Here is a 57,671-nt window from a genome sequence, read left to right on the forward strand (position 1 = left end):
CACCCCCCCCCCGCGCCCCCCCCCCGCCGCCTTCCCCCCCGCCGGTTCCGGCATGCCCGCGCCCGCCCCCCCCCCCCCCCGCACCGGGTCGCGGTGCTGGTCACCGACCTCGACCACTTCAAACACGTCAACGACACCCTCGGCCACGCGGCCGGCGACCAGCTGCTGCTGGCGGTCGCCCAGCGCCTGCGCAGCGGCCTGCGCGACAGCGACCTGGTCGCCCGGGCCGGCGGCGACGAGTTCGTGATCGTGCTGAACGAGCTCGACGCCGCCGAGCTGCCCGAAGACACCGCCGAGCGGGTGCTCGGCAGCGTGGCCCGGCCCTTCGAGCTGGCGGGCCACCAATTCACCGTCACCCTGAGCATCGGCATCGCCGTCTATCCCCATGACGGCACCGACGGCGACACCCTCATCAAGAACGCCGACGCCGCCATGTACCTGGCCAAGGAGCGCGGCCGCAACCAGATCTGCTTCTTCGACCACGGCATCTCGTCGCGCTACAGCGAACGCCTCGAACTCGAGAGCCGCCTGCGCCGGGCCTTCGAGGCCGGCCAGCTGGCCCTCCACTACCAGCCCCAGGTGGACACCCTCTCCGGCGAGCTGATCGGCATGGAGGCCCTGATCCGCTGGCCCCAGCCCGACGGCAGCCTGGTGCCGCCCGACAGGTTCATCCCCATCGCCGAGGAGTGCGGCCTGATCGTGCCGATCGGCGCGTGGGTGCTGCGCGAGGCCTGCCGCCAGCAGCGGGCGTGGCTGCAGGAGGGCATCAGCCGGGTGCCGGTGGGCGTCAACCTGTCGGCCCGCCAGTTCGACGACGCCAACCTGCTGACCACCATCCAGGGCGCCCTCGCCGAGACCGGCCTGCCCCCCGCCTACCTCGACCTGGAGCTCACCGAGAGCCTGGTGATGGGCAACCCCGAGCACACCCGCCAGGTGCTGGCCGAATGCCGGCAGCTCGGCCTGCAGCTGTCGGTGGACGACTTCGGTACCGGCTACTCCAGCCTGTCCTACCTCAAGCGCTTCCCGATCGACCGGCTCAAGATCGACCGCTCCTTCATCGCCGACATCGTCACCGAACCCGACGACGACGCCATCGCCCAGACCATCATCGCGATGGCCCACACCCTGCGTCTCGAGGTGCTCGCCGAAGGCGTCGAGACCGAAGCCCAGCTCGCCCTGCTGCGCCGCTGGAACTGCGACGCCTACCAGGGCTACCTGTGCAGCCGGCCCCTCCCGGCGGACGAGATGACCCAGCTGCTGCGCCAGCTCCGCGCCACCCGCCAGGTCTCCCTGGCCAGCCTCTGACGCGACCGCCGCCAAGCATCGACATCGGTGCCCCAGGGGTGCAGCGGTGCTGCAAAAAGCATCGACGTCGATGCCTCAGGGGTGCAGCAGCGCTGCAAAAAGCATCGATGCCGGTGCTCCGGGGGTGCCGCGGCGCTGCACAAAGCATCAACGTCGGTGCTCCAGGGGTGCAGTAGCGCTGCAAAAAGCATCAATCTCGGCGCCCCCGGGGTGTAGCCGTGCTGCAAAAAGCATCGACGCTGGAGCCTTTACCGGCGTACGCGCCCCCCGGAGCGGCGAGGGCGGAACCTCGGGCCAGCCTCAAGCCCCTACAGCAGGGCCTTCAGCAGATACAGCGCCGCCATGCCCACCGCGATGGTGGCCAGCACGTTGCCGGTACGCCAGGCGACCAGCGCCGCCACCAGGGCCGCCCACGGCTTGGGGGCATGCAGCGCGAAGACCACCTCGCCGCCGTGGATGAACAGCTCGCTCGCCGCCAGCGCCGCAAAGCTCGCCGGCGCGATGTGGCGGCACAGGGCATGCACCCAGCGCGGCAGGCCGCGCCCCGCGACGAGGCCGATCATCGCGTAGCGGAACAGGAAGGTGAGCGCCCCCACCGCCACCAGCAGCAGCCCCAGCGTGGCGACGCTCATTCACGGGCCTCCCGCGCCACCGCCGCCCCGGCCAGCAGGCCCAGCACGATCGCCAGCACCAGCCCGAGCCGGAAGGGCAGCGCGGCCAGCGCCAGCACCGCCAGGGCCGCCACCAGCGCCGCGGCCTGGCCGGCGCGTTCCTTGACGAGCAGCGTGAGCAGCGCGATGAAGGTGAGCGGCACCGCGAAGTCGATGTCCCACTCCGGCGGAATCCGCGCCCCGAAGGCGATCCCCAGCGCCGTGGATAGCTGCCAGCAGCCCCATAGCGTGAGGCCGCAGCCGAGGAAGTACCAGTGGCGCAGGTCCGGCTCCGCCTGCTCCTGATCCGCTGCCTCCGGGCGCGTGTAGCGCAGGATCGCCACCGCGTAGGCCTCGTCGGTGAGCAGGTAGGCCAGCACCACCCGCCAGCGCCGCGGCAGGTGCCGCACATGCCCGGCCACCGAGGCGCTGTAGAGCAGGTGGCGCAGGTTGAGGAGCGCCGCCGTCAGCCCGATCGGCAGCGCTCCCGCGGCGGCGGACAGCATCTGCACGATCACCAGCTGGGCCGCCCCGGCGAACACCACCATCGAGGTGAGCTGGGCCAGCCACACCGGCATGCCCGCCGCCACCGCGCCAATGCCGTACAGCATGCCGAAGGGGATCACCCCCAGCTGCAGCGGCGCCTCGTCCCGGCAGCCGGCGAGGAACTCCTTCAGGCGCAGGCCCACGGCTCAGAACTTCTCCACCGGGCCCTTGCCACCACCGGCGCCGGCCCCCTCCGCCAGCCCCTTGGGCAGCTCCACCTCGCCGGTCTGGTCGAAATCGATGCCACCGAAGTTGCCGGTGACAAGGCGCCCGCTGAGGCGGTAATCCACCTTGTCGCGGCCCTTGCCGAGGGCCTTCCACTGCCGCAGCAGGCCGCCCAGCCCGGTGGTGGCGGTCACCTCCACCATCGCCTCGCCGAGGCGCGGAATGACCACCGGCTGGTTGCCGACGCCCTTCGCAAAGGGCTGGCCGTTGAGGTCCACCTTGAAGGTCAGCCCCTCGATGGCGATCTCGCTGGTGTTGGGGTTCATCACCCGCAGCGTCAGCAGGAAGCGCTGCTCCAGCAGGTTGCCGTCGAGCAGACGGATGTTGGCCACCGTGACCTCGGGCTTCTGCATCCCGAGGCGCAGCCCGGCGCAGCCGCCCAGGGCCGTCAGCCCCAGCATGGCCGCGGCAAGCCCCGCCAAACGGCGGCGGGAGGGGTTCAGCATGGTTTGTCCTCCGTGGGTTCGAGCAGGCGCAGCAGACTGGCGGTGTCGTCGCGGGCACCGCCGGTGGCCATCAGCGCGTTGAGCTGCTGCCAGGTCTGGGCCGCCACCGGCAAGGGTGCGCCCAGTTGGCGGGCCTCGTCCATCAGGATCGCGAAATCCTTGTGGTGCAGGCGGGCCTGGATGCCGGGCACGAAGTCGCGCCGGGCCATCCGCCCGCCCATCACGTCGAGCACCCGCGAGGCCGCCGAACCGCCCATCAGCGCCTCACGCACCTTGGCAAGGTCGAGGCCGTGGGCGCCGGCGAGGCGCATCGCCTCGGCCGAGGCCTGGATCGCGTTCACCATGATCATCTGGTTGCAGGCCTTGGCCACCTGGCCGGCGCCGGCGGCGCCGATGTGCACCACCGTCTTGCCCAGGCAGGCGAACAACGGGCGCACCTGCTCCAGCACCGCCGTCTCGCCGCCGGCCATGATCGCCAGCGTCGCGTCCCGGGCGCCCTGCTCGCCGCCCGACACCGGCGCGTCGAGCCAACCCACGCCCCGCTCGGCGTAGCGGGCCGCCAGCCGGCGCGCGGTGGCCGGCGCGATGGTGCTCATGTCCACATGCACCGCCCCCGGCGCGAAGCCCTCGATCAGCCCCGCGGGGCCGAGGGCCAGCTGCTCGACATCGGCGCTGGCGGTGATGATAGAGATCACCACCTCGCACCGGGCCGCCAGCTCGGCCGGCGTCGCGCACCACGCCGCGCCTTCGGCCCGCAGCGCCGCCGCCGACTCCGGCCGCCGCGCCCACACCGCCAGGGCGTGGCCGGCCGCCATCAGGTGGCGGGCCATGGGCAGGCCCATCACGCCCAGCCCGACGAATCCGATCTTCACCTCATTCTCCCGACAGGGCTTCGAGCAGCTTCAGCGCGGCGACGGAGTCCTCCTCGCCGAGGCCACTGCCGACCATCGCGTTGAAGAGCTGGGCGCTGGCCGCGCTGGTGGGCAGCATCAGGCCCAGGCGGTGGGCCTCCTGCAGCACGATGTTCATGTCCTTCTGGTGCATCCAGGCCTTGAAGCCGGGCTTGAAGTTGCGGTCGAGCATGCGCTGGCCGTGGTTTTCGAGGATGCGGCTGTAGGCAAAGCCGCCCAGCAGCGCCTCGCGCACGCGGCCGGCGTCGACGCCGCTCTTGCGGGCGAAGTTGAGCGCCTCGGCCACCGCCATCACGCCCACCCCGGTGAGGATCTGGTTGCAGGCCTTGGTCACCTGGCCGGCCCCCGAGCCGCCGATCAGCGTCACCGACTTGCCCATGCAGGCCAGCACCGGCTTGACCTTGTCGAAGGCCGCCGCGTCGCCGCCGACCATGATGGTCAGCCCGCCGCTGATCGCCCCCACCTCGCCGCCCGACACCGGCGCGTCGAGCATCGTGAGGCCCCGCTCGGCCAGCCGCGCGGCGATCGCCTGGGCCGCCGCCGGGGCGATGGTGCTCATGTCCACGAAGATCAGCCCGGGCCTGGCGCCCTCGGCCACCCCGCCGGCGCCCAGCGCCACCTGCTCCACGTCGGCCGCGTCGGAGACCATCGAGAACACCACGTCGCAGCCGGCCGCCACCTCCGCCGCGCTGGCGGCACCCTTCGCGCCGGCATCCAGCAGCGGCGCCATCGACTCGGCCCGCCGCGCCCACACGGTGAGGTCGAAACCGCCCTTGAGAATGTTGAGCGCCATCGGGCGCCCCATGATGCCCAGACCGACGAAACCGATTTTCATGGAATGTCCTTCATTGTGGGAAAGCCCGGCAGGGTAGCGGGCGCAGCGACGAGTGGGAAGTGGGGCGCGAGGTCAGAACACGGCCTCGACGGTCGACACCACGCGGCCGTCGGCGTCGAGCGTCTGGACGACGCCGGCCTCTTCAACGACGGCCGGATAGTCGCCGGCCAGTTCGTCGGGCAACTGGTGGAGGTGGCCGACGATCGCGGCCAGGTCGGCGCGGGACTTGAGAGGCTCGGCGCCGAAGGCATGCCAGGCCGGCGCCGGGTGCAGCGGCACGCCGCCATCCGCCGCCAGCGCCTTGACCAGCGCCGCGCCGGGGCCCGCGACGGTGCCGGAACGCTCGTCCCACTCGAACACCAGGGGCTCGACGCCGGGGTTTGCCGACAGGGGCTTGCAGTTGAAGGCGATCATGGTTTCCGGTGGAACGGCAGCCCGACGACGAATTCGAACGGAGCCCGGGCGTTAGTGTAGAACGCCTTTGACGCGCCTGCCGCGCCGCCGCCGAGACGTCCCACAGGCTACACTCGCGCACTTTCAGCCAGCAGCGGAGAGCACCCATGTCCTACGCCCCCTTCATCAAGGAGATCGGCCGCGGGCCGAAAGGCTCCAAGCCCCTCACCGCCGAGCAGGCGGAATCCCTCTTCGGCGACATGATGGACGGCCGCGTGCCCGACCTCGAGCTCGGCGCGATCATCCTGTCGATGCGCATCAAGGCCGAGAGCACCGACGAGCTGCTCGGCTTCCAGCGCGCCCTCGACGCCCGCTGCGCACGCCTCGCGGTGCCCGCCGGCCCACGCCTGGTGGTGCTGCCCACCTACAACGGCGCCCGCCGCCAGCCCAACCTGATGCCACTGGTGGCGCAGCTGCTGGCGCGCCAGGGCGTGCCGGTGCTGATCCAGGGCCGCCACGACTTCGACACCCGGGTCAGCCCCTTCGAGCTCCTCGCCGCGCTGGACATCACGCCCGCCGCCAGCCTCGCCGAGGCCGAGGCGCGCCTGGCATCCGACCATCTGGCCTGCCTGCCCCTCGGCCTGCTGGCCCCCGGCCTCGAACCCCTGCTCGCCCTGCGCCCGCGCCTCGGCGTGCGCAACAGCGCCCACACCCTCGCCAAGCTCCTCGACCCGGCCCCCGGCCACAGCGTGCGGGTGGTGTCGGTGACCCACCCCGAATACCTGGAACGGATGCACGCCCACCTGGTGGCCCAGGGCGGCGTCGCGCTGCTGCTGCGCGGCACCGAGGGCGAAGCCTTCGCCAACCCGCGCCGCCGGCCGCGCCTCGAGGCCTTCGCCCACGGCCGGGCCTGGGAGGCTTTCCCGGCCGAGGAAGGGGGCGCGCCGCCCCTGGGCAGCCTGCCCGACCAGCCCGAGGTGGCGGCCAACGCCGGGCTGATCCGCGCCATGCTGGACGGCAGCGTGCCCACGCCCCAGCCCATCCTCGACCAGGTCGCCGCCCTCGCCGAGCTGGCCCGCACCCCGCGCTGACCGCCCTCCGCCGACCGCCCGGCGGGCTCCCGTTGACCTTTGTGGCCTGTCTGCTTAACTGAATCAGGAAAGCATGCAATGCCACGATGACAACGGGAGACAGACCATGAGCAAGAAGGCACTGTGCATAGGCATCAACGACTACCCGGGCACCCAGAACGACCTCTCCGGCTGCGTCAATGACGCCAACGACTGGGCCGCCGCGCTGGCGGCGCGCAACTTCAGCGTCACCAAGCTGCTCGACGCCCAGGCCACCAAGGCGGCCATGGTGGGCGCCATCAGCGCGCTGGTGGGGGGCGCCGCCAAGGGCGACACGGTGGTCATCACCTACTCGGGCCACGGCACCTGGGTGCCCGACCAGAACGGCGACGAGCCCGACGGCCGCGACGAAGCCCTGTGCCCGTGGGACATCGGTGCGGGCAAGGTGCTCCTCGACGACGAGATCGGCGCACTGTTCGCCCACCGGGCCGCCGGCGTGCGCGTGCTGCTGATCTCCGACAGCTGCCACTCCGGCAGCGTCACCCGCGGCGACGACAGCGACCTCGACCCGGCCATGCCCCGCGCCCGCTTCCTGCCGCCCAGCGTGTGGATGACGGACGACGCACTGCCCTCCTCCCGCGTCGCCAGCCTGCCCACCGTCGGCGGGCTGTCGCGCAGCGGCGGCGACCTGCTGATGGCCGGCTGCCTCGACAGCCAGTTCAGCTGGGACACCCGCTTCAGGGGCCGCCCCAACGGTGCCTTCACCTACTACGCGCTGAAGACCCTCGCGACCCTGCCCGCCGGCGCCACCTACGCCGACTGGTTCAAGGCCATCACGCCCACCTACCTGCCCACCAACCAGCTGCCCCAGAACCCGCAACTCTTCGGCAGCCGCACGGCGCGCGCCTGGAAGGTGTTCGCCTGAAGGCCGCGCCGCGGGCGTCCGGCTGACCGGGACGCCCGCCCCCTGCTCCATCGGGCCGGCCGCCCGCGCGGTCGACCGCTCGCCGCACGCCCTCCGGGAGATCACCGTGTCTGCCACCCCGACCAGGCTCCGCCTGCCCGCCGCCGCGCCCTCCGGCGCGAGCCCCGCCACCCTCCCCGGCGTGCTGACGATGCCCGGCAGCCGCGCCGCCGGTGTCGCCCCCACCCCGCTGCTGGCCGACATCCTCACCCCGCTGCAGACCTGGCCCCTCGCCGGTACCCGCCGCAGTGAAGAGGCCCCCAGCCCGACCGCCGTCGATGCCGACAGCCGCCTGCTGGCCCTGGAGGCCACCGACGGCACCACGCTGTTCATCCGCGCCGACGAGCTGGCCGCCCGGCTGGGCCGCCTCGCCCTCACCCAGCCCGGCCTGATCGGCCCGGACGGCTCCGTCGACCTCGCGGCCTTCCGCCCCCGGGACGCGGCCAGCCGGGGGCTCGGCCAGTGGCTGTGGCGGCAGGTCACCGCCCTCGCCGTCAAGCCGGACGCACTCACCGACCTCGCCCGGGCCCGGGCCACCGAATGGCTGGGCGGCAAGGTCGAGGATCTCGCCGTGGCCGGCGCCTCCAGCCTGGGCGCCCGGGCCATCGTCTCGGTGATCGAGGAGCAGCTCGCCGGGCCGCCGGGGCTCTATCCCTGGTCCGGCGGCGCCATCGCCGAAAGCGAGCGGCTGGGCAGCGACGACCCGCGCCTCGTCGGGCTGGCAGGCCGGCCGGCGCTGGTCTTCATCCACGGCACCGGCTCCCACACCCTCGGCGGCTTCGGCGCCCTGCCCGGCAGCAAGGCCTGGGCCGACCTGCAAAAACAGTTCGGCGAGCACATCTACGGCTTCGAGCACCGCACCTTCTCCGAGAGCCCGGTGGACAACGCCCTGCAGCTCGTCGCGGTGCTGCCGGCGGGCGCGCGGCTGCACCTCGTCACCCACTCCCGCGGCGGGCTGGTGGGCGACCTGCTGTGCCTCGATACCAGCCCGGGCAACGGCCCGGCGCTCGACGGCCTGATCGCCGACTTCCGCCGCCGGCCGCGACCCGACGAAGCCGCCCGCGAACAGGCCGATCCGGCCCTCGCCCGCCAGCGCGAGGCGTGGGCGGCGGACGAACGCGCCAAGCTCGGCAAGCTCGCCGGCCTGCTGCGCAGCAAGGACATCCGGGTGGCGCGTTACGTGCGCGTCGGCTGCCCGGCCCGCGGCACCTCGCTGCTCACCGATAACCTCGACGTCTTCCTGTCCGGCCTGTTCGCGCTGGTCCGCAAGTTCGGCAGCCTGGGTGCCCAGGCGGCGGGCAGCGCCCTCGGCGGTCCCGGCGCCGGCGCCGCCGTGGCGGCGGCCACCGAGCGCGGGCTGCGCTTCCTCGGCCGGGTGATGATCGAGATCGCCGACAAGCGCGTCCAGGCCCACGCGCTGCCGGGCATCGAGGCGATGCTGCCGGACTCGCCCCTGGGCAGCCTGCTGGGCCGCGCGGCGGTCCAGCCCGGCCTCAAGATGGCCATCATCGCCGGTGACATCGAAGGCGGCGGCCTCCTCAAGCGCCTCGGCGTGATGTTCACCGACACGGTCTTCTTCGACCGGGGCGACAACGACCTGGTGGTGGACACCCGCTCGATGTACGGCGGCATCGCCTGGCAGGCCCAGGCCCGGGCGGTCTTCGTGCAGGGCGAGAACGTCAACCACTTCCGCTACTTCCGAGACGACACCGCCGCGCCCTCCGGCCTGCCCCTGCCCCGCGCGCTGCAGGGCTGGCTCGCCGCCGACGACCCCACCCGCCTCGCCGACTGGGAAACCCCCGCCATCGCCGAACCCGAGCCCGTCTCCGCCGGCCCCGGCCGGGGTGTCGGGCCGGCCCCGGTGGTGTTCCTGCTGCCCGGCATCATGGGCAGCCGCCTTGAGGCCGACGGCGAGCGCATCTGGCTCGACCCGCTGCGCCTCGCCGGCGGCGGGCTCAAGCGCATCGCCATCGACAGCAAGGCCAAGGTGCCGGCCCGGGACGGGCTGGTGGACCTGGCCTACGGCAACCTGAGCCGCTACCTCCAGCGCTCCCACCAGGTGCTGGAGCACCCCTACGATTGGCGCAAGCCTCTCGGCGAGCTTGGTGCGGCCTTTGCCCGGCGCCTCGACCGGGCCCTCGACGACAACCCGGACCAACCCGTGCGCATCCTCGCCCACAGCATGGGCGGGCTGGTGGTGCGCGCCGCCCTGGCCGCCCGACCGGGCCTGTGGGACAAGTTCATCGCCCGCGACGGCAACCGGCTGGTGATGCTGGGCACCCCCAACCGCGGCTCGCACCTCTTCGTCGAGACCCTGCTGGGCCAGTCCGACACCATCCGCACCCTGGCCCGGCTCGATCTCGCCCAAGGGCTGCAGGAAGTCCTCGACATCGTCGCCGGCTTCCCCGGCGCCCTGCAGCTGCTGCCGGCGCCCGGCTTCATCGACACCGACGGCCGCCCGCCGCGGGCCTTCTACGAGCGCGCCACCTGGGACGCCCTGGCCGCCATCAACGACGACTTCTGGTTCGGCAAGGCCCTCTGCGGGCGGCCCAGCCAGGCCCGGCTGGAGGAAGCCCGCGCCGGCTGGGACGCCATCGCCGACACCCGCTGGGTCGGCCAGGCCCCCGAACGCATCGCCTACGTGTTCGGCCAGGCCGACAACACCCCCTGCGGCGTGCTGGAACAAACCCGCGGCGGCAAGCCCACCGGCCTGGTGATGCGCGGCACGCCCCAGGGCGACGGCTCGGTGACCTGGGCCGGCGGCGACCTGCCCGGCCTGCCCGCCGAACGCAAGTGGCTGATGCCCGTCGACCACATGGGCCTCGCCAGCACCCGCCGCTACTTTGAAGAGATCGAGGCGCTCCTCGCCAGCGGCAGCCCGCGCACCCTGGGCCGCCTGCCGGCCACCCGCGGCGACGCCGCTGCCGAGGTGCGCAGCTACCGCGCCGGCCCGCCGGAGGGCTACCCGTCGGCGCCCGAAGCCACCGCGCGCATCCTCGGCGGCCGCCTGCGCCCGGTGGTCCGCCGCCCGCGCGGCAACGAGATCCAGGTCGCGGTGCAGGCGATGGATCTGCGCTTCCTGCAGCAACCGGTGCTGTGCGGCCACTACCGGGGCGATCCGATCGCCGCCGCCGAGGGCGTCATCGACCGTCACCTCGTGAACGGCGCCCTCAGCCACCGCCAGCGCCTGGGCATCCACTCGGGCGAGCTGGGCAACGCCACCATCGTGCTGATGCCGCGCACCCCCGAGGAGCGCCGCCGCCACAGTGGGCGCGGCGCGGTGATCGTCGGACTGGGCGAGATGGGCCACCTCGACGCCGACGGCGTCACCCAGGCGGTGCGCGCCGGGGTGCTGCGCTACCTGCTGCACGCCTCAGACCGCCACGTCGAGGAATGCCTGGAGCAGCCCGACGCGCCGGCCGGCGGCCCCGCCGCGGTCGCCGACGGCCTGCTGCGCCTCAGCCTCGCCAGCCTGCTGATCGGCAGCAACTCCGCCGCCGGGCTCGACGTGGCCGACGCCACCCGGGCGATCACCCTCGGCGTGCTGCAGGCCAACCGGGAGTTCGACCAGGGCGCCGAGCGCCGCAACGCCCGGCGGGCGATCGTCGCCGAGCTGACCTTCGTCGAGGTCTATCTCGACACCGCCATCGCCGCGGCCCGCGCCGTGCAGGGCCTGGGCGGCCGCCTCGAGGCCGAGCTCAAGCGCCTCGGCTACACCCTCAAGCCGGCCGCCACCCTGACCCGCGGCGCCGGCTTCCGCCAGCGCCTGCAGGCCGCCCCGTTCACCGACTACTGGCCGCGCCTGGTGGTCTGCGACGCCGACGCCGACGCCTCCACCTGCGGGCCGGACTGCATCGCCCCGCGGGTCCAGCTGCCCATCCCGCGGGACGCCCTGCGCCGCATCCTCAGCCTCTACGGCCATGCCGACGAGGTGCGCGACGGCCGCCTGCCCATCCCCACCGGCCTCGACGTGGCACCCACCACCCACTACGCCGAGCGCATCAAGTTCATCTACATGGGCGAGCGGGCGCGGGCGGAGAGCATTGTCCAGCAACGCCAGCCGGGCCTCGTCGAGACCTTCACCCGCAGCGCCCTGAGCGGGCCCGACAGCACCGCCTACTCCCGCGAGCGGGGCTTCGGCAGCACCCTCTTCCAGCTGCTGGTGCCCTCCGAATTCAAGGCCGCCGCCCGCAAGACGAGCAACCTGATCCTGATGGTGGACGAGGCCACCGCCAACCTGCCCTGGGAGATGCTCGAGACCGACGGCGCGCCGATGGTCGAGAACACCCGGGTCATCCGCCAGTTCATCACCCCGCGCTTCCGCCGCGAGGTGGTGCGCACCGACGGACTGACCGCCTGCATCATCGCCGACCCCGGCACCGAGGGCTTCCACGCCCAGTTCGGCGGCCCCGACTGGCGCCCCCGCAGCGGCCCGGACGGCCAGCCGGAGGCCGACAGCCTGGCCGACCTGCCGGGCTCCGCCCAGGAAGGCGAAGCCATCCGCGGCATCCTCGAGGGCGCCGGCTACCAGATCGCCTACGCCCCGCCGGAGAGCCGCGCCGCCGACGTATTCACCCGGCTCTTCGCCCAGCCCTGCCGGGTGCTCGCCATCACGGCCCACGGCATCTTCGGGCGCAAGGCCGCCGACGGGAGCTACCGCAGCGGCGTGGTGCTCTCCGACGGCCTGCTGCTCTCCGCCGCCGAGATCGGGCTGATGGAGACGGTGCCCGACCTCGTCTTCCTCAACTGCTGCCACCTCGGCAAGGTCGGCCCCGAGATCGGCGCCGGCAGCAACCGGCTCGCCTACAGCCTGTCCCGCGAGCTGATCGAAATGGGCGTGCGCTGCGTGGTGGCCGCCGGCTGGGAAGTCCGCGACGACGCCGGCCAGACCTTCGCCGAAGTGTTCTTCGAGCAGATGGCGGTTGCCGGGGCCAGCTTCGGCAACGCCATCCACACCGCCCGCCGGGTCGCCCGCGAACGCTACCCCGACTGCAACACCTGGGGCGCCTACCAGGCCTATGGCGACCCCGCCTTCACGCTGCGCACCCAGCCCCCCGAGGCCGCCGACGACCAGCCCCTGATGACGCCGGAAGAGCTGATGGACTGGCTCGAGCAGCGGCGCCTGGCCCTCCGGCTGCCCGACGGACTGGCGCGCCGCGAGGCCGGCTTCAAGGCCCTCAACGCCCAGGTCAGCAGGCGGCTGGGCAAGGTCGAGGCCGGGTGGGCCGCCCTCCCGGAGGTCCAGCAGGCGATCGGCTACCTCTACGCCGAGCTCGGCCCGGAAGGCTTCGAGGCCGCCCGGCAGGCCCTGCTGCGTGCCGTGGCCGGCGACGCCGGGCTGGGGCGCGTCGGGATCGGATCGATCGAGAAGCTGGCCAACATCGAGGCCCGCCAGGCCGAGGCGCTGGCCCGCGACCGGCAGCCGGGCGCGCTGGCGATGGCCGAAGACGCGGTGGCCCGCATGGAGGCCCTGGTGCGCCTGGGCAGCCCGTCCCCCAGCGGCCTGCAGCCCGGCGCCACCACCGGCAGCCCGCCGAACCTGGAGCGCCTGGCCGTGCTGGGCAGCACCTACAAGCGCAAGGCCTTCGTCCAGCTCCTCGGCGGACAGGCCTGGCCCGCCATCGAGCCGACGCTGGCCCTGGCGCGGGACGCCTACGCCCAGGTCGCCGGCGACCCCGACGCCCCGGGCTGGGATCCCTACGGCCTCATCAACCGGCTGCAGCTGGATGCCCTGCTCGGCGATGCGCCGGCCGACCCCGGCCTGATCGCCCGCTGCCAGGACGCCGCGCTCCGCCGCTTCCGCCAGAGCGGGGACTTCTTCGACGCGGTCAAACCCGCGGATGCCAGCCTCGCCCTGTGGCTATCGGACACGGAAAGCCTGGGCGCGGACCCCAGCGCGGCGCTTTACAGGCGCTACCTGGAGGCGGTGAGCACACTCTCGCGCTCGGCCCTGCAGTTCGATTCGGTGGTCGCCCAGTTGCAGCTGCTGGCGGTTTTCCTGCGCTGCCGCGATGCCGCCGACCCGCGCGGCGCGGTGCTCGACAAGCTCGCCGGGCAGTTGGGCGCGACGCCCGCCCCGGAGACGGTGACGGAGGATGCGCCCGGCCCCGCCCCGGAAGCGCCGGAGCCCGGCTGAACAGACGGCGGCGGGACTCCGCCAGCCGCAACACCGGGCCAACCCGGACGGAGCACCGGGGCGGAACAGGGTGCGGCACATGGGGAGCCGCCGGCCGCAGTTGCCGGCGCCCCAAAGGACAACGCCGGGCACAGGGCCCGGCGTTGGTGTTCTGGCAGCGGCCGGGAGCGGAACCCGCCGGCGCGGCGATAATCTGATGGAACCCACCGGAACCAGGCGGACGGCCTGCCCCGGTCGGCCCCTGCGGGCGGTTCAGCCCAGCTTGGCGTTCACGAAGTCGACCAGCGAACCGACCGACGCGAAGGTCGAGCCGTCGATCTCGTCGTCTTCGACGGCAAAGCCGAAACGCTCTTCGAGCAAGTTGATCAAACCCACCACAGCCATCGAATCGAGATCCGGCAGCGCCCCCAGCAGTTGGGTGTCTAGATCAAACTGGGCCGATGCTCCCCCAAGATTCAGAACCTCGTCGAGAATCGACAGCACTTCCTTCTTCGTATCCAAAACTCACTCCAGTTGGTAAGACCAAGTAAATGCCCCGCCTCATGTCGGCGGCCGAGCATCGCAAGCACGCAAAGCAAGCGGCCTCATTATAAGCGACACGGTGGCAATCGGAACCCCGATATGCACGAACGGTTACGCCCGGGCAGCCAGCGCCGGACGGGCAGCCAGCGCCGGACGGGCAGCCCATCAGCTTACTCCGGCCAGGCCGTGCACCGGTGACGAAGGTCTCGCCCGGACACAAATTTCTCCGACTCGGCGTCCGGTTTCGCATCCGGCGGGTGCATGACTCGCGGCAGCCTGCGCTAAACTCGCATTCGACATGCCGGAGGTGGCTACAGGCTGCCCGGTGCCCCAACCATTCGACTGCCGACCCATGCTCAACACCACGCTCCTTCACCAGCTCATCACGGCCTCGGCCGAGCGCTCGCCCGACGCCCCCGCCCTCACCGCCGGCAAGACCAGCCTCAGCTACCGCGAGCTGGACGAACAGGTCGCCGGCATCGCCTCCGGGCTGATCGGCCTGGGCCTCGAACGGGGCGAGCGGGTCGGCATCTTCCTCGACAAGCGCGCCGAGACCGTCGTCGCCAGCTTCGCCGCGGCGCGGGCCGGCGGCGTGTTCGTGCCGGTCAACCCCATCCTCAAGCCCGAGCAGGTGGGCCACATCCTGCGCGACTGCAACGCCCGGGTGCTGATCACCTCGCCCGAGCGCCTGCCGCTGCTCGCCGAAACCCTCGGCCACTGCCACGACCTGCGCCACGTGATCCTCACCGGCCCGCTTGCCAAACCGGTCGAGCTGGCCGGCACCGGCCTCGGCCAGTGGGCCGACCTGCTCGCCGCCCCGCCGCGGGCCGGCCACCGGGTGATCGACAACGACATGCTGGCCATCCTGTACACCTCGGGCAGCACCGGGCGCCCCAAGGGCGTGGTGCTGTCCCACCGCAACATGGTGGCCGGCGCCAAGAGCGTCGCCAGCTACCTGGGCAACAACCCCGACGACACCCTGCTCGCCGCCCTGCCCCTCTCCTTCGACGCCGGTTTCTCCCAGCTCACCACCGCCTTCCACAGCGGCGCCCGGGTGGTGCTGATTAACTACCTGCTGCCCCAGGACGTGCTGAAGGCCGTCGTGCGCGAAAAGGTCACCGGCCTCACCGCGGTGCCGCCGCTGTACATCCAGCTGGCCCAGCTCAACTGGCCCGAGACGGTCACCGATCACCTGCGCTATTTCGCCAACACCGGCGGGCGCATGCCCCTCGAGACCCTCAAGGCCCTGCGCGCCCAACTGCCGCGCACCAAGCCTTTCCTGATGTACGGCCTCACCGAAGCCTTCCGGGCCACCTACCTGCCCCCCGAACAGGCCGACATCCGCCCCGACTCCATCGGCAAGGCGATCCCCAACGCCGAGGTGCTGGTGCTCCGCGAGGACGGCACCGAGTGCAGCGCCAACGAGCCGGGCGAACTCGTCCAGCGCGGCGCCCACGTGGCGATGGGCTACTGGAACGACCCCGAAAAAACCGCCGAGCGCTTCAAGCCGCTGCCCGACAGCGCCCCCGGCCGCCAGCCCGGCCTGGTGCTGCCCGAGATCGCCGTGTTCTCGGGCGACACCGTGCGCCGCGACGAAGAAGGCTACCTGTATTTCATCGGGCGCCGCGACGAGATGATGAAGACCTCCGGCTACCGGGTGAGCCCCACCGAGGTCGAGGAGATCCTCTACGCCACCCAGATGGTCGGTGAATGCGTCGCCTTCGGTGTCGCCCACGACACCCTCGGGCAGGCCATCTGCGTGATCGCCACCCCCCGCGAAGGCCACACCCTCGACGCCGCCGCCCTGCTCGCCGAGTGCAAGCAGCGCATGCCGGCCTACATGGTGCCGAGCACCATCGCGCTGCGCGACGGCCCGCTGCCCCGCAACCCCAACGGCAAGATCGACCGCAAGACCCTGTCCACCGAATTCCAGCAAGCCCAGGGGGCCCAATGACCACCACCTCCCGCGAAAAACCGGTCCATGCCCCCATGGACCAGTTCCAGAGCGCCGGCCGCGAGCTGCTGATCGGCGGCGTCCCCCTCGAGCGCCTCGTCGACCGGGTCGGCCAGACGCCTTTCTACGCCTACGACCGGGCGCTCCTGACCCGCCGCGTCGCCGAGCTGCGGGCCGCGCTGCCCGCCGGCATCAAGCTCCACTACGCGATGAAGGCCAACCCGATGCCGGCCCTGGTCGGCCACATGGCCCGCCTTGTCGACGGCATCGACGTGGCCTCCGGCGGCGAGCTGCGGGTCGCCCTCGACAGCGGCGCCGACCCCCACGAGATCAGCTTCGCCGGCCCCGGCAAGCGCCACGGCGAGCTGCGCCAGGCCGTCGCCGCCGGCATCCTGATCAACATCGAATCCTTCCGCGAGGTGGCCGAACTCGGCGCCATCCGCCAGGCCACCGGCTGGCCGGTGCGGGTGGCGGTGCGGGTCAACCCCGACTTCGAGCTGAAGGGCTCCGGCATGAAGATGGGCGGCGGGCCCAAGCAGTTCGGCGTCGACGCCGAAGAGGTGCCCGCGCTGCTTGCCGAGATCGGCAGGGCCGGCCTCGCCTTCGAGGGCTTCCACCTCTTCGCCGGCTCCCAGAACCTGCGCCCCGAGGCCATCGTCGAAGCCCAGCGCAAGAGCTTCGAGCTGGCCCTGCGCCTCGCCGAAAGCGCCCCCTCGCCGGTCAAGTTCCTCAACCTCGGCGGCGGCTTCGGCATCCCCTACTTCCCCGGCGAACAGCGCCTCGACCTCGGCCCCATCGCCGCCAACCTCGCCGCGATCGCCGCCGAGGCCCGCGAGAAGCTGCCCCAGGCCGAGATCGTCATCGAGCTGGGCCGCTACCTGGTGGGCGAAGCCGGCGTCTATGTGTGCAAGATCACCGACCGCAAGGTGTCCCGCGGCCACGCCTACCTGGTCTGCGACGGCGGCCTGCACCATCACCTGTCGGCCTCCGGCAACTTCGGGCAGGTGATCCGCAAGAACTACCCGGTGGCCATCGGCAACCGCATGGACCAGCCCGCCGCCGAAGCCGTGTCGGTGGTCGGCCCGCTGTGCACGCCCCTCGACCTCCTCGCCGACAAGATGGCCCTTCCCGACGCCGGGCCGGGTGATCTGGTGGTGGTCTTCCAGTCCGGCGCCTACGGCGCGACCGCCAGCCCGCGCGGCTTCCTCAGCCAGCCCGACCTCGTCGAGGTGCTGGTCTGAGAACAGGCGCCTGACAATGCAAAAAGCCTTCCGGCGCTGGGTCGGAAGGCTTTTTTGTGGGGCCGGCGCCTGGCCGATCCGGCGCCTTGCACGGATGCCGCTGCACGACGGCATCGGCCGCCCGGGCAGGCACTCTGGGCAGCCCGCGCCGCCGGGAAATCAGAAGAAGTAGTCGTCCGGCAGGACTTCCACCTGCAGGTCGTTGTCCTTCGCGAAATTGCGGAGGAAGTTGTAGGCCAGCGGCTCGATGTCGTGGATCTTGCCATCCACCAGCACCGTCTTGTCGCCGCGCAGGTTGCAGGCCGGGCGGACGTAGGGCGAATAGGTCATGCGGTGGTCGGCCCCGAAGACCGACATGATCCCGCACAGACGATCGGCCCAGTCGCTCGGCCGGAAAGTCCGTCCGTCACTGGTGCGCCCAACGATCACGAAGTTCTCTATTTTTTGAATCATGTGCGATGTCGGAAAGTCGCGGGTCGGCAAACCCGTTTGAAAGCCATCGCGCGGCAGAGCTCCCCCAATGCCGGCGGCCGCCCGGATTCTAGCAGGAAACCAAGGCCCCCAACTCAGCTTTGCGCCCACCGGCCCGCCGGCGAAAAGCCGCGTCACGCCTGACGAAACAGGGTTCCACCACCCGCACGAAATACCGCTTCTGGAAGGCCGCCGACCGCCCTCAGGCCGCGGCGCCCTCGGTCAGGATCTCCTCCAGCCGCCGCACCCCGGGCCCGGCCCCGTCCGGGTCGGCGACCACGCAATACAGCTGCACGAAACGCTCCTCGGCGCCCCCCAGGGGTAGCACCTTCAGTTGCCCGGCCGCCAGCTCGGCGCGGATGCGCGCCTCCGGATACCACGCGAAACCCTGCCCCGCGCAGGCCGCGGCGATCGACATGCCCATGCTGCTGAAGGTCCAGCGCTGCTCCACCTCGACCGTGGTGGTGCGCCGGTCGCGGCTGGCGCTGGTGGCGCGCACCGGCAGGTGGCGGTGGGCACGCAGGTCGCCCTCGCGCAGGGGGCGGCCGAGGCGATGGAGCGGATGCGCCGGGTGGGCCACCGCCAGCAGGCGCACGTTGAAGAGCGGGCGGCCGAGGAAGCCCGGCGGCACGGTGGGCGTCACCGCGATGTCGGCCTGGCCGCCGAGCAGCGCCTCGCCGGTGCCGCCCAGCACTGACTCGATCACCTCGACGCGGGTCCGCGGCGCCTCGGCGCCGAAGCGGGCCAGCGCGCCCAGCAGCCTGTCGGGCGGGTACAGCACCTCGGCCGCCAGCCCGATCTCGGCCTCCCAGCCCGCCGACAGCTTGCGCGCCGCCTGCTCGAGGTCGCCCGCCTCGCCCAGCAGCGCCAGCGCCCGGCGGTAGAGCATGTGCCCGGTGGGCGTCAGGACGGCCTTGCGGCCCTGGATCTCGAAGGCCTGCAGGCCGAGCTGCGCCTCGATCTTCTGCACCGCGTAGCTCACCGCCGACTGGCTCTTGTGCAGGGCCTCGGCAGCCTGGGCGTAACCGCCGGCCTCGACGACCGCGACGAGGGCGCGCCATTGTTCGAGGGAGATGTGGGGGACCGGCCGGACAATCGCATTCATATCTAAAAATCAGATCATTTAAAGCGGATTTTTGCGCTTTTTTATCTCTCGGGCAAATTGTTTAATGACATCACCCCCACCCAACCAGGAGTCTGCAATGAGCACCGTCCTCAAGATCAACGCCAGCCTGTTTGCCGCCAACGGCCAGTCCAGCCAGCTCGCCGAGCGCTTCGTCGCCGCCTGGCAGGCCAGCCACCCGGGCGCCCGCGTCGTCGAGCGCGACCTCACCACCCATCCGGTGCCCCACCTCGACGCCGCCCGCTTCACGGCCTTCCTGGTCCAGCCCGAGGCACGCAGCGCCGAACAGCAGGCGGTGGTGGCGTTCTCCGACGCCCTGATCGCCGAACTCCGCGCCGCCGACGTGATCGTGCTCGGCCTGCCGATGTACAACTTCGGCATCCCGTCCCAGCTGAAGGCCTACTTCGACCACCTCGCCCGCGCCGGCGTCACCTTCCGCTACACCGCCAACGGCCCCGAGGGCCTCGTCACCGGCAAGAAGGCCTACGTACTGGCCGCCCGCGGCGGCGTCTATGCCGGCACGCCCAAGGACAGCCAGACCGCCTACGTGCGCGACTTCCTCGCCTTCATCGGCATCACCGACGTGGAATTCGTCTACGCCGAGGGCCTCAACATGGGCGACGAGAGCAAGCACGCCGCCCTCGCCCGGGCCCACCAGGCCATCGCCGACCTCACCGCCTGAAACCGGAGACCACCATGACCTCACGCAGCCTCTCGCGGATCATCCCGTCCATCCCCGTCTCCGACGGGGCCGGCGTCAAGCTGCGGCGAAGCCTCGGGCAGAGCCAGGGCTTGCGCCTCGACCCCTTCCTGATGCTCGACGAGTTCGCCTCAGACAACCCCGACGACTACATCGCCGGCTTCCCGCCCCACCCGCACCGGGGCTTCGAGACGGTCACCTACATGCTGGCCGGCGAGTTCGAGCACCGCGACCACCTGGGCAACACCGGCCACCTGCGCGGCGGCGGCGCCCAGTGGATGACCGCCGGGCGCGGCATCATCCACTCCGAGATGCCGCTCCAGGAGCAGGGTCGCCTGCACGGCTTCCAGTTCTGGATCAACCTGCCGGCCAGCGAAAAGATGAAGCCCGCCAGCTACCGCGACATCGAGCCCGAGGACATCCCCGAACGCAAAATCGCCGGCGGGCGGGTGCGGGTGATCGCCGGCGCCTTCGATACCGGTGACGGCGCCGCGCTGCCCGGGCCGATCCAGGGCCTGTCCACCGCGCCGCTGTTCCTCGACCTGCGGCTGGAGGCCGGCGCGCGGGTCAGCCAGCAGCTGCCGGCGGGCCACAACGCCTTTTTGTACCCGTACGCGGGCAGCCTGTCGGTGATCTCCGGCGACGGCGCCCAGCCGCTGCCCACCCGGCAGGCCGGCGTGCTGTCGGACGGCGAGCGGGTCGAGCTCGAGGCCGGCCCCGACGGCTGCGGCGTGCTGCTGCTCTCCGCCCGCCCGCTGGGCGAGCCGGTGGTGCAGTACGGGCCCTTCGTGATGAACACCCGCGAGGAGATCGAGCAGGCCCTCGACGACTACCGGGCCGGCACGCTGGCCTGAACCCCGGGTGTCAGATCCTTCCGGGCCGGGCGTGCGGAAATGGTCTAAGCTGACTCATCCACCGCAACGGGGAGCAGACCATGGCCGGTTTTGAAAACTACGCCCAGGACACCCGGGACATCGAGCTGGAGATCGAGCGCCGGGGCGTCGCCCTCGGCATCGACTGGCACAACGAGGAGCAGGTGCGCGCGCTGGCGCGGGAGGCCCTGACCTACCCGGCCAGCGAAATCACGATGCTGGCCGACAAGCCGGACTACACCAAGCTGGCCAAGCTGGAGCTGTTCGGCCTCGCCAGCCTGATGCTGCGCACCATGCAGGAGAGCGCCGAGACCGGCTTCGAGAGCCACGGCGGCGACGCCTGGAAGGCCTTCGCCCGCGCCCTGTGGGCCGAACGCCGGCAGCTGCCGCCGGCATGACGGGCCCGGGCGCGCCGGAGCCACCGCAGGCCGACGCCCCAAAGCGGAAAGGCCGCTCCCCGAGCGGCCTTCCCTTCACAACCCGCGACAACCCGAGGGCTCTTACAGCGCCCAGGAATACCCCACGCTCAGCATCTGCTCGCGCATGTGCAGGTTCGCCTCGCCGCCGCCGAAGGCCGCCGGGATCGAGCCGTTGCCCGACACCGTCACCTTGGGCGCGTACAGGTAGGCCAGGCTCCACTCGCCACCGCCGGCCGTCCTGTAGCTGCCGCCCAGGCTGTAGTGGTTGCGCACCACGCCCGGCGCCAGGATGTTGAAGAAGGTCTGGCTGGCCGGCACCGGCTGCTGCACGCGGCTCGCGCCGGCACGCAGGGTCAGGCGGTCGTCGTAGGCATACACGGCGCCGAGCTTCACCACCGACACGTCATTCCAGCCGAAACCCGCGCCGCCGTCGCTGCCCAGGGCGCCGCCGGCAAACAGGCGCTGCATCGGGTTGCCCACCGACTTCACGCTGCTGTACTCGATGCGCTGCCAGTCCGCCGCCAGGGTCAGCGCCGGGCTCGCCTGCCAGGCCAGGCCGAGGCCGTAGCTCGCCGGGATGTCGAACCCGCCGCCGCCTTCGAAGAGGCCCTTGTAGCGGTCGAACTCGCTCATCTCGATGCGCGACGACCAGCTGGCGCCGAGCCGCAGGCTGGGCAGCACCTGGCCGATCCAGCCCAGCTTGACGCCGAGGCCGGTGGAGCTGTCGTGGCCGCGATCGGTGACCGAGCCGGGATTGGCCGACATCCCCTCGAAGGCCCCCAGGCCCCTGGCCGCAAAACGCTGGTAGGCGAAGGTCAGCGCGGCGCCGAAGGCGTGGTCCCGGACCGGGCGGAAGGCCACCGACGGGGTGACGAAGACCTGCGCCAGGTCGATGCCGGCCTTGCCGGTCGAGCCGAAGGCCCCGAACGGGTTGCGCTTGTAGTCGGTGTTCATGCCCCCGTTGCCATACACGGCCACGCCCCAGGCGAGGTCCGACGACAGCTGCCGGGCATAGCCGAGCTCGGGAATCAGGAAGTTGTGGGTTTCGTTGCCCGAATAGTTGCCGTCGGCGCCAAAGCCATTGCCCCGGATCGTCGCCCCGCGGTCGGGCCGGAACAGGCTGACGCCCAGATCGAGGCGGTTGCCGACGAACAGGTAGCCGGCCGGGTTGCTCGCCGCCGTCAGACCGTCCTGGGGCAAGGCGATCGAGACGCCCGCCACGCCGATGCTGCGGACGCCGTAGCCGTGGGAAAAATAGCCGTTGGTGGCGAAGCTGGAGAGCGGCCAGCCGAGGGCCGCGAGGCCGGTGGCCACGAGGGCCGTGCGAAGACTCATCTGATGATTCCCTGGGGGTGGATTTTTTGTATTGGTCGCGAAGCGCGAAAAAAAAGCCACTCGACGAGTGGCTTTTTTGAAAATCTGTGGTCGGGGAAAGAGGATTCGAACCTCCGGCCCCTGCGTCCCGAACGCAGTGCTCTACCAGGCTGAGCTATTCCCCGACTCGGGCCTGAAGGTCTTTAAAACCCTTCAAGCCATTTTCCGACAACCTCTTGTTTTCTTGGCTGCCGTGGAAAGACCGCTATTATTCACGAACTCAGCGGAAAGTGCAAGATCTTCGGCGCACTTCTTTGCGCGGGCTCCCGCAGGAGCCGGCGACGGGGTCGATCAGGCCCGCTTGAGGTTCGGATGGGTCGCGGCGACTTCGTCGTGCTCCCACTCCTTGACGGTTTCCGACAGCAGGCGCGCCTTCTCGTGGGCGTCCGGCGCGTGGTGATGCTCGCGCTCGAAAGCCTCCAACGCGTCGTGACAAGCCTCGGCCTTCGAGTGTGCATGGGTATGGGGCATGATGAACCTTCCTTTTGAACAACACAGAGATCGGTACTCGGCGCATAGAAATGCTGCACCGCACAAACCATTCTACTGATCATCCGGAACCGCCCGCAAGCCTCTTCCGCACCGCAACAAAACTGATGTTTATTTTTTCTCGGCAAGGCCGCCCCAAAACGGACCCGCTGCAATACCATCAAGCGTATTTCACACACGGCACGAAACCGGTCGCCTGATGCCACCAGGCATGCGGCCGGCAGACTGGTGAAAAAATGCCCCTCACCGCACTTTGCCGGATGAGCATGAGGTTCATCGCGGTCCTCATGGCGATCCTGTCGGTCGGCCCGGCCGTGGCCAACGCCGGGGATACCGGCTCGCCCCGCACTCCGGCCCAGCGCAGCCTGCGCGTGATCAGCGACGACAACTACCCGCCCTACCTCTTCCGCAACGCCGACGGGGAGGTCGAGGGGTATCTGGTCGACCTGTGGCGCCTCTGGGAGCGCAAGACGGGCGTACCGGTGACCCTCACCGCCACCAACTGGGCGGAGGCCCAGCGGACGATCGCCGAGGGGCGCGCCGACGTGATCGACATGATCTACCGCACCCCCCAGCGCGAGCCCTTCTACGAGTTCTCCGCGCCCTACGCCGATCTGCCGGTCGCCATCTACACCCACACCACCATCGGCGGCATCAGCGGCGTGAGCACCCTCAAGGGCTTCCAGATCGGCGTGCAGGCCGGCGACGCCTGCATCGACCAGCTGGCCAACCACGGCATCACCACCGTCGTCGCCTACCCCAACTACACTGCGTTGCTGGCCGCGGCCGGGCGTCACGAGATCAAGCTCTTCTGCCTCGACGAATACCCCGCCAACTACTACCTCTACCAGCGCCACGCCCAGGGCGACTTCCGCAAGGCCTTCGAGTTCTACCGGGGCGAGTCGCGGCGGGCCACCCGCAAGGGCGACCTCGAAACACTGCGGCGCGTCGAAGAGGGCATGCGCCTCATCCGCCCCGAAGAAGACGCCGCGCTGCGCGAGAAGTGGTTCGGCACACCCCTCGACCTCGGCGCCTACGGCCGCTACATCGGCTGGGGCCTGCTGGCGGCAGCGGGCGCGGCGCTGCTGCTGGCGATCCTGAGCGTGGCGCTGCGGCGGCAGGTCGCCCACAAGACGCAGACCCTCAACACCGCGCTGACCGAACTGCGCGCGGCCCACGCCGCCACCACCGAGGCCGAGCAGAGCCTCGCCGCCACCCTGCGGGCGATCCCCGACATGTTGTTCGAGTTCGACACCGGCGGGCACTACATGAACGTGTTCGCCAGCCGGAGCGATCTCCTCGTCGCCGCGCCCGCCGAACTCATCGGCAAGCACCTCTCGGAGGTCATGCCGGGCCAGGCGGCGCAGACCGTCATCGCGGCCATCCAGGCCGCCGCCGCCCGCGGCCACGACTACGGCCGCACCGTGTGCCTGGCCCTGGGCAACGGCACCGAGCACTGGTTCGAGCTCTCGGCCACCCTCAAGCAGACGCGCGGCGGCGAAGCCCGGGTGCTGGTGCTGTCCCGCGACATCACCGAGCGGCGCGAGGCGGAGCGGGCGATCCTCGCCGCCCGGGAAGCCGCCCTCGTCGCCGAGAGCAACCGCCACTTCCGGGCGCTCTTCGAGGCGGCCCCGGTGGCCCTCGCTTACTGCCAGGGCGAGCGGATCGAAGCCATCAACCAGTGCTTCATCGAACTCTTCGGCTATCGGCCGGCGGACATCCCGACATTGGCCGAGTGGTGGCTGCGGGCCTACCCCGACCCCGACTACCGCCGGCTGGTGCGCCAGACCTGGGACGCCGCCATCGCCCGGGCGGCGGCGAGCGACGGCCGGCTCGAGGGACTCGAGTACTGCGTCACCGGCAAGGGCAGCGAGAAGCGCAACATGATCATCGGTGGGCAGCTGCTCGGCGACGGGTTCATCGCCACCTTCATCGACATCACCCTGATCCGCGAGACCGAGGCCACCCTGAAGCGCGCCAAGGAGGCCGCCGACGCCGCCAACCTGGCCAAGAGCTCCTTCCTGGCCAACATGAGCCACGAGATCAGGACCCCGATGAACGCCATCCTCGGCTACACCCGCACCCTCCGGCGCGGCAACCTGCTGCCCGAGCAGGTCGACCGCCTCGACAAGATCGAGGACGCGGGCCATCACCTGCTGGCGGTGATCAACGACATCCTCGACATCTCAAAGATAGAGGCCGGCAAGCTGGTCCTCGAGCGCACCGGCTTTCACATCGGCTCGATCATCGACTACGTGCGCTCCCTGATCGCCGAGGCGGCCGAAGCCAAGGGGCTGGCGCTGACCGTCGATTACGACGACGTGCCCGTCTACCTGCTCGGCGACCCGACCCGCCTGCGCCAGGGCCTGCTCAACTTTGCCAGCAACGCGGTCAAGTTCACCGCCGCCGGCAGCGTCGCGCTGCGGGTCCGCCTGGAAGCCCGGGAAGCCGACCACGTGCGGGTGCGCTTCGAAGTCGAGGACACCGGCATCGGCATCGCGCCCGACGAGGTGCAGGATCTCTTCCAGGCCTTCCGGCAGGTCGATGCCTCGACCACCCGCAAGTACGGCGGCACCGGCCTCGGCCTGGCCATCACCCAACGGCTGGCCCGGCTGATGGGCGGCGATGCCGGCGTCGACAGCACGCCGGGCGCGGGCAGCCGGTTCTGGTTCACGGCGCGCCTGGACGTCGGCACCGCGCCAGCCGAGGACACCCCGGCGGACGTGTCAGGCACCGAAGCGCAGATCCGCAGCCTGCACGCGGGCAAGCACATCCTGCTGGTCGAAGACGACGCGGTGAACCAGGAGGTGGCCCTCGAGCTGCTGAGCGAGACGGGGCTCGAGATCGAACTCGCCGGCAACGGCCGGATCGCCCTCGACAAGGCCAGGGAGCGTGACTACGCGCTGATCCTGATGGACATGCAGATGCCCGAGATGGGCGGGCTCGAAGCCACCCGCCTGATCCGCGAGCTCCCGGCCCACCGCCTGACCCCCATCATCGCCATGACCGCCAACGCCTTCGACGAGGACAAGGAGCGCTGCCTCGCGGCGGGCATGAACGACTTCGTCGCCAAGCCGGTGGAACCCGAGCTCCTGTTTGCAACCCTGGCCCGCTGGCTGGGCCGGCCCCACTAGCAGCCCGTCGGGGCCGGGCCGACTCCGCCGGACCTGCCGGGCCGCTGTCCGGCCCGCCCCGGGCTGTCCGGCGGGCGGGCAATAGAACTTCCCGTCACCCCCGAGCGAGTGGCGAGGCCGCCTCAACCCGGCCCGAGGGCGGCGAGATCCGCAGGGGTGTCCACGTCCTGCAGCACACCGGGGTCATCGCTTGCAAGGGTGTGCAGCAGGGCCGCGTGCTGCCGGAGGATGGCGCGGGCCCCTTCATCCCCCTCGAGGGCCAGCAGGGCGCTCTGCCAGCGGGCCGCGAAGCCCACCGGATGCCCGCGCCGGCCGGCAAACACCGGCGCCGCCAGGGCTGCGCCGCCGGCGATGGCGGCCGCCACCTGCCCCAGCGTGGCCACCTGGATGCGGGGCATGTCGGCCAGCGCCACCAGCCAGCCGTCGGCCCCGGCGCTGGCCGCCACCCCGGCGGCGAGGCTGTGGCCCATGCCGCCGTGGGCCGCGGTGCAGCGCACCACCGCGAGCCCTTCGGCTTCGAGCAGCACGGCGAGGGCGTCCTGCTCGGGGCGCAGCACGGCAAGGCTGTCCGGGCAGGCGGCCCTCAGCGCCCTGGCCGCCGCGACGGCGACCGGCGTGCCGTCGGCAAGCGGCTGGAGCAGCTTGTCGGCGCCGAAGCGCCGCCCCTGCCCCGCCGCCAGCAGCACACCGCTGATGGATGCCACCGTTCAGCCCAGGCCGCAGCCGGCGCGGGCCGGCTCGGTTGCGGCAGGCCGGACGGACGGCACGCCGTTCTTCACCGCGGTCATCTCGGCGAGGATCGACACCGCGATCTCGGGCGGCGTGCGGCTGCCGATGGGCAGCCCGACTGGCCCGTGGAGGCGGGCGACCTCGGCCTCGGAGAGATCAAAGTACTCCAGCAGGCGCGCCCGCCGGGCCGCATCGTTGCGCCGCGAGCCCAGCGCCCCCACGTAGAACGCCGGCGACTTGAGGGCTTCGAGCAGCGCCATGTCGTCGAGCTTGGGGTCGTGGGTCAGGGCGACGATGGCGCTGTGGGGGTCGGGCTGCATCGCCGTCACCACGTCGTCGGGCATGCCCGCCAGCAACGGCGCGCCGGCCACGTCCCACTCGGTGGCGTATTCCTCCCGCGGGTCGCAGACGCTCACCGCGTAGTCGAGCGCCTGGGCCATGGTGGCCAGGTAGCGGCCGATCTGCCCGGCGCCGATGATCAGCAGCCGCCAGCGCGGGCCGTGGAGGGTGGCGAGGCGCTGCCCGTCCCAGCCCATGGCCTCGCCCCGGCAGGCGTCGGTCAGCGCCACGGCGCCGCTGGCGAGGTCCACCTCGCGCCGCACCAGTTGCCCGGCGGCGATGCGGGCGGCCAGCCCGGCGAGGGCGGCCATGTCGGGCGCCGGCTCGACGACCAGCTCCAGCGTGCCGCCACAGGGCAGCCCGAAGCGGGCCGCCTCATCCCGGGTCACGCCGTAGCTGAGCACGAAAGGCCGGCTGCCGCCGATGCGGCCACCCTGCATGCGCGCGACGAGGTCGTCCTCGACGCAGCCGCCCGACACCGACCCCTGCACCCGGCCGTCGTCCCGCAGGGCCATCCAGGCCCCCGCCGGCCGCGGCGCCGAGCCCCAGGTGCGGGCCACGGTGACCAGCGCCGCCCGATGCCCCGCGGCCTGCCAGCGGCCGAGGGCGGCGAGCACCTGCATGTCCTGGCTATCCATCGTGCGCCTCCCGCCCGGCGGCGCGGCTGAGGCGGGCAGACCCGCCATTCAGGGCCGCCATGCTCAGGCCTTCAGTGCGTCGGCCTGGAAGGGCAGACGGGTTAGCCACTTGCCGGTGGCCGCGGCGATCGCATTGGCCACCGCCGGCGCCACCGGCGGCACGCCGGGCTCGCCGATGCCGGTGGGGTTCTCGGCGGACTGCACGATGTGCACCTCGACCTTCGGCATCTCGTCGATGCGGATCGGCGCGTAGTCGCCAAAGTTGCCCTGCTCCACCACGCCGTCCTTGAGGGTGATCTCGCCGTGCAGCGCCGCCGACAGCGCAAAGCCCACCGACCCCTCCACCTGGGCGCGGACGTTGTCCGGGTTGATCGCCAGTCCGCAATCCACCGCCGACACGATGCGGTCCACCTTCACGCTGCCGTCGGCCTTCACCGTCACCTCGGCCACCTGGGCGACGAAGGAGTGGAAGGACTCATGCACCGCCACGCCGCGGCCACGCCGCTCGCCGGGCTTGCCCGCCGCCAGCGGCTGGCCCCAGCCGGCCTTCTCGGCGGCCAGCCGGAGCACCGCCGTGTGGCGCGGGTGCTTGCCGAGCAGCTTGAGGCGCAGCGCCACCGGGTCCTGCTTCGACTCGGCGGCCAGCCGGTCGAGGAAGGTCTCGGTGGAATAGGCGGTGTGGGTCGAGCCCACCGAGCGCCACCACAGCACCGGCACCTTGATGTCGGTGGGGGTGTGCAGCTCGACCTGCAAGTTGGGGATGGCGTAGGGCAGGTTGGCCGCGCCCTCCACCGACACCGCGTCGATGCCGTTCTTCACCATCGCCGGCTCAAAGGCCGAGCCGGCGATGATCGACTGCCCCACCAGCCGGTGGCGCCAGCCGCGGATGCTGCCATCGGCGTCGAGGGCCGCCTCGATGCGGTGGTGGAACAGCGGCCGGTAGTAGCCGGCCTTCATGTCGTCCTCGCGCATCCACACCAGCTTGACCGGCGCGCGGGTGCCGCTGGCCTTGACGATGGCCGCCGCCTCGCGCAGGTAGTCGGACTGGGTGCACGCCCGCCGGCCGAAGCTGCCGCCGGCGTAGAGCATGTTGATCTTCACCTTCTCGGGCGGCAGGCCGAACATCGCCGCCAGGGTGGCCTGGTCGACGGTCTGGAACTGCTCGCCGTTCCACACCTCGAGGCCGTCGTCGGTGCGCTGCACGACGCAGTTCATCGGCTCCATCGCCGCGTGGGCGAGGTAGGGGAAGTCGTAGCTGGCCGACACCACCCTGGCCGCGCCGGCAAAGGCGCCGGCCGTATCGCCGTCGCTGCGGGCCACCAGGCCGGGCCGGGCGGCGAGCTCGCGGTAACGGGCGAGGATCTCGTCGGAGCCCAGCTTGAAGGCCGCGCTGTCATCCCACTCGACGCCGAGCGCGTCGCGGCCCTTCCTGGCGCTCCAGGTGTCGCGGGCCAGCACGGCCACGCCGCCGGGGATCGCCACCACGTCCACCACGCCCTTGACCGCCTTCGCCCGGCTGGCGTCGAAGGCCTTGACCTGGCCGCCGAAGCGCGGCGCATGGGCCACCACCGCCACCAGCATGCCGGGGAGGTGCACGTCCTGGGTGAACTGCGCCGAGCCGTCGGTCTTGGCGGCGCTGTCCTTGCGCGGCGCGCGCCTGCCGATCAGGCGGAAATCCTTCGGGTCCTTGAGGGTGATGGTAGTGGGCACCGCTTCGCGGGAGGCCGCCTCGGCCAGCTCGCCAAACGTCGCCTGGCGGCCGCTGGCGGCGTGGCGCAGCACGCCCTCGGCCACCGTGATCTCGGCCGCCGGCACCTGCCAGCGCTTGGCTGCGGCGGACACCAGCATGGCCCGGGCAGTGGCGCCGGTCTCTCGCATCTGGCCCCAGGAGTTGGCCATCGCGGTGCTGCCGCCAGTGCCCTGGGCACCGAAGGCGAGGTTCTTGTAGCGCCTGGCGTCGGCCGGCGCGCCCTCCACCTTCACCTGGGCCCAGGCCGCGTCGAGCTCCTCGGCGACGATGGTGGCGAGGCCCGTGTAGGTGCCCTGCCCCATCTCCAGGTGCTTGGAGATCACGGTGACGGTGTTGTCGGCGCCGATGCGCAAAAAGGGCGTCGGCTCGAAGCTCGCGGCGGCGGCGCCGGGCCTGGCGGCGAGGCCGACGCCCGGCAGCGCCAGGCCGAGGGTGAGGCCCGCGGCCCCCTGCAGGAAGCCGCGGCGGGAGAGGTTCTGGATGGTCGTCATGCGGATCTCCTTACGCCAGGGCCTTGGCGGCTTCGTGGATGGCGGCGCGGATGCGCACGTAGGTGGCGCAGCGGCACAGGTTGCCGGCCATCGCGGTGTCGATGTCGGCGTCGGTGGGCTGGCGGTTCTTCGCCAGCAGGCCCACGGCGCTCATGATCTGGCCCGACTGGCAGTAGCCGCACTGCACCACGTCGAGCTTGCGCCAGGCCTCCTGCACCGCCTTGCCGACGCGGGAGGCGTCCACGGCCTCGATCGTGGTGATCTTCTTGCCGGCCACCGCCGACACCGGCGTGATGCACGAGCGCACCGGCTGTCCATCGACGTGCACGGTGCACGCGCCGCACAGGCCGGCGCCACAGCCGTACTTGGTGCCGGTGAGCAGCAGGGAATCCCGCAGGGCCCACAGCAGCGGGGTGTCGGGGTCGACGTCGGCCTTCCTGGGCTTGCCGTTCACGGTGAGCTGGGTCATCTCGAATCTCCATGGGGTGAAGCGTTTTTGTCTTGTCGGCGGGCCAGGAGTTCCTGGCCGTGAAGAGGTCGAATTTACCTCAAGGCCGGCCCACGGGCTTGACTTGTCACCAGTAGCCGGGCCGCCGGTTACCCGCCTTGATTTACCCGGATGCGTGTGCTTGACTGAATCAGCTGCAATGCAGGCGGAAGTATCCCCGGCCCTGGCCATGGCTCCTTTCGCATGCATTCTTCAACGACGGGAGGGCCGCGGGCTCTTCCACGGTGCATTGCGCCATCTGGCATCGGCACTGCCAGACCGCCTCACCCGCCACCGCAAAACAACCCTCCGGGCATGCGCCCGGCCCCTGCCGCTTCACCCTCGATGCATGGCGCGCCGCCCCCTGCGGCAGCCGGGAAGGGCAATGAAATGTTCATAGCTGGCGCCAGTGCAAGCCTGCGGCGGCTGATCGAGGATCAGCTGATCGCCACGGGCGGCCTCGACGGCTACGACGTGTCCCTGTTCTCCACGCGCCACTTCACCGGCTCGATCACCAACCGCGTCGCGCTGTTCCTGTACCGCGTCGAGGTGGACGAGGCCCGCCGCAACATCGACCTGCCCCGCCTGGCTCCCACCGCGCCCCGCCGCTACGCCCTCGGGCTGGAGCTGCACTACCTGCTCACCGTGTGGGGCAAGCAGAACGCCGAGGGCGAGCAGGTCATGCTGGCGCGCTGCATGGACATCCTCGACCGCCACGCCGTCGTCTCCGGCGCGTTGCTCGACCCCGGCTACCCCTGGGAGCCCGAGGATGGCCTGCGGGTCTCCCTCGCGCACCTGTCCACCGAAGACATGCTGCGCCTGTGGGACAGCCTGGAGCCGCCCTACCAGCTGTCGGTGCCCTACGTGGTGCGCACCGCCCGGCTGGCCGCCCGCGAGCGCCCCGAGCCGTCGATCACCGACAGCCGCAGCCTGGCCTTCGTCCCCGGAGTGCCGTGATGCTCGCTCCCGCCGACACGCCCCTCGGCTGGGCGGCCCGCCACGCCACAGAGAGGATCGCCGCGGTCGGCGTGCTGGCCCTGCGCATCCGGCGCCACCTCAGCGACGCCGCGCCGCCGGGGCTGGCGGCGATTCCGGGCCTGCGCATCACCGTGCCCGGCCACCCCGAGCGCCCCCTGTGGCATGAATCCACCGGCCTCTACGGCTTCCTGCGGCTGCCGCCGGGCGAGCAGCGGGTCGAGATCGTCGACCCCGCCGGCCGCTTCCAGGCCCAGGCCGTCACGGCCCAGGTGCCCGACCGCGGCAGCGTGAAGCAGGCCCTCGAAGCCGGCACGACCCCGGCGCCGGGCAGCCCGAAGCCGCAGATCCTCGAAGTCGCCCTGCGGCCCGCCCTCGGCCTGGCCCTGCCCCCGGGCAGCAGCGCCGTGTGGGGCGTGGTCAGCGACGGCGGACGCCCGGTGGCCGGCGCGCTGCTGGGCATCGCCAGCGTCTTCCGGGGGGCAGCAGACCACGTGCGCGCCATGAGCGGCCCCGACGGCAGCTACCTGCTGGTGCTGCCCTTCGAGACCATCGACCGCGGCGTGAGCCCGCCCCTGCGCCACTTCGAGCGGGCCGTCACGGTGCATTCACCGCGCCCGCCCCTGGCCGACGCCCTGGCCCGCCTGGGCTTCGCGGGCGGCCAGCCGGCCGATCCCTTCTCCCTCACGCCGGCCGCGCGCGACGCGCTCTACCGGCCCCGTGACTTTCAACTGCGCGACTCCGGCGGCGCCCTGCACCCGCAGGCGGGCGGCCAGAATCCGCCGGCTACGGTCTCCGTCGGCGAGCAAGTCCGGCTGGATATCGAGTTGTTACCCTGACCAAGATGGAGGCTCGAAATGCCTGAATACCTCGCCCCGGGAGTTTACGTCGAAGAAACCAGCTTCCGCGCCAAGTCCATCGAGGGCGTGGCGACCTCCACCGCCGGCTTCGTCGGCCAGGCCCGCTTCGGCCCCACCCGGGGCCTGCCGGTGCTGATCACCGGCTTCGAAGAGTTCCAGCGCTTCTTCGGCGACGGCGACGACCTGCTGTTCGCGGGCGTCCCCACCACCAACCACCTCGCCCACGCGGTGCGCCTGTTCTTCGAGAACGGCGGCAAGCGGGTGTATGTGGCCCGCGCCTTCCGGCCCGCCGCCGCCGGCTCGGTGGATGACAGCCGCTCGGTGAGCCCGGCCGTGCCGGTGCTCGGCAGCGACCGCTTCCTGCGCGCCCGCTTCCCCGGCCGCGCCGGCAACGTGGTGGTGCAGGTGCAGGCGCTCCGCAGCGGCAACCTGCTCACCGGCGGCGCCGGCAGCCGCACCGTGATGGGCGTGCGGCTGGGTGACGTGGTCGAGGCCATCACCGCCGCCAGCGCCAAGAACCGCCTGGTGGCCAAGACCGGCGCCGACGCCATCGAAGGCGCCAACCTCTACAGCGTCAGCTTCGACGCCGCCGGCCGGCCGCTGCTCACCAACGCCGCCGGCACCCTCGACCAGAACGCCGCCAGCCTCAACTTCGTCCAGAAGATCACCGTCGACCTCAGCATCGGCCCCAACCTCGACGGCTCCACCGGCGGGCGGGTCGAGGCCATCCAGCGCCTGTCCACCCACCCGGATTCCGACCAGTTCGTCGGCCGCATCCTGCGCCACGAAGACCCGGACGCCGGCATCGAGCCGCCCGCCGACCGCAGCCAGCGGCTGTTCTTCGACGCCGGCGCCGCCGGGCTGCCCAGCCTGCCGGCCCAGCGCACCAGCTTCGCCCGCGACCTGCTCACCGGCCTCGTCGCCGCCGCCCCGCTCACCCTTTCCGGCGGTAGCGACGGCATCCTCGCCGACAGCGCCACCTTCACCGGCGGCGGGAGCGGGCACGACGCCACCGGCCTCGCCGCGCTGGCCGAGATCGAGGACATCGCCATCGTCGCCGGCCCCGGCTCCGCCGCCCTCGCCACCTCCGACGACTGCCAGGCCGTGCGCGACGCACTGATCTCCCACTGCGAAACCCTGCGCTACCGCTTCGCGATCCTCGCGGGCCCCCGCGACGCCGATCAATCGCTGATCCGCGAGGTGCGCGGCCAGCACGATTCCAAGTACGCCGCCCTGTACTACCCCTGGCTCGTCGCCGGCGCGCCCGGCGGCGCCCGCGAGACGGTGCTGTACTCCCCCGAGGGCGCGATGGCCGGCATCTACGCCCGCAGCGACATCGAGCGCGGCGTGCACAAGGCCCCGGCCAACGAGACCGTGCGCGGCATCCTGCGCTTCTCGCGCAACGTCAACAAGGGCGAGCAGGACGTGCTCAACCCCGAAGGCATCAACTGCCTGCGCTTCTTCGAGGGCCGCGGCTACCGCGTGTGGGGCGCCCGCACCATCAGCTCCGATCCCGAATGGACCTACATCAACGTGCGCCGGCTGTTCATCTACCTGGAGCACTCCATCGACCGCGGGACCCAATGGGCCGTCTTCGAGCCCAACAACGAAGAGCTGTGGCTGAAGATCCGGCTGACCATCGAGGGCTTCCTGTACGACGTGTGGCGCAGCGGCGCGCTGCTCGGCGCGCGGCCCGAGGACGCCTACTTCGTGCGCTGCGACCGCACCACCATGAGCCAGTCCGACCTCGACAACGGGCGCCTGATCTGCCTGATCGGCGTCGCCCCCACCAAGCCCGCCGAGTTCGTGATCTTCCGCATCGGCCAATGGACAGCCGACGCCTCCATCGTCTGAGCGCCCCGCCGGCGATAACCGAATCCTCAAAGGAGACCCGCAATGGCCACCCTGCGTGAAGACCCCTACGGCCCGTTCAACTTCAAGGTCACCATCAGCCCGGCCAGCGGCGGCGAGTTCCGCGGCGGGTTCTCGGATGTCTCGGGCCTCAACACCGAGATCACCCACGCCGACTACCGCGAAGGCACCGACCCCGCCAACCGGCCGCGCAAGGTGCCGCTGATGTACAAGGTGGGCGACGTGACCCTCAAGCGCGGCCTGATCGCCTCCCTCGACCTCTGGAACTGGGTCACCCAGGTGCGCCGCGGCAACATGGACGCCCGCGCCACCGTGGTCATCCAGCTCCTGAGCGAAGACCACGCCGCCACCGTCGCCTCGTGGAAGCTCATCAACGCCCGCCCCTCCAAATGGACCGGCCCGACCCTGGCCGCCAAGGGCGGCTCTGACGTGGCGATGGAAGAGCTGACCCTGGTCTGCGAGGACCTGGAGTTCGAGTGAGCCGCCGCGGAGCCCGCCATGCGCCCCTCACCCGCCGCCCGCCGCCACTCCGCTGACCCGAGGAGCCGGCCATGAGCGTCGCCCTCCTGGGCAGCCTGTGGCGCCCTGGCCTGCCGCCCGGCGTCTACGAGGAAAAACCGGCCGTCGTCACCCGGCCGCGGGTGCGCCTCGATGTCGCGGCGCTGATCGGCCTCGCCGAGCGGGGCCCGGTGAACACCCCGGTCGCCATCGACGACGCGCGGCAGTTCGAGGCCCTCTTCGGCCGCGCGCTGCCCGGGCTCAACCTGCCGCTGGCGGTGCGCCTGTTCTTCGCCAACGGCGGCCGCCGCTGCGTGGTGGTGCGCTGCGTGGACCACCGCAACGTGCGCACCGCCCGCCTGCTGCTGCCCGGCCTCAAGGCCGTGCGCGGCCGCTCCCGCCGCCAGGCCCGCATCGCCGCCCGCAACCCGGGCAGCTGGGGCAACCGGCTCGAGGTGCGCTGCCGCATCGTCCAGCGCCCCCTCGCGCTGGGCTACGACGAAACCACCGGCCGCGTGCGGATCCCGCCCGATCGCCCCGCCATCGGCGCCACCCTGCGCCTGCTGGGCCGCCCGGCCAGCCCCGGCGCCGCGCCGCGCAGCCGCCTGTTCCGCGTCGCCGCCCCCGACGCCGCCAGCCCGGATCGCCAGCCGATACTCGTGCCGCAGCTCACCCACCCCTTCCTCGACCGGCAGCTGCTGCAGAGCGCCGTCGAGCTCACCCTGCGCCTCGACGTCTTCCTCGACGGCCGGCTGGTCGAAAGCTGGGACGACACCGCGCTGCACCCCGACCACCCGCGCTACCTGCCCCGCCTACTCGGCCGGCGCAGCGCCGCCGAAGCCCTGCGCCCGCCTCGCCTCGACCTCCCCGACCCCGAAAACCCCGTCGCCGAGGCCGACCGCCTGTGGGGCGCCGCCGGCGAACCCTGGGGCTCCGAATACCTGCGCCCGAGCGCGCTCCTGCGCGACGCCTGGCTGATCCCCGGCAAGGCCCTGCTCGCCACGCCGGCCGGCCTGCTGCTGTCGGCGGCCGAAATGCCCGTCTCCCGCCGCGGCCGCGACGCCACCGCCAGCACCGAGCGGCGCCACTTCTTCGACCCCACCGAGATGGACGCCGACGACGTGGCCGAGGACGCCGACCACCGCTTCGTGGTATTCATGTCCCGCCCCGGCGCCCTGGCCGCCCTCGACGGCTGGGACCAGGCCTTCCCCTTCGAGCCGATCGCGCTGGTGAGCCTGCCCGACCTGCTCCACCCGACCCCACCTGCGGCTGTCATCGACGAGCCGCAGGCGCCGCCCGAGCAGCCCTGCTTCGGCACCGTCTGCGCCCTCGCCCCGGCCACGCGCACCGCCCACGCCCTCGACTACCCACGGCTAGGCTTCGACGCCGCCTCGCTGCAGGGCGCCCAGCGCCAGCTCGTCGATGCCTGCGAGGCCCGCGGCGGGCGCATCGCGCTGCTCGACCTGCCGCCCGGGCTGCGCGCCGGTGACATCGTCCAGTGGCGCCACGCCCTGGCCAGCAGCCGGGCCGCACTGTACACCCCCTGGCTGCGGGTGGACGCCGACGGCAGCGCGCGCACGGTGCCGCCCTCCGCCGCCGCCTGCGGCATCACCGCCCAGCTCGAAAACGAAGCCGGCGTGGGGGCCGCGCCGGCCAACCGCCCGGTGCGCGGCGCCTTCGCCCGGGCCGACGACGCCGGCCTGCCCGAGCCCGGCTTTCTGTTCGAGGAGCACATCGACGAGATCCGCCGCACCGAACGCGGCCTGATGCTGCTCGGCGCCCGCAGCACCGCCACCGACCGCGACTGGACCCACCTCTCCGTGCGCCGCCTGATCGACTGGCTCGAGGCCCAGCTCGCCGCCGACCTGGCCTGGGCGCCCTTCGAGCCCAACGACGCCCTGCTGTGGTCGGCGATGGCCAGCACCGCCCGGCGGCGCCTGCGGGCGCTGTTCGACGCCGGCGCGCTGGCCGGCCGCACCGACGCCGACAGCTTCTTCGTGCGCTGCGACGCCAGCACCCACACCCAGGCCGACCTGGACGCCGGCCGCGCCGTGCTGCAGGTGGGCGTCGCCCCGGCGGTACCGGCCGAGTTCATCGTCTTCCGCCTGCTCCGCCACGGCGCCGACGAGCCCCGCATCGAGGTGATCTGATGCCCGCCGACAGCCTGCTCACCAATTTCAACTTTGCGGTGCAGATCGAGCTGTCGGGCCTCGGCGGCGACGAGGGGCTGGCCCAGGGCGCCCGCCGCGCCGCCTTCTCCGAGGTGCAGGGGCTGGAGATCACCCTCGAGCCGGTGAGCTTCCGCGAGGGCGGCTACAACCGCGGCGCCCGCCAGCTGGTCGGCAAGGCCACCCACCCGCCGCTGGTGCTCAAGCGCGGCCTGTCCCTCGACCCGGCCTTCTGGGCCTGGGTGCGGCGCTGCACCGACGGCACGTTTCCGCTGCCCTATGTGTCGGGCACGATCCGCATCTTCCAGGCCAACGGCAGCGGCTCGCAACCCGGCGTGTGGCGCTTCGAGAACGGCATCGTCAACCGGGTCAAGGCGGCCGACCTCCACGCCGCCGGCGGCCGCGAGGTGGCCCTCGAAGAGCTGCACATCGTCCACGAAGGCCTGAGCCGGGAGACGCCATGACGACCAGCCAGTTCCGCCGGGCCAAGCTGGTGCCCTTCGACGCGGGCGGACGCGACCCGCAGGAAGCCCGCGCGATCCCCCTCGACTTCAACCCCGAGACCCTCACCCTCAAGGTCTCCGGCGGCGAACAGCGCGACCGCGGCCGCCGCGGCCGCCAGCAGGTACAAAACGTCGGCGCTTCCAAGGCCACCCTGTCCTTCGAGTGCATCTTCGACTCCACCCGCCCCCGCGACGGCAGCGATGCGGACACCGGCAGCGGCGGCGAGGAGATGCTCGACGTACGTACCCGCACCAAGCCCATCGCCGACCTGCTGCAGGTGTACGGCAGCGGCCGCGAGCAGGCCCCGCGGCGGGTGCAGTTCCGCTGGGGCACGCTGATCTTCAACGGCGTCATCAGCCAGCACCAGGAGGTGTTCGACTACTTCAGCCCGAGCGGCGTGCCGCTACGCTCCAAGGTCAGCCTGACCCTCACCGAGCAGGAGTTCCGCTACGAGGTGAGCGCCACCGACGCCGCCCGGCGCCGCCAGGCCGTCGAGCAGGCCACCACCGGCGCCAGCGCCCGCAACCAGGCCGCGGCGGCAGGCGCCTCCAGCATCATGGGGAGCGGCGGCAATTTCGACCTGAGCGCCGGCTTCGAGCTGTCGGCGGGCCTCAATCTCGACATCGATATGGACGTCAGCCTGTCGGCGCAGCTGGGGCTCTCCGCCAGCCTCGGGCTGTCCGCCGACATCGGCGTATCGGTGGGGGCCGGGATCGAGCTCGACGCCTCGGCCGCCGTCGACCTGTTCGGCCCGGCCGCGCTGGGCACGGGGGCCGACCTCGGGCGCAGCGGCGTCACCCTGCCGCAGCCCTCGCCGGGCCTCGCCACCGCCGGCATGCCGCCCAACCCGTGGGCACCGGACGGGCCCGCTCCCGGCAGCCGCGCCGCGGGCCTGGCCGCCGTGGTGAGCAGCCAGCGGGCCGGCGGCGCGGCCTCGGCCAACACCGCCGCCCTCTCCGCCGGCGCGGCCCGCCCGCCCCTGCCGGTGCGCGGCAGCCCGCCGCTGGCCCCCCTGCGCACGCCCGCCGTCGGCGCCCCGCTGTTCGCCCCCCGCAGCACCCCGATACCCGCCGCGGCCGGAGAGCGCCGGCCCACCTGGGAAACCCTGCCGGCGGCCACCACCCCCGCCGCGCCCCGCGCCACCGCCATCGCCGCCCCGTGCGCCTGCGGCTGCCGGCGTTGCACCGGAGGCTGAGCCATGGCCGTCACCATCGGTGAAGTCGTCACCACCATCGACACCCTGCCCGACGGAGGCGGGCGCGAAGAATCCGGCGCCGGCGCCCCCGCCGAGGCCGCCTTCGAAGTCCGCCTCGAAGACCTCCGCCCGCTCGTCCGCGCGCTGGTCGCCGAGGAGCTCGAACGCCAGCTGCGCCAGCGGAGCGACTGTCCATGACCACGCCTCCCCTCAACGCCTCCGGGCGCCCGCAGATCCGGGTGGACGGCACCCGCGCCAACCGCCTCGAAGCCGACCTGATCCGCCTCGAAGCCCACGCCGACACCGCCGGCGTGGCCTCCCTCGAAGCCGTGTTCCTCAACTGGGGCAGCCGCGAGCGGGGCCAGCCGGTGGATTACGTGCATTTCCACCAGTCCGCCATCGACTTCGGCAAGCGCCTCGCCATCGCCTTCGAGGTCAGCGGGCAGGTGCAAACGGTGTTCGACGGGCTCATCACCGGCATCGGCGCGGCCTACCCCGAGCTGCGCCCGCCCGAGCTCACCCTGCTCGCCGAGGACGCCCTCGCCGGCCTGCGCTACCGCCGCCGCACCCGCCTGAGCGAAAACATGAGTGACGGCGACATCGCCTCGGCAATCCTCGGCGACGCCGGGCTGCGCGCCGACGTGGGCCCCAGCGGCGCCAGCCACGTCGAGCTGTGGCAGGTGAACGAGGACGAACTCGGCGCCCTGCGCGCCCGCTCCGGCGACGCGCTGATCGAACTGCGCGACGGCAGCGTGCACGTCACCGAGCCGGCCCACATCACCACCCCACCGCTGCGCCTCACCCGCGAGAACAACCTGATCCGCTTCACCGTGCTGGCCGACCTGGCCCACCAGCGCGGGGAGGTGCGCGTACATGGCTACGACGTGGCCGCCAAGGAGGCCATCCACGAACTCGCCGGCGCCGACGCGGTGCGCCCCGAAGCCAGCCGCGGCCGGCTCGGCCCCGAGGTGGTGACCCGCGTGTTCGCCAACGCCGCCGAAGACCTGCACCTCGAAGCCCCCGCCACCGGGGCCGAAGCGCGCAGCCTCGCCGAGGCCGCCATGCGTCGGCGGGCGCGGCGCTTCGTGCGCGGCACCGGCGTCACCCTGGGCACGCCCGAGCTCCACGTGGGCGCCCGCATCGAGCTCGTCGACCTCGGCCCGTGGTTTGCCGGCATCTACCTCGTCACCGCGGTCACCCACCGCTTCGACCAGGTGGAGGGCTACCGCACCGAGTTCGAGGCCCAGCGCCCCGACCTGGGAGAAGCCTCATGATCCCCGGCCTCACCCCCCCGGGCGGCAACGAGCGCCCGCGCCTCTACGGCGTCTATCCGGCACTGGTCACCAGCGTGCAGGACCCGGACAACCAGGGCCGCGTGCAGATCAAGCTGCCCTTCGTCGAGGAGAACGACGGTGCCACCGCGCTGGCCTGGGCCCGCCTCGCCACCCTGATGGCCGGCGGCGACCGGGGCAGTTGGTTCATCCCCGAGGTGGATGATGAGGTGCTGGTCGCCTTCACCGCCGGCGACCCGCGCCGGCCGGTGGTGATCGGCGCCCTCTGGAACGGCGTCGACGCCCCGCCCGAGCGCATGGACAGCGCCAACAACCTGCGCTCGCTCACCTCCCGCAGCGGCCACAAGCTGACCTTCGACGACACCGCCGGCGCCGAGAAGCTGGAGCTGCGCACCCAGGGCGGCCACACCTTCACCCTCGACGACGCGGCCGGCGGCACCGTCACACTCACCCACTCCAACGGCGCCACGGTCAAGATCGACGCCGCCGGCAACATCGAGATCACCGCCAACGTGAAGGTCAAGGTCACCGCCCCGGCCGGCCTCGACGTCACCGCGGCGATGGTCACCGTGGATGCCGCCATGTCCACCTTTTCGGGCGTCGTGAAGGCCGACACCGTCATCACCAACAGCGTGGTGTCGTCCAGCTACACGCCCGGCGCGGGGAACGTATGGTAGCCAAGGCCTCCCCGACGCGGCTGCTCATCCCGGCCCACCGGCGCCCCTCGCGGGAGCGCCTGCTGGCCACCGAGCCCTTCTTTTTGCGCGACCTCGCCCAGGTACCGGTCGAGGCGTCGCCGCGCATTCTCGCCTTCGAGACCGACGCCTTCATCGCCGACTTCCTCGCCGCCGCCGGCCAGACGGCCCCGCTGCCGGCGCTGCGGCCCTGGCGCGACTGGTCCGAGCCCCCCGACGGCCGCGTGGACGCCGCCGGCCAGCCCCGCTACCCCGCCACCATCGCGCGGCGGGAGGCGCAGCCCACCGAACTCGAGCCCGCCAGCGGCCCGGTGATGGACGACGACGGCATCCCCCACGGCGACTCGGCAAGCACCCCCGCCTGGCTGCGCAAGCTCTACCTGCCGCTCCACGAACGCTTCAACCTCATCGCCTTCGACCTCGTCTGCGGCGCCGCCGGCTGGCCACGGGTGGCGCGCAGCCGCATCAAGGGCGCCGGCGCCGTCATCCGCCGCCTGGTCGCCCGCCCCGACGGCGAGCACTGGGAAGACTGGATCGCCGTCGACGAAAAACACGGCGCCTGGGTCGAGGTGCTCGACGCCGACCTGCGCCCAGCCCCCGGCGCCGCGCCGGCCGACCCTACCGCGCTCACTGGGCTGTCGAGCGCCGCGAGCGTGAAACTCCACGCCCTCTTCGGGCTGGCCGCCGACGCGCCGCTGCCGGCCATCGCCCTCGCCAGCCAGCCCCTCAACCTCGTGCCGCCCAACGCCGGCAAGGCCGCCGACCACTGCACGCTGTTCGGCTACCTGCCGGTGTTCAGCGGCGCCCGCGAGGTGTCCGCCGAACGCCTGGCCGCCGGCACCATCGCCGACATCGCCAGCCGCATGGCCGAGCGCACCCGCAGCCGCCTCGACGGCGTGTTCGCCAGCGCCGCCGGCCTGCGCAGCGCGGCGCAGCCGCAACTGCTCACGCTGCTCGCCGACACCCTGCTGCCTGCCCGCCCCGGCAATGCCGAGATCACCACCTCGGACACCCTCGTCGCCGGCCTGCTCACCGCGCCGCCCTTCGGGCTCGCCCACCCCGCCGACGCCCTCGCCCAGGGCATCGACCTCGCCTTGCTGAAGGCTCTGGCCTGCCTGTGGACCCAAGCCACCAGCGCTGGCACCGCGGGTGCCGACTGCGACGGCAGCGTGCTCACCGCCGCCCAGCTGTGGGACCAGAGCGCTGCCGACACCGCCGCCTCCGCGAGCGCCGTCTTCGACACCCTGCCCGACCCCTCCGGCCTGCCCGGCAACCAGACCGCCCTGTGGCTCGCCGCCAGCGTCGCCGCGTCACCCGCCGGCTGGGACGTGCTGGTGCGCCGCCGGCTGTTCCAGCTGGTCGATGCCTGGCTCGCCGGCAGCGCGCTGCCCCCGCCGCCCCAGGGCGCCTCCAGCCTGGTGACTGAAAACCACCTCGCGCTGCTCGCCGTCATCGCGCTGCTCCGGCTGCGCGGCGGCCGGCTCGCCCTCATGGCCAGCATCAACCGCACGTTGTTCGGCGACGACAAGCGCAGCGAGCTGCTCGCCATCGGCCCGGGCGGCAAGCTCGAATTCGGCATCGCCGCGCTGGGCGAACAGATCGACGCCGTGCTCGCCCAGGACAGTGCGCGCAGCGATCCGCAGGCGACGCCCCCGTGGCCGGCCCTCAGCTTCACCGAAATCGGCCTCGAGCTCCCCCGCGTCAAGCGCATTCATCAGACCGGGCAGGCGCTCGCCCAGGTCTACGCGGGCTTCGACGCGGCCCTCGCCGCCGCCGGCACCGCCGCCGTGGCCCAGCGGGACGCCCGGGCCGCCAGCGTCGAAGCCGCCATCGCCGGCGCAGTTTCCGGCAGTCCCAGCCTCGCCGCCCAGGGCCTGGATTTCCTCGAACAGCCCGCCTGCGGCCTGCTGGTGCTGCCCGCCTTCCGCTTCGCGCAGACGCCTTTCGGTACCCTGCGCGACGCCGCCGCGGCCGCCTACACCGGCCAGCCGGAGGCCCTCGCCCTGCCCGAAGCCCGCGCCACCGACGCCCAGCCCCGGCTGCGCTTCGACGCCGAACACCTCTACGCCGCCTGGGGCTGGGCCCGCGTGGCCGGGCGCACCCCCTGCGAGCCCGACCGCGTCGTGTGGACGCTGCGCAGCGAGCCCTTCTCCATCGCCGACCCCACCGACCTCCTCGGCGCCCGCCCGGCCAGCATCCAGATGCCCGACATCCCCAGGCTGCTGCGCGACATCCCGCGTATCGCCCGGGCCCGCGCGCGGCCGTTTGCCGGCGTCGCCGCGCCGCCGGGCTCGGGCGTCAAGGTCGGCGACGCGATGGCTGACACCCGGCGCGATTTCGGCCTCGGCATGATCTGCAACTTCGGCATCCCGATCCTGACGATCTGCGCGCTGATCCTGTTCAACATCATCTTCTCGATCCTCATCAAGCTGCCCGCCTTCAGCTGGATGCTGTTCCTCAAGTTCTGCCTGCCATTTCCAAAGAGGGGACCATGAGCACCGACACGCTCGGCCGGGGATTGCGCTTTCCGCTGGTCACCCGCGACGGCTTCGGCCGGGTCGAGGGCACCGCTGCCGTCGAGCAATCCATCCGCACCATCCTCCTCACCGAGCCCGGCGAGCGCATCGCCCGGCCCAACTTCGGCGTCGGGCTGCGGCGCTTCCTGTTCGCCCCAAACAGCCTCGAGCTGCGCACCCAGATCCGCGCCGCCGTCACCGAAGCGCTGGCCCGCGACGAAGCGCGCATCCGCCTCGAAGCCGTCAGCGTCGAAACCGACCCACGGGAAGCCACCGTGCTGCGCATCGCCCTGCGCTATGAAATCCTCGGCGAGCCCGGCGCCCACAACCTGGTGTTTCCCTTCTACCTGAACGGGGGTGCCTGATGGCCATCATTCCGCCCCGACTCGACGACCGCGCCTTTGACGATCTTCGCGCCGAACTGATCCGCCGCATCCCGATCCACGCGCCCGAGTGGACCGACCACAACGCCTCCGACCCCGGCATCGCGCTGCTCGAGCTCTTCGCCGCCCTCGGCGACAACCTGCTCTACCGCCTCAACCGGGTGCCGGAGGCGGCGCGCCTGGAGTTCCTGCGCCTGCTCGCGATCGCCCCCGAGCCGGCCCGGCCGGCCAGCGCGATGGTGCGCCTCGACGCCCAGCGCGGCCCCTTCGCGCCGGTGCCCGTCGACTTCGGCACCGGCAGCCCCACCCTCGAACTCGCCGCCGGCGACGTACCCTTCCAGGCCCTCGAAGAACTCACCGTGCTGCCGGTCGAGCTCGGCGCCTGGGTCAAGCTGCCCTACACCGGCCCGCTGCTGCCCGGCGGCGTCGACAACGTCAGCACCCTGCTCGCCGACCACCTCGGCACCGCCACGCCGCCGGCCCTCGCCCAGTACCGTGCCGTGCCCCTCGCCCCGCCCGACGGCGGCCGCCTGCCGGCCCCGATCTCCAGCGGCGCCAGCGTAGACGGCCGCCTCTGGCTGTGCCTGCTGGCCCCCGAGGCGGCGATGGCCGAAGCCCTGCGCAGCACCGGCAACGACGGCACCGCCGCCCGCAGGCTGCTCCGCCAGCGCCTCTCCGGGCAGGTGCTCAACCTCGGCGTGCGCACCGACGACGCCCTGTGCGGCGCCACCGACCACCACCGCTGCCCCGACCCCGGCACCGACCCCGAACGCTGGCCGCTGCGCTGGGAGATCTCCACCGGCGGCTTCACCGGCGCCGCCCGGCAGGTGGACCGCCTGCGCTACCAGCGCCTCGCCGTGGTCGCCGACAGCACCGACAACCTCGGCCGCCGCGGCACCGTGCGCCTGCGCCTGCCCGAATCCGGGCCCGGCCCCGACGCCGAACCCTTCGGCAACTGGACCGCCGCCTCCTTCGAGCCGCCCGACGCCGACCTCCTCGGCGTGGGCGAGCTGCCGCCCCGCCTCGACGACGACAAGCTCGCCGCCCGGGTGCTGGGCTGGATCCGCGTCGCCCGCGCCGACGCCAGCCACCCGCCGCTGCGCCTGCGCTGGATCGACGCCAACGTGGTGCGCGTCGAACAGGCCGTCACCGCCCCCGCCGAGCTGCTCGGCTACGGTGACGGCCGCACCGGCCAGCGTTACGCCCTCGCCCACCCGCCGGTGCTGGCCGGCAGCGAGCAGGTGCAGGTGTTCGGCCCCCTCGGCTGGGAAAACTGGACACCGGTGGACGACTTCGCCCTGGCCGGGCCGGACGACCCCTTCTACACCCTCGACCCCGGCGACGGCAGCATCACCTTCGGCGACGGCCTCCACGGCCGCATGCCCCTGCCGGGCGAAGCCATCCGCTGCCTCAGCTACCGCTACGGCGGCGGCGTGCGCGGCAACGTGGGGGCCGGGCGCATCAACCGGGTGCTGCGCGCCGCCCCCGCGGCGGCCCTCGCCCTCAAGGCCAGCAACCCGCTGCCCGCCGAGGGGGGCTGCGACGCCGAGACCCTACCCGAAGCCACCGCCCGCATCCCCCAGGTGCTGCGCCACAACGACCGCGCCGTGGCCACCGACGACTTCACCGACCTGGCCCTCGGCACCCCCGGCGTGCAGGTCGGCCGCGCCCACCTGCTGCCGCGCCACAAGCCCCACGAGCGAGTGGACGGCGTGCCCGGCGTGGTCACCCTGATCGTGCTACCCGCCTACGACCCGATGCAGCCCGACCAGCCCACCCCCGACCGGGAGATGCTGCGCCGCGTCTGCGCCCACCTCGAACCGCGCCGCCTCGTCACCACCGAACTCTACGTCACCCCGCCGCAATACGTACGCCTCAGCTGCTCGGTGGCCGTCGAGCCCGACCCCGGCGCCGGCGAAGAGACCCTGCGCCGCCACATCGAGCTCGCCCTGCGCCAGCACCTCGCCCCGCTGCCGCCCTACGGCCCCGACGGCAAGGGCTGGCCCTTCGGCCGCAACGTCACCGACCGCGACATCGAAGCCGCCACCCTGCGCGTGCTGGGCGTGCGGCTGGTGAACGGCGTGCACCTCGTCGGCGAGGCGATCGACCGCCGCGGCACCCGCAGCCCGGTCGAAAAAAACCTGCCCCTGCTGGCCTGGCAGCTGCCGGTGCTGCTGGAGGTGCGCGTCGCGATCGGCCAGGACAGCGTGGCCGAAGTGCTGCCGCCCCTGGGCAGCGAGCCCGCCGCCACCCCGCCGACCTCCATGCCGGTGCCGGTGGGCAAGGAGGAATGCTGATGAGCGGCCCGCGCTTCGCCCACCTCACCGGCCGCCGCATGTGGGAACGCTGCGACCACTCGGGCACCCGCATCGAAGGCACGCCCGCCGCCGTCACCCTGGCGCCGCGCCTCGATGGCGACGACCGCCCGGCCTTCGACACCGCCGACTACGCCGCCTGGCAGGCGGTGCAGGGCAGCGCGGTGGTGCTGCCCTGCGCCCCCGACCGCTGCGCCGACGCCGTGGTGCTGCTCGCCCGCCCCGGCCAGCCGCTGGCCCTGCTCACCCCGGCCGGCTGGCTGCCCCAGCCCGTCGCCGCCCTGGCCGAGCCCGCGGCCGACGCCACACCGCTGGAGTTCGCCCCGCTGCAGCCACCGCCCGGCCCCACGACCCCCGACGCCGTCGCCCTCGACCCCGCCGGCCGCCTGTGGCTGCTCGACCGGGCCGCCCGCTGCCTGCGCCTGCTCACGCCGAGCTTCCACCTCCAGGCCAGCGTCCCGCTGCCGCCGGACATCGAGCCCGGCTTCTTCGGCTGCAGCGCCTGGGGGCTGGTGGTCACCGACCGGGCCGCGCCGCGCCTCATCGCCCAGCCCTGGGGCGGAGCCTGGCAGGGCCATGCGCTGCCCCCCACCTCCGGGCCCGCTGAAATCGTCGCCCTCGCCTCCGACCCGGCCTTCCCCACCGCGGTCGCCCTTGTCAAAGGCCCGGCGGCCCAATGGCGGCTGATGACGATCGGCGCCAGCGGCGTAGACATCCACCCGCTCCCCCTCGCCGTCGCCCCGCTGCACCTGCGCCTCACCGCCGCCGACCGCGTGCTGGTGGGTGAAGTGGCCCACCGCCCGGGCGACCCGCGCCCCACGTTCTTCCGCGAATACCTGCTGAAGGCCGCCGGGCCCGAGGCCGAGCGGGGCTTTGCGGTGCGCGGCTTCGACGGCCGCGCCCTGTGGCGCGAGCCGGGTGGTGACGGCCGGATCATGGCCAGCACCGCCGCCGGCGCCCGCGCCCTCTACCCGCGCGAAGCGGCGCTCGCGGGCAGCGGCGTGGTCGAGACCTGGGCCCTCGACTCGGGCATCTTCGGCTGCGTGTGGCACCGGCTGTTCGCCGACCTGTGCCTGCCCGCCGACTGCGCAATCAGCATCGAGGCCAGGACCGCCGACGACCTGCCGCCCTTCGACATCAGGCGCCCGGCCCGCCTGCCGGTGGACCAGGCCGGCGAGGTGCGCCCCGCGCCCGCCGACGACCCGTGGCCGCCGCTGGGCTCCCTGAGCCCCGACGAGGCCGACGGCTGGGTCCGCCTCGGCCTCGCCGACCTGCGTCCAGCCCACGCCGACCGACCCCTCGCCGACAGCGTCGCCGAACGCCCCTCGCAAGACCCCCTGGCCAGCCAGCGCCAGCCCTCGGCCGCACCGCCAGCCGGGATGCGCAGCCATGAGTTCCTCATCACCGCGCCGCCCGGCCGCTACCTGTGGCTGCGCATCCGGCTCGCCGGCACGCGCCGCCAGGCGCCGGCCCTGTTCGCGCTGCGGGCCACCTTCCCGCGCCCGTCGCTGCTCGACTACCTGCCCGCCTACTGGCGCTCCGACCCGGAGGGTGCCGACGCCACCGAACGCGCCCTGGCCCTCTTCGAGGGCTGGACGACCGAGCTGGACCAGCGCACCGACGTGCTGCCCGCCCTCCTCGACCCCCGCCTCGTGCCCGCCGAAGCCCTGCCCTGGCTGGCCTCCTTCCTGGCCCTGAGCTTCGACGCCCGGGTGCGCGAAGGGGTGCGCCGGCAGCTGCTGCAGAACATCGCCACCCTCTACCGCCAGCGCGGCACCCTGCCCGGCCTCACCCGCCTGCTCGGCATCCTCGCCGAAGCGCCGGTGCAGATCGTCGAAGGCTTCCGCCTGCGCCGCCCCACCGCCGCCTTCGTGGGCCGCGCGCTGGTCGGCCCCGGCCTCGAGATCGGCGGCAGCGAGAGCCCCCTCGGCGCCACCGACGGCGACGCCTGGGCCCGGGAACTCGCCCGCGAACACGCCGCCCTGCTGCTGCGCCGCGCCACCGAGGCCAGCCCCTGCCCCGCCCCCACGCCGGACGACCCGCTGCCCGACGATGCCCTCGTCGCCTTCTACCGCCGCCACGCCCACCGCTTCACGGTGATCGTGCCGCGGGCCTGCGACGCCGCGCTGGCCGCGGTGCTGGAGCTGGCCATCGAAGCCCACAAACCGGCCCACACCCTGCACCGCCTGTGCTGGCTGGATGCCGGCTACCGGGTGGGCAGCGCGAGCCTGGTGGGGATCTCCCACCTCGGCCCGGTGAGCCGGCCGACCCCGGCGGTGCTGGGCAGCGCCGTGCTGTCCACCTTCACCACCCTCCACCGCGGCCGTCGCGAAGACCGCTACCCGTATTTCCAACCCATGAACCCATGGGAGGCCTCGCCATGAGCACCCCCGCACAACCCTCCGTCGACAGCTTCGCCCCCCTCGACGACCTCGACCCGGCCACCCCGGGCGACCCCTTCACCCGGCTGCACTACCACTACGGGCAGCTCCTCGGGGCCGAAGACTTCAACACCGAGCAGCGCTACTTCCTGCTCCGCAGCCGCCTGCACAACGCCGCGCTGCACGGCTTTGGCACCGTGTGGGGGCTCAAGGTCGGCTTCATCGAGACCGAGACCGCGCTGCGTCTCACCTGCGACGCCGGGCTCGCCATCGACGCCCTCGGCCGCGAGATCCACGTGCCGCAAAAGGTGTGCCTCGACATCACCGGCCTCGCGTCCACCCGCTTCTGGGCCGACCTGGCGCCCCCGCCGACCCTGCACACCCTGCCGACCGACGCCATCGACATCCACCGCCCCGCCCCCCCCGGCCGCACGCCGCTGGAGATCGAACGGCCGCGGGGTATCGGCGACGACCCGCGCCGTCGGGTGTATGTGGTGCTGCGCTACCGGGCCTGCCTCACCGAGTTCGCCCCGGCGGTGGTCCAGCCCTGCTCCGACCAGGACGCCGCACTGGCCCCATCACGGGTGAACGACGGCTACCGGCTGTGCCTCGAAGCCGCCCCGCCCGACGGCGCCGGCCTGCCGATCCGCGACATCACCACCCGCCCGGCCGCCTCCGCCGACCCGCGGGAGCGCCTGCTCGACCTCATCCTCACCCCGCCCACCGATCTGGCCCGGCTGTGGAGCGGCGCCGACGACGCCCCGCTACTCCTCGCCGTGCTGGACCTCGCACCGGTCGGCACGCCCCCCGAGCGGGTCAAGCTCGACGGCCCCATCGACAACGGCGTCCGCGCGCTGCTGCCGGCCGTCCAGGCGGTAGCCGACCTGGCCCTCGCCACCCACCTCGAGAGCCCCGCCGGGCTGCCGGCCTTCCAGGCCACCGGGGTGGCGGCCGCGGCCGGCACCGGCGCCGACGCCGGGCGCATGGTGGTCACGGTGTCCACCAGCCAGCCGGTGCTGGCGGCCAGCCTGGGCGACGCCTCGGTGCGCGTGCTGCGCTTCGACAGCGCCACCGGCAAGTGGGTCGAGCCGGCCGTCACCGCCCGCGCCGCCACCGCAGCCGGCCTGACTGTCACCGTGGACGAAGCCTGGGCCGACGCCACGCCCTACCAGGTCTGCCTCGCCGGCACCGGCGCCGCCGCGCTGCTGTCCCGCGACAACGCCCCCCTCGCCGGGGCGGCAGGCGAAGCCGTGCCGGCCGGTGCCGGCCGCGACGCCTGCCTGTTCGCCACCTATCCCCCGACAACCACCGCCTGAGCCGGAGCCCGCCATGAGCACATATCAGTGGAAAAAAATGGATGCCGATCTGCTGAGCATGGTCGCCAAGGTCGCCCGCGACGAGCCGCTCAGCGCCGCCGAACAGCTCAGCGTGGCCGAATTCCTCAAGGGCCACGCCGGCACCGAGGGCGACTGGGGCTTCTCCACCACGCCCACCGGCGACGTGCGCGGCAGCAACAACCTGCGCCGCACCAACTGGTTCAACGGCCGCTACCTCACCGCCGAAGCCCTGTCGCGCCAGGACGTCTACTTCGACGCCCGCCTGCGCCTCGCCGCCCACGCCCAGATGCCCGGCATTGCCTGGGGGCTCGGCATCGGCGCGGCCGGCGCCAACGCCACGCCGGTGCACAGCGAGTCGCGCACGGGCGGCATGCCGGCCGGCCAGACCCTCACCCTGCGCCGCGGGCTGGCCTTCGACCACGTCGGCCGCCCGATCCTGGTCTCGGAGCCCTTCACCTTCACCATCGAGAAGCTGCTCGGCGCCTGGCGCAAGACGCCCCAGAAGGTGGTCGGCGGCGGCATCGACTTCATGCCCTGCGTGTGCCTCGCCGACGACCCCGCCGGCCCCACCGGCGGTAGCGCCCTGGTGCCCTCCGGCCCCTACCTGCTGGTGATCCAGCCCAACGAGAGCGAGGAAGGCGGCGCCAAGGTGATGGGCGAGATCTGCGGCGGCGCGGCGGCGGTCAACTGCCGGGCCGAGGCCTGGCGCGGCGGCTTCGGCCTGTCGCTGGTGCGCTTTCCGGTGGAGCTGCCGCTGCGCGAGGACCTCGTCTCGGCGTGGGATCTGCGCGGCACCCTGTCGGCCTACTTCTTCGACGTCTTCGAGCACCCGCTGTGGAAACGCTGGGATCCGGGCTTCCTCACCAGCGGCCCCTTCTGCAGCGACACCGGGCCGGGCCGCCACGACGCCGCGGCCGTCGCGCTGGCGATGGTCTACCTCGGCGAGGACGGCAGCGTGCTCTTCCTCGACCAGTGGATCCCCCGCCGCACGATCTGCGACAGCCCCGCCGAAGACTGGCACCGCACCCGCTTCGGCGCCCCGCCGCGGGCCGCCGCCTGGGCGCGCATCCACCAGTTCCAGTGCATGCTGGCCGAGAGCCTTACCCGGCAAGCCCTCGGCAGCGAGCGGGACGATCTTTATAGCCGCGGCTTCCGCCACATTCCGCCGATCGGCTTCCTGCCCATCACGCCGGAGCCCCCCGACGGCAAGGTCAGCACCGGCTTCGCCCTCGTCGACAACTCGCTCAACAACGCGGCGGCGGCCCCGTGGCTGGTATCGCCGCGGGTGTTCGGCGCCATCGAGCAGGCCCGGCGCTACTTCCAGCGCAGCCGGGTGATCTCCTACGCGGTGGTCGCCCTGCACGACGACGACATCCTCGAAGACCTGCACAACGTCTTCGACAAGGACCCGATCCAGCTCGCCCGCCGCGTCGCCCAGAACGACGTCGGCAACGCCGGGCAGCCCCTCAAGCCCAACTACACCCACTACGGCCTGACCGACGTCGGCGGCTACACCACGCTCCCCGGCTATCTTGGCGTGCTGGCCCGGCTGTTCGAGACGCTGGGCCTCGAAGACCTGGTCAACCGCCGCACCGAGATCGTCAAGCTGGTGGTGCCGCTGCAGGGCCTCACCCGGCGCCACCCGCTGGTCGGCGTGCTGCAGGAGGACGCCATGGACCAGACCGAAGGCTGGGGCGTAAACCCGCTGCTCACCGCCGGCGGCGCCCTCGCTACGCTGCCCCAGGCCGAAGAGCTGGCCGGCCTGATCGCCAGAATCGGCCTCGACATGCTGCCGCGGCACTTCGTGGTGTACGTCAAACAGCGCCTGGTGCTGCTCGACCTGCTGTTCTACGTGCTCGAGATCCTGGAGTTCCTGTTCAAGTTCCTGAGCGCCTTCATGGCGCTGGCCGGCGGCACCAAGAAGGCCGTCAAGACCGCCGAGCTGCGCCAGCAGTACCTCGCCCAGCCGGCCGACAGGCGGGCCATGGTCGAGGCGGTGCTGGCCCAGCCCGACGTGCAGGCCAACCTCGTCCGCGCCGCAGACCTCAGCGGCTCCGGCCTCTCGGTGAGCCGCCGCAACCAGGAATTCCTGGCCAAGGTCGACACGGCCGAAGCCGGCCTCGCCAACACCATCGCCGACCCGGTCGAACGCCGCCGCGCCGCCATCGGCCAGGTGGCCGACGCCTACGCCGCCGAATACCCCGACTACCAGCTCATGCAGGTGCTGGCCGCCGTGCAGCCGCCCCAGCAGACCCTCATCGTGGTCACCAAGCTGTCCGCCACACGGCCCACCGAGAAGGCCGAGACCCTCGCCGACGAGCTCGCCGCGGGCGGCCCCCCGGTGTTCGCCGACGCCGACGCCCAGCCGCTCTACGCCGACCTGCGGGCCAGCCTCGACGAGCGCAAGGTGGCCGACTACGTGGAAGGCGCCGACAGCGCCACGGCCAGCCTGACGGTCAAGGACATCCTCGCCCGGCCGCCCGCCGAAGCCCGGCTGCTCCTCGGCGCCGACAACTACGCCCGCTTCCGCGACGCCCTCCAGGCCGACCGCAACGCCGCCCTCGCCGGCGCCGAGGCGCTGGGCAAGGGCGTACCGCAGACGCTGATCGTCAAGGTCGAAACCGCGATCGACGCCGGCACACCGGCCGCAGCCGCCATCGACCAGCTCAAGGCCGACAGCGCCACCAACGGCAACACCCGCCCGCTCCTCGACCACACCGCCAACCTGCTGCGCATCACCGGCGGCAAGGCGGGCTTCCTCAAGCTCGTCAAACGGACCTGAGGCCCCCGGGACACCTGAAGCGCCTGAACCATGAACGCCCCCCTCGACATCGGCCGTCTCCACACCCGCATCCGCAGCGGCGAGCCCGCGCGGGCCCAGGCCCTCGCCGGGCAGCTGCGGCAGGTGGCCGGCCCGCGCCTCGCCCGGGCCCTCGACGGCGCCGGCGAGCGCGCCCTGGCCCGCGCCGGCCTGCCGGCAGGGGCGATGGTCGCGGTGCGGCGGCTCGACCTGGCCCTCGCCGTCGCCACGGATGTCGGCGCCGGGCAACTCGCCGACGGCTGGGCCGCGGCCTTCGAGGCGGCCCTGGCCCGCCTGCTGGCCCGCACGCCGGCGGGCGACGACGCCCCCGAGGCCGTCGCCGTATGGTTCGCCGATGCCTGGGCGGTGGAAGTCCGCCACCTGCAACACCGTGCCGCCGGGCGGCCGGACGCCTGGTGGGCCGAGGCCCTCGCCGGCGGCGGCGAGCGTGTCGAAGCGCCGGCCGCATCCGCCACACCCGGCCCCCTCGACGCGCTGCCGATCCTGCTGCGCTGGCTCGCCCGCGACCCGCCTCGTGCCCTTGCCACCATGGCCGCGCTGGCCCGGGCCGATGCCCGTGTGGTCACGCTCCTCGACGCCGGCGCCGCGCGCACCCTCACCCGCCATCTGCTCGAACGCTTCGCCCACGCCGCCTCCGCAGCCCCTCCGCCGACGGGCAGGCCCGTCGAAGGCCAGCCGCCGCGCCCGCCCACCGCCCGACCGATGGAACCGGCCCTCGCGCGCCTCGCCGATCTGCGCGCGGCCCTGCGGGCTGCCCTCGGCGGTCCCGCCGGCACGCCCGAAGAGCCCGCCCTCGCCGCCCCCTGGCTGCTGGCCACCCTGTTCGCCCGCCACCCCGCGCTGGCCCGCCTTCCCGCCGCCGCCATCGAGCCCGCCCTGGCCCACTGGCTGCAGCGCGCCGTGGCGCCGCCGCCCGTCGCGCCCGAGCCGCCCGCCCCCCTGGCGGCCGAGCCCCACCCCACGCCGGCCGACAGGCCCGACAGCGCCGCGGCCCCGCCCTCCAGCGATCCCGGCGCCCCCGCCTGCCACGCCATCCACGCCATCCACGCCGGCGGACTGCTCCTGCTGCTCCGGCCGATGGCCCGGCTCGGCCTGCTGCCGCCCGCCGAACGCCTCGCCCAGGGCCTCGGTGACCTCGCCCTCACCGCCCTGCGCCGGGCGCTGGCGCCGCTGCCGCCGGCCGAACGAGCCGTCGCCCAGGAACGCGAGCGCCCGCTGCTGGGCGTGTTCGCCCCCGAATGCGACTGGCGCGAACGCATCGCCACCTTGCCGGTGCACGACCCCGCGGCCGCCGACGCGCTGCTCGACGCCCTCGTCGACGCCATCCCCGCCGACATCGCCTTCGCCCCGGGCGCCGCGCGGCGCATCTTCGGCAGCACCCAGCCCGCCTTCGCCACCGCTGCGGCCCGGCGCCTCGCCTGCCTGGTGTTGCGCCCCGGCCAGCTCACCGTCACCGCCTGGGACGCCGAGCTGGCCTGGCCCCTCGACAGCATCGACCTCGCCCTGCGCCGCGCCGGCTGGGACCAGGACCCGGGCTGGCTGCCGTGGCTCGGTCGCCGCCTGCGCTGGCGTTTCGGAGACGCATCATGAGCGCCACCCCGCAACTCGACCTGTTGCTTGCCCTCGCCGCCGGGCGCCTGCTGCTGCGCCGCAGCGACGACGCCGGGCTCACCCGCATCGCCGCGGCCCATCTCGACACCACCTCGCCCCAGGCCCTCTCCAGCAGCATCGCCAGCGGCGCCGAGGCCCTGTTCGCCACCCTCGACACCCAGCCCGACGCCGAGCCCCTGGCCCGCATCGCCACCGGCTGCGCCCTCTCCGGCTTCGACCTCGACCTGCTGGCCTTCGCCGCCCTGCCGTGCCTGGACGAAGACGCCGCCGCCGCGGTAGCCGCCTTCACCGGCGGACCGCGGCGCCTGCCGGTGGGCCTCGCCCTCAAGCTGCTGTTCGGCGACACCGCCGACCCGGCCAGCGTGCGCGCCGCCCTGCGCGCCTCGCCCCTGTGGTCCGGCGGCCTGATCCAGCCCGACGAAGCCCCGCGCCCGCTGCTCGAACGCCGCCTCGACCCCACCGAGACCCTGCTCGCCGGCCTCGAAGGCGCCGCCCCCGCCGAAGCCGGTGGCTGGCGCGCCCGCCCGCTCGCCCCGCCGACCCGGCCCGCCGCCAGCATCCGCCGCGCCGCCGCCGAGCTGGCCGCCACCCGCCCGGGCGTCTGCCTGCACCTGTGCGGCAACCCCGAGCGCGCCGAGGAGGCCCTCGCCAGCGCCGGCCCCGCGATCGTCCTCGACGCGCCCGCGCAGCCCGCGCCGCCGCCGTGGGCCGAAGCCCGGTTGCTCGGCCTCGCCACCGGCTGCCGGGTCGCCCTGCGCACCGACGCCGCCGAGCTGCCTGCCCCCGGCGGTGCGGCGGCGAGCTTCGTGATCGCCCCGCCCAGCTTCGCGCTGCACGGCCCCGGCGCCCACCTGAGGCGCCTCGACGTGGGCGCCCGCGCCCCCCGCGAGCTCGCCGACGCCTGGCAGCGCGCCCTCGGCTGCAGCCAGCTCGACGCCGACGAACTCGCCGGTCGCAACTGGATCGACAACGACACCCCGCAGCTCGTCGCCGCCGCCCTGCCCGCCGGTGCCGGCCTGCCCGAGGCCCTCGCCGAGCTGGCCCGCCTTACCCCGCCCCGCGCCCTGCGCCTCGCCACCCGCAGCACCCCCGAGGTGCCCTGGTCGCAGCTGGTGGTGCCGGGCCAGACCCACAGCCACCTCGAAGACCTGATCCGCCGCGTGCGCCGCCGGGTCGGCGTGCAGCTGCGCTGGGGCATGGGGCGCGGCCGCCGCGGCCGCTCGGTGGTCGGCCTGCTGTACGGCGAGTCCGGCACCGGCAAGACCCTCGCCGCCGAAGCCCTCGCCACCCGCCTGCAGCTGCCGATGCTCTCCGTCGACCTCTCGCTGGTGGTCTCCAAGTACATCGGCGAGACCGAGAAGAACCTTTCCGAGCTGTTCGCCGCCGCCGAGGGCTACGCCGCGCTGCTGTTCTTCGACGAGGCCGACGCCCTCTTCGGCCGCCGCACCAACGTGCAGGACGCCCACGACCGCTACGCCAACATCGAGGTGAACTACCTGCTGCAGCGCCTGGAGTCCTTCGAGGGCTGCGCGCTCCTCGCCACCAACCTGATGCAGGGCGTGGACGACGCCTTCCTGCGCCGCTTCGACCAGGTGGTGCATTTCCCGCGCCCGGGCGTGGCCGAGCGCATCGCCATCTGGCGCGCCCACCTGCCGGCCGCGCAGCTGGCAGACACGGTTTCGATCGAGCAGCTGGCCGAGCGCTTCGAGCTCACCGGCGGCGAGATCCGCAACGCCGCCCTGGCGGCAGCCTTTGCCGCCGCCGACGGCGGCACGGTGGTCACCGACGGCCTGCTCGACGCCGCCGTGGCCGAAGAGTTCAGCAAACTGGGCCGGCCCTTCCCGCGCCGGCAGGGAGCCTTTTCATGACCGACATCGCCACCACCCTCGCCCAGGCCAGGGCCAAGCTCGCCGCCTGGCAGGCCCACGCCGCCACCGCCGCCGCCAGCGGCGCCGCCCAGTCCCAGGCCGCCGACGCCGCCTGGGACGCGGTGGCCGCCATCGAGGCCGCCACCGCCCAGGCCGAAGGCCTGCGCGCGCAGATCCTCGCCCGCAACGACAGCCTCGGCGCCGCGCTGGCCGCCCGCAGCGCCGCCCTCGCCAGCGCCGACAAGGCACGCAGCGAAGGCGCCACGCCGCCCATCGCCGACACCACCGCCACCGCCCTGCGCGCCGCCCTGGTCAGCGCCACCGGCCTCACCGCCGCCAAGCTCGACGGCGCCGACCTGAAGACCGCCGTCGCGGCCGTCGACACCAACCTGGCCAGCCTGCTGGTCACGCTGGAAGCCCGGCTGCAGGACAACGAGGACGCCGAGGCCAGCGCCGACGCCGCCCTCGCCGCCGCCGAAGCCTCGCCCGCGGTGATCGCCGACGACCTCGACAAGGCCCTGCTGGCCCGCGAAGCCGCCCTGCGCCTCGCCGCCGCCGGCAACACCCCGGCCGCGGTGCGCGCCTACGTGGATTACCAGGCCGCCCGCGCCCGCCTCACCAGCGCCGCCGCCCCGGCCGCGGCCACCGCGCTGCAGACCGGCTGGAACACCGCCCGCGACGCCCAGCTGTCGGCCGTCGCCGACCTGCTGGCCGCCCAGGTGGCGGTGATCCAGGCCCAGCTCGAACTGTCGCGCAAGCGGGCCACCATGGCCGCCAGACTCGCCACCCGCGATGCCGACGCCGCCGCCGCCGTCGACGCGGTGCTTAACCCGCCCGCGCCGCCGGGGCCCTGAGCCCACCCCCGCCTGAAGGAGCACGCCATGACCATCCGCCACCACACCGCGCTGCCGCCCGCCCGGGCGGCCTGAGCACTGGAGCGAGGCCCCCATGGCCAGCGCCAGCCCCGAGCGGGAACCCCGCCAGAAAGCCCCCGTCGGCGCGCCCCACGACCGCGCAGAGCGCGAGGCCGACCGGCTCGCCGACGCCCTCACCGCCACCCCGGCGACGGGCCCCATCCGCTGCGCGGCCTGCGCCGGCGGCGACGCCCCCTGCCCGGCCTGCAGCGCCGGCGCCGGCCACCTGCGGCGCAGCGCCAAGCCCCAGGCGGCCACCCCGGCCGGCCCGACCCCGGCGGCCGACGCCGTGCTGACCCGGCCCGGCGGATCACTGCCGGCCGGCCTGCGCCAGCGCTTCGAGCGCCGCCTCGGCGCCGACCTGTCGTCGGTCCGGCTCCACACCGGGCCCGATGCCACCCGCGCCACCGACAGCCTCGACGCCCACGCCTTCGCCCTCGGCCCGAACATCGTCGTCGGCGAGCGCCACTACCAGCCCCACACCCCCAGCGGCGAGCGCCTGCTGGCCCACGAGGTGGCCCACGTGCTGCAGGACGAGGCCACCCCGGTGCTGCGCCGCAATGGCGACGGCCCGATGAGCAGCGAGACGGAGGGCGTCTGCGAGGCTCCGCCGCCCGAGGCGGGCGTGAGCCGCATCAGCGACCCGGCGGTCGTCGAGCACGCGGCGGGCTTCGACCCCTGCGCCGTCGACGTGGCCAACCTCACCAACTACGAACTCCTCGCCGAATACGCCAACGCCCTGCGCGTGGTCACGGCCGGCCGCAGCGCGCCCGGCTACTTCGACCACCGCAACCTCCAGCGCCGCCTGGTCGCCGAGCGCGACCGGCGCGTTGAGCAGGGCCAGGCCTGGCTGGCCGAGATGCCGGCCGGCCTGCCCGACCCGGTCTACCAGATCGTCGACGGCCCGGCGGGCACCTTCACCGTGGTCTCCCACCCGGGCACCGTGGTGGCCGGCCGCTCCGAAAGCACGCCCTCGCCCTACATGACCTGGGCCCAGTTCCAGCGCTTCCTCGACACCCACAACGTGGAACGGGTGGACGCCGAAACCTATGTGATGCGCACCACTGCCGCGGCGGCCGGCGGCGGCGACCTCTCCAGCGATATTTTCGGTGGCGGCGAGGGCGGCATTACGCCCTTCCCCTTCCCGGTGCTATGGGCTGCGCCGCTGCCGACCCTCGCCGAACCGGGCGGCCCGGTGCCGTGGCCCGCACTGCCGGAGGTCTTCAGCCAGCCGGAGAGCTGGCTCAACCAG

At 73.0% G+C, this 57,671-nt stretch carries 45 protein-coding genes and 1 tRNA gene (1 of these 46 cut by a window edge); 30 read left to right on the forward strand and 16 right to left on the reverse strand.

All coding sequences use genetic code 11. The features are described 5' to 3' along the window. A partial coding sequence (locus ACE3OU_RS08020) for a putative bifunctional diguanylate cyclase/phosphodiesterase (protein ID WP_374241028.1) occupies positions 1-1,305 on the forward strand: 1,305 nt, incomplete at its 5' end. A gap of 308 nt (positions 1,306-1,613) precedes the next feature. Here the strand turns inward: ACE3OU_RS08020 and ACE3OU_RS08025 are convergent. From ACE3OU_RS08025 to ACE3OU_RS08050, 6 genes are all read right to left on the reverse strand, one after another. Continuing rightward, complete coding sequence (locus ACE3OU_RS08025; protein WP_374241029.1) at positions 1,614-1,937, reverse strand: AzlD domain-containing protein; 324 nt, start codon at positions 1,935-1,937, stop codon at positions 1,614-1,616. Further along, a complete protein-coding gene (locus ACE3OU_RS08030) occupies positions 1,934-2,644 on the reverse strand; it encodes an AzlC family ABC transporter permease (protein ID WP_374241030.1) in 711 nt (236 codons plus the stop codon). The genes ACE3OU_RS08025 and ACE3OU_RS08030 overlap by 4 nt, the downstream gene beginning before the upstream one ends. A 3-nt stretch (positions 2,645-2,647) precedes the next feature. Continuing rightward, positions 2,648-3,172 (reverse strand): LEA type 2 family protein, encoded by a 525-nt coding sequence (locus ACE3OU_RS08035; protein WP_374241031.1) that lies wholly within the window; start codon positions 3,170-3,172, stop codon positions 2,648-2,650. Further along, positions 3,166-4,044, reverse strand: a complete 879-nt coding sequence (locus ACE3OU_RS08040; RefSeq protein WP_374241032.1) for an NAD(P)-dependent oxidoreductase — start codon at positions 4,042-4,044, stop codon at positions 3,166-3,168. Before ACE3OU_RS08040 ends, ACE3OU_RS08035 begins: the two co-directional genes overlap by 7 nt. A 1-nt stretch (position 4,045) precedes the next feature. After that, complete coding sequence (locus tag ACE3OU_RS08045) at positions 4,046-4,918, reverse strand: NAD(P)-dependent oxidoreductase (protein ID WP_374241033.1); 873 nt, start codon at positions 4,916-4,918, stop codon at positions 4,046-4,048. A gap of 72 nt (positions 4,919-4,990) precedes the next feature. Further along, entirely contained in the window at positions 4,991-5,332 is a 342-nt protein-coding gene (locus ACE3OU_RS08050; RefSeq protein ID WP_374241034.1) for a hypothetical protein, read from the reverse strand. 146 nt (positions 5,333-5,478) lie between these two features. On the opposite strand from ACE3OU_RS08050, the gene ybiB reads away from it, so the two are divergent. The 3 genes from ybiB to ACE3OU_RS08065 all read left to right on the forward strand — a co-directional run bounded on the left by ybiB (position 5,479) and on the right by ACE3OU_RS08065 (position 13,481). Next, the gene (gene ybiB, locus ACE3OU_RS08055) at positions 5,479-6,402 is read left to right on the forward strand and encodes a DNA-binding protein YbiB (RefSeq protein WP_374241035.1); all 924 of its coding nucleotides are present in this window, start codon (positions 5,479-5,481) and stop codon (positions 6,400-6,402) included. Between the two features lie 106 nt (positions 6,403-6,508). Further along, positions 6,509-7,306, forward strand: a complete 798-nt coding sequence (locus ACE3OU_RS08060; protein WP_374241036.1) for a caspase domain-containing protein — start codon at positions 6,509-6,511, stop codon at positions 7,304-7,306. Between the two features lie 106 nt (positions 7,307-7,412). Next, positions 7,413-13,481 carry a CHAT domain-containing protein gene (locus tag ACE3OU_RS08065; RefSeq protein WP_374241037.1) on the forward strand — a complete coding sequence of 2,023 codons (6,069 nt, stop codon included), beginning with the start codon at positions 7,413-7,415 and terminating at the stop codon, positions 13,479-13,481. A 252-nt stretch (positions 13,482-13,733) separates the two neighbouring features. Here the strand turns inward: ACE3OU_RS08065 and ACE3OU_RS08070 are convergent, their stop codons facing one another. Continuing rightward, complete coding sequence (locus ACE3OU_RS08070) at positions 13,734-13,982, reverse strand: acyl carrier protein (protein ID WP_298601019.1); 249 nt, start codon at positions 13,980-13,982, stop codon at positions 13,734-13,736. A 373-nt stretch (positions 13,983-14,355) separates the two neighbouring features. Here ACE3OU_RS08070 and ACE3OU_RS08075 point away from each other — a divergent pair, with 373 nt between their 5' ends. Together ACE3OU_RS08075 and ACE3OU_RS08080 are read left to right on the forward strand one after the other, a co-directional pair. Further along, entirely contained in the window at positions 14,356-15,957 is a 1,602-nt protein-coding gene (locus ACE3OU_RS08075) for an acyl-CoA ligase (AMP-forming), exosortase A system-associated (protein ID WP_374241038.1), read from the forward strand. Continuing rightward, positions 15,954-17,198 carry a pyridoxal-dependent decarboxylase, exosortase A system-associated gene (locus ACE3OU_RS08080; protein WP_374241039.1) on the forward strand — a complete coding sequence of 415 codons (1,245 nt, stop codon included), beginning with the start codon at positions 15,954-15,956 and terminating at the stop codon, positions 17,196-17,198. Before ACE3OU_RS08075 ends, ACE3OU_RS08080 begins: the two co-directional genes overlap by 4 nt. Positions 17,199-17,357: 159 nt before the next feature. Here ACE3OU_RS08080 and ACE3OU_RS08085 read toward each other — a convergent pair whose 3' ends face one another. Together ACE3OU_RS08085 and ACE3OU_RS08090 are read right to left on the reverse strand one after the other, a co-directional pair. Continuing rightward, positions 17,358-17,651 (reverse strand): DUF3579 domain-containing protein, encoded by a 294-nt coding sequence (locus ACE3OU_RS08085; protein WP_141349051.1) that lies wholly within the window; start codon positions 17,649-17,651, stop codon positions 17,358-17,360. Positions 17,652-17,871: 220 nt separating this feature from the next. Beyond that, a complete protein-coding gene (locus ACE3OU_RS08090; protein WP_374241040.1) occupies positions 17,872-18,774 on the reverse strand; it encodes a LysR family transcriptional regulator in 903 nt (300 codons plus the stop codon). 97 nt (positions 18,775-18,871) lie between these two features. Between ACE3OU_RS08090 and ACE3OU_RS08095 the strand changes: the two genes are divergently transcribed. From ACE3OU_RS08095 to ACE3OU_RS08105, 3 genes are all read left to right on the forward strand, one after another. Further along, entirely contained in the window at positions 18,872-19,474 is a 603-nt protein-coding gene (locus ACE3OU_RS08095; RefSeq protein WP_374241041.1) for an FMN-dependent NADH-azoreductase, read from the forward strand. 14 nt (positions 19,475-19,488) lie between these two features. Beyond that, positions 19,489-20,346, forward strand: coding sequence for a pirin family protein (locus ACE3OU_RS08100; protein ID WP_374241042.1), 858 nt, complete (start codon positions 19,489-19,491; stop codon positions 20,344-20,346). Between the two features lie 80 nt (positions 20,347-20,426). Then, positions 20,427-20,762, forward strand: coding sequence for a hypothetical protein (locus ACE3OU_RS08105; RefSeq protein ID WP_374241043.1), 336 nt, complete (start codon positions 20,427-20,429; stop codon positions 20,760-20,762). Between the two features lie 102 nt (positions 20,763-20,864). On the opposite strand, the gene ACE3OU_RS08110 is transcribed toward ACE3OU_RS08105, so the two are convergent. The 3 genes from ACE3OU_RS08110 to ACE3OU_RS08120 all read right to left on the reverse strand — a co-directional run bounded on the left by ACE3OU_RS08110 (position 20,865) and on the right by ACE3OU_RS08120 (position 22,628). Next, positions 20,865-22,118 carry an OmpP1/FadL family transporter gene (locus ACE3OU_RS08110; RefSeq protein ID WP_374241044.1) on the reverse strand — a complete coding sequence of 418 codons (1,254 nt, stop codon included), beginning with the start codon at positions 22,116-22,118 and terminating at the stop codon, positions 20,865-20,867. 87 nt (positions 22,119-22,205) lie between these two features. Beyond that, positions 22,206-22,282 (reverse strand) — tRNA-Pro (locus ACE3OU_RS08115). Between the two features lie 166 nt (positions 22,283-22,448). Further along, positions 22,449-22,628: a hypothetical protein gene (locus ACE3OU_RS08120; protein ID WP_374241045.1), complete on the reverse strand. Its 180-nt coding sequence runs from the start codon at positions 22,626-22,628 to the stop codon at positions 22,449-22,451. A gap of 284 nt (positions 22,629-22,912) precedes the next feature. Between ACE3OU_RS08120 and ACE3OU_RS08125 the strand changes: the two genes are divergently transcribed. Further along, positions 22,913-25,780 (forward strand): ATP-binding protein, encoded by a 2,868-nt coding sequence (locus ACE3OU_RS08125; RefSeq protein ID WP_374241046.1) that lies wholly within the window; start codon positions 22,913-22,915, stop codon positions 25,778-25,780. A gap of 122 nt (positions 25,781-25,902) precedes the next feature. Here the strand turns inward: ACE3OU_RS08125 and ACE3OU_RS08130 are convergent, their stop codons facing one another. The 4 genes from ACE3OU_RS08130 to ACE3OU_RS08145 all read right to left on the reverse strand — a co-directional run bounded on the left by ACE3OU_RS08130 (position 25,903) and on the right by ACE3OU_RS08145 (position 30,196). Continuing rightward, complete coding sequence (locus ACE3OU_RS08130) at positions 25,903-26,484, reverse strand: NTP transferase domain-containing protein (RefSeq protein WP_374241047.1); 582 nt, start codon at positions 26,482-26,484, stop codon at positions 25,903-25,905. A gap of 3 nt (positions 26,485-26,487) precedes the next feature. Further along, complete coding sequence (locus ACE3OU_RS08135) at positions 26,488-27,486, reverse strand: XdhC family protein (protein ID WP_374241048.1); 999 nt, start codon at positions 27,484-27,486, stop codon at positions 26,488-26,490. A gap of 63 nt (positions 27,487-27,549) precedes the next feature. After that, positions 27,550-29,727: a molybdopterin cofactor-binding domain-containing protein gene (locus ACE3OU_RS08140; RefSeq protein ID WP_374241049.1), complete on the reverse strand. Its 2,178-nt coding sequence runs from the start codon at positions 29,725-29,727 to the stop codon at positions 27,550-27,552. A 10-nt stretch (positions 29,728-29,737) separates the two neighbouring features. Beyond that, positions 29,738-30,196 carry a (2Fe-2S)-binding protein gene (locus ACE3OU_RS08145; protein WP_374241050.1) on the reverse strand — a complete coding sequence of 153 codons (459 nt, stop codon included), beginning with the start codon at positions 30,194-30,196 and terminating at the stop codon, positions 29,738-29,740. A gap of 408 nt (positions 30,197-30,604) precedes the next feature. Here ACE3OU_RS08145 and ACE3OU_RS08150 point away from each other — a divergent pair, with 408 nt between their 5' ends. The 20 genes from ACE3OU_RS08150 to ACE3OU_RS08245 all read left to right on the forward strand — a co-directional run. Beyond that, positions 30,605-31,171, forward strand: a complete 567-nt coding sequence (locus ACE3OU_RS08150; protein ID WP_374241051.1) for a DUF4255 domain-containing protein — start codon at positions 30,605-30,607, stop codon at positions 31,169-31,171. Beyond that, positions 31,171-32,028 (forward strand): hypothetical protein, encoded by an 858-nt coding sequence (locus tag ACE3OU_RS08155; protein WP_374241052.1) that lies wholly within the window; start codon positions 31,171-31,173, stop codon positions 32,026-32,028. Before ACE3OU_RS08150 ends, ACE3OU_RS08155 begins: the two co-directional genes overlap by 1 nt. 18 nt (positions 32,029-32,046) lie before the next feature. Further along, positions 32,047-33,903: a phage tail sheath family protein gene (locus ACE3OU_RS08160; RefSeq protein WP_374241053.1), complete on the forward strand. Its 1,857-nt coding sequence runs from the start codon at positions 32,047-32,049 to the stop codon at positions 33,901-33,903. 42 nt (positions 33,904-33,945) lie between these two features. Beyond that, on the forward strand, positions 33,946-34,401 hold the full coding sequence (locus ACE3OU_RS08165; protein WP_374241054.1) for a phage tail protein: 456 nt from the start codon (positions 33,946-33,948) through the stop codon (positions 34,399-34,401). A gap of 71 nt (positions 34,402-34,472) precedes the next feature. Continuing rightward, positions 34,473-36,569 carry a phage tail sheath C-terminal domain-containing protein gene (locus tag ACE3OU_RS08170; protein WP_374241055.1) on the forward strand — a complete coding sequence of 699 codons (2,097 nt, stop codon included), beginning with the start codon at positions 34,473-34,475 and terminating at the stop codon, positions 36,567-36,569. Continuing rightward, entirely contained in the window at positions 36,569-37,051 is a 483-nt protein-coding gene (locus tag ACE3OU_RS08175) for a phage tail protein (RefSeq protein WP_374241056.1), read from the forward strand. Before ACE3OU_RS08170 ends, ACE3OU_RS08175 begins: the two co-directional genes overlap by 1 nt. Then, positions 37,048-38,286, forward strand: a complete 1,239-nt coding sequence (locus tag ACE3OU_RS08180) for a hypothetical protein (protein ID WP_374241057.1) — start codon at positions 37,048-37,050, stop codon at positions 38,284-38,286. The genes ACE3OU_RS08175 and ACE3OU_RS08180 overlap by 4 nt, the downstream gene beginning before the upstream one ends. A 3-nt stretch (positions 38,287-38,289) precedes the next feature. After that, complete coding sequence (locus tag ACE3OU_RS08185; RefSeq protein ID WP_374241058.1) at positions 38,290-38,484, forward strand: hypothetical protein; 195 nt, start codon at positions 38,290-38,292, stop codon at positions 38,482-38,484. Continuing rightward, positions 38,481-39,560: a phage late control D family protein gene (locus ACE3OU_RS08190; protein WP_374241059.1), complete on the forward strand. Its 1,080-nt coding sequence runs from the start codon at positions 38,481-38,483 to the stop codon at positions 39,558-39,560. The genes ACE3OU_RS08185 and ACE3OU_RS08190 overlap by 4 nt, the downstream gene beginning before the upstream one ends. Beyond that, positions 39,557-40,255 carry a phage baseplate assembly protein V gene (locus ACE3OU_RS08195; RefSeq protein WP_374241060.1) on the forward strand — a complete coding sequence of 233 codons (699 nt, stop codon included), beginning with the start codon at positions 39,557-39,559 and terminating at the stop codon, positions 40,253-40,255. Before ACE3OU_RS08190 ends, ACE3OU_RS08195 begins: the two co-directional genes overlap by 4 nt. Then, positions 40,249-42,768: a hypothetical protein gene (locus tag ACE3OU_RS08200; RefSeq protein WP_374241061.1), complete on the forward strand. Its 2,520-nt coding sequence runs from the start codon at positions 40,249-40,251 to the stop codon at positions 42,766-42,768. Before ACE3OU_RS08195 ends, ACE3OU_RS08200 begins: the two co-directional genes overlap by 7 nt. Continuing rightward, positions 42,765-43,154, forward strand: a complete 390-nt coding sequence (locus tag ACE3OU_RS08205) for a GPW/gp25 family protein (protein ID WP_374241062.1) — start codon at positions 42,765-42,767, stop codon at positions 43,152-43,154. Before ACE3OU_RS08200 ends, ACE3OU_RS08205 begins: the two co-directional genes overlap by 4 nt. Then, a complete protein-coding gene (locus tag ACE3OU_RS08210) occupies positions 43,154-45,469 on the forward strand; it encodes a putative baseplate assembly protein (protein WP_374241063.1) in 2,316 nt (771 codons plus the stop codon). Before ACE3OU_RS08205 ends, ACE3OU_RS08210 begins: the two co-directional genes overlap by 1 nt. Next, positions 45,469-47,871, forward strand: a complete 2,403-nt coding sequence (locus tag ACE3OU_RS08215; RefSeq protein ID WP_374241064.1) for a phage tail protein — start codon at positions 45,469-45,471, stop codon at positions 47,869-47,871. The genes ACE3OU_RS08210 and ACE3OU_RS08215 overlap by 1 nt, the downstream gene beginning before the upstream one ends. Beyond that, positions 47,868-49,184 (forward strand): hypothetical protein, encoded by a 1,317-nt coding sequence (locus ACE3OU_RS08220; RefSeq protein ID WP_374241065.1) that lies wholly within the window; start codon positions 47,868-47,870, stop codon positions 49,182-49,184. The genes ACE3OU_RS08215 and ACE3OU_RS08220 overlap by 4 nt, the downstream gene beginning before the upstream one ends. A gap of 13 nt (positions 49,185-49,197) precedes the next feature. Further along, positions 49,198-51,987, forward strand: coding sequence for a hypothetical protein (locus tag ACE3OU_RS08225; RefSeq protein ID WP_374241066.1), 2,790 nt, complete (start codon positions 49,198-49,200; stop codon positions 51,985-51,987). A gap of 30 nt (positions 51,988-52,017) precedes the next feature. After that, complete coding sequence (locus ACE3OU_RS08230) at positions 52,018-53,616, forward strand: hypothetical protein (protein ID WP_374241067.1); 1,599 nt, start codon at positions 52,018-52,020, stop codon at positions 53,614-53,616. Further along, on the forward strand, positions 53,613-55,505 hold the full coding sequence (locus tag ACE3OU_RS08235) for an ATP-binding protein (protein WP_374241068.1): 1,893 nt from the start codon (positions 53,613-53,615) through the stop codon (positions 55,503-55,505). The genes ACE3OU_RS08230 and ACE3OU_RS08235 overlap by 4 nt, the downstream gene beginning before the upstream one ends. Then, positions 55,502-56,359, forward strand: coding sequence for a hypothetical protein (locus ACE3OU_RS08240; RefSeq protein WP_374241069.1), 858 nt, complete (start codon positions 55,502-55,504; stop codon positions 56,357-56,359). The genes ACE3OU_RS08235 and ACE3OU_RS08240 overlap by 4 nt, the downstream gene beginning before the upstream one ends. 94 nt (positions 56,360-56,453) lie before the next feature. After that, a protein-coding gene (locus tag ACE3OU_RS08245) for a DUF4157 domain-containing protein (RefSeq protein ID WP_374241070.1) crosses the window boundary here: on the forward strand, positions 56,454-57,671 show its 5' portion. Its footprint extends 1,731 nt past the window's final position; the window shows 1,218 of its 2,949 coding nt (coding positions 1-1,218); it begins with the start codon at positions 56,454-56,456; its stop codon lies beyond the right edge, outside the window.

The sequence above is a fragment of the Zoogloea sp. genome, from assembly GCF_041908905.1.
Taxonomy (GTDB): domain Bacteria; phylum Pseudomonadota; class Gammaproteobacteria; order Burkholderiales; family Rhodocyclaceae; genus Zoogloea.

Coding starts and splice junctions, on each gene's coding strand:
- ACE3OU_RS08025 (WP_374241029.1), bottom strand. CDS start 1,937: ATGAGCGTCGCCACGCTGGGGCTGCTGCTGGTGGCGGTGGGGGCGCTC.
- ACE3OU_RS08035 (WP_374241031.1), bottom strand. CDS start 3,172: ATGCTGAACCCCTCCCGCCGCCGTTTGGCGGGGCTTGCCGCGGCCATG.
- ACE3OU_RS08045 (WP_374241033.1), bottom strand. CDS start 4,918: ATGAAAATCGGTTTCGTCGGTCTGGGCATCATGGGGCGCCCGATGGCG.
- ACE3OU_RS08050 (WP_374241034.1), bottom strand. CDS start 5,332: ATGATCGCCTTCAACTGCAAGCCCCTGTCGGCAAACCCCGGCGTCGAG.
- ybiB (WP_374241035.1), top strand. CDS start 5,479: ATGTCCTACGCCCCCTTCATCAAGGAGATCGGCCGCGGGCCGAAAGGC.
- ACE3OU_RS08060 (WP_374241036.1), top strand. CDS start 6,509: ATGAGCAAGAAGGCACTGTGCATAGGCATCAACGACTACCCGGGCACC.
- ACE3OU_RS08075 (WP_374241038.1), top strand. CDS start 14,356: ATGCTCAACACCACGCTCCTTCACCAGCTCATCACGGCCTCGGCCGAG.
- ACE3OU_RS08080 (WP_374241039.1), top strand. CDS start 15,954: ATGACCACCACCTCCCGCGAAAAACCGGTCCATGCCCCCATGGACCAG.
- ACE3OU_RS08085 (WP_141349051.1), bottom strand. CDS start 17,651: ATGATTCAAAAAATAGAGAACTTCGTGATCGTTGGGCGCACCAGTGAC.
- ACE3OU_RS08090 (WP_374241040.1), bottom strand. CDS start 18,774: ATGAATGCGATTGTCCGGCCGGTCCCCCACATCTCCCTCGAACAATGG.
- ACE3OU_RS08095 (WP_374241041.1), top strand. CDS start 18,872: ATGAGCACCGTCCTCAAGATCAACGCCAGCCTGTTTGCCGCCAACGGC.
- ACE3OU_RS08100 (WP_374241042.1), top strand. CDS start 19,489: ATGACCTCACGCAGCCTCTCGCGGATCATCCCGTCCATCCCCGTCTCC.
- ACE3OU_RS08105 (WP_374241043.1), top strand. CDS start 20,427: ATGGCCGGTTTTGAAAACTACGCCCAGGACACCCGGGACATCGAGCTG.
- ACE3OU_RS08110 (WP_374241044.1), bottom strand. CDS start 22,118: ATGAGTCTTCGCACGGCCCTCGTGGCCACCGGCCTCGCGGCCCTCGGC.
- ACE3OU_RS08120 (WP_374241045.1), bottom strand. CDS start 22,628: ATGCCCCATACCCATGCACACTCGAAGGCCGAGGCTTGTCACGACGCG.
- ACE3OU_RS08125 (WP_374241046.1), top strand. CDS start 22,913: ATGAGGTTCATCGCGGTCCTCATGGCGATCCTGTCGGTCGGCCCGGCC.
- ACE3OU_RS08135 (WP_374241048.1), bottom strand. CDS start 27,486: ATGGATAGCCAGGACATGCAGGTGCTCGCCGCCCTCGGCCGCTGGCAG.
- ACE3OU_RS08140 (WP_374241049.1), bottom strand. CDS start 29,727: ATGACGACCATCCAGAACCTCTCCCGCCGCGGCTTCCTGCAGGGGGCC.
- ACE3OU_RS08145 (WP_374241050.1), bottom strand. CDS start 30,196: ATGACCCAGCTCACCGTGAACGGCAAGCCCAGGAAGGCCGACGTCGAC.
- ACE3OU_RS08150 (WP_374241051.1), top strand. CDS start 30,605: ATGTTCATAGCTGGCGCCAGTGCAAGCCTGCGGCGGCTGATCGAGGAT.
- ACE3OU_RS08155 (WP_374241052.1), top strand. CDS start 31,171: ATGCTCGCTCCCGCCGACACGCCCCTCGGCTGGGCGGCCCGCCACGCC.
- ACE3OU_RS08160 (WP_374241053.1), top strand. CDS start 32,047: ATGCCTGAATACCTCGCCCCGGGAGTTTACGTCGAAGAAACCAGCTTC.
- ACE3OU_RS08165 (WP_374241054.1), top strand. CDS start 33,946: ATGGCCACCCTGCGTGAAGACCCCTACGGCCCGTTCAACTTCAAGGTC.
- ACE3OU_RS08170 (WP_374241055.1), top strand. CDS start 34,473: ATGAGCGTCGCCCTCCTGGGCAGCCTGTGGCGCCCTGGCCTGCCGCCC.
- ACE3OU_RS08175 (WP_374241056.1), top strand. CDS start 36,569: ATGCCCGCCGACAGCCTGCTCACCAATTTCAACTTTGCGGTGCAGATC.
- ACE3OU_RS08180 (WP_374241057.1), top strand. CDS start 37,048: ATGACGACCAGCCAGTTCCGCCGGGCCAAGCTGGTGCCCTTCGACGCG.
- ACE3OU_RS08185 (WP_374241058.1), top strand. CDS start 38,290: ATGGCCGTCACCATCGGTGAAGTCGTCACCACCATCGACACCCTGCCC.
- ACE3OU_RS08190 (WP_374241059.1), top strand. CDS start 38,481: ATGACCACGCCTCCCCTCAACGCCTCCGGGCGCCCGCAGATCCGGGTG.
- ACE3OU_RS08195 (WP_374241060.1), top strand. CDS start 39,557: ATGATCCCCGGCCTCACCCCCCCGGGCGGCAACGAGCGCCCGCGCCTC.
- ACE3OU_RS08200 (WP_374241061.1), top strand. CDS start 40,249: ATGGTAGCCAAGGCCTCCCCGACGCGGCTGCTCATCCCGGCCCACCGG.
- ACE3OU_RS08205 (WP_374241062.1), top strand. CDS start 42,765: ATGAGCACCGACACGCTCGGCCGGGGATTGCGCTTTCCGCTGGTCACC.
- ACE3OU_RS08210 (WP_374241063.1), top strand. CDS start 43,154: ATGGCCATCATTCCGCCCCGACTCGACGACCGCGCCTTTGACGATCTT.
- ACE3OU_RS08215 (WP_374241064.1), top strand. CDS start 45,469: ATGAGCGGCCCGCGCTTCGCCCACCTCACCGGCCGCCGCATGTGGGAA.
- ACE3OU_RS08220 (WP_374241065.1), top strand. CDS start 47,868: ATGAGCACCCCCGCACAACCCTCCGTCGACAGCTTCGCCCCCCTCGAC.
- ACE3OU_RS08225 (WP_374241066.1), top strand. CDS start 49,198: ATGAGCACATATCAGTGGAAAAAAATGGATGCCGATCTGCTGAGCATG.
- ACE3OU_RS08230 (WP_374241067.1), top strand. CDS start 52,018: ATGAACGCCCCCCTCGACATCGGCCGTCTCCACACCCGCATCCGCAGC.
- ACE3OU_RS08235 (WP_374241068.1), top strand. CDS start 53,613: ATGAGCGCCACCCCGCAACTCGACCTGTTGCTTGCCCTCGCCGCCGGG.
- ACE3OU_RS08240 (WP_374241069.1), top strand. CDS start 55,502: ATGACCGACATCGCCACCACCCTCGCCCAGGCCAGGGCCAAGCTCGCC.